Raw genomic sequence first — 57,671 nt, 5'->3', positions numbered from 1 at the left:
TGTCCTCGCCATCCGCGCAGTGTTCAGGATCACTCCTCGGCGCCCTGCGCGCACGCATGGCGTGGCACGATTCGCAGTGGTTTCGAGGCGGGTCCCAAGGGGAGGGAGCAGGCGTGCCCAAGGTGTCCTCGATGGTCGTCCCCTATGCGGCGTACCTGCGTGTCTACGAGCCGCTGGCCGCATTCCCGGAGCCCGAGCGCACCCACTGGGCCCGCTACGCCCGCCGGCCCGACCGCCCCACCTACCAGGACGAGCTGCGCCGCTCGCTGGCCGACCTGCTGCCCACGCCGCCGATCCCGGTGCCCGTGCACGAGAGCGGCGACGCCTTCGTGCTGGAGAGCGACGGCGTGCTGTGCGTGTGCCCCTGGCGGACCCGGCTGCGCGGCTGGCAGGCCCTCGGCGACCTCGGCGCGGAGCTGCCCCCGCCGGTGCTGGACGCGGTGCTGCCGCCGCTGGTGCGCGACCAGGCCGCCCAGGACTACGAGCGCTGGCTGGCCCGCAACCCCGACGCCCGCCCCTGGATCCGCACCGCGACCTGGCACATCCCGCTGAACTGGTTCGTGCTCGTCTCCGACGAGGAGCGCCGGTACGACGAGGGCACCGCCGAGGCGCCCCCGATGCTGCGCTACCGCACGCCGATGGTGCAGGCCCGGCGGCGGGTCGCGCGGGCCCTGCGCACGCTGCGGGACACTCTGGACGAGGGGCCGCTCATCGACGGCCTGGTGGACGTCGGCCGCTGGCTGGAGGAGTTCCACCCGCGCTCGCTGGTCGAGCTGGACTACGGGGGGCTGGTGCACGTGCTGCCGGCCGGCGAGCTGGCGGACGACCACTCCGCGGCGGACGTGGCCGCCGGCATCGAGGCGCTGCGCCGGGGCGACGGGGCGGCCGCCGGCGAGGCCTACGGGCGGCTGGTGGCGCGGTGGCGGGCGGTGCGGGACAGGCGTTCCGCGAACTGAGTGACGTAGGTCACGGCCCAAATCCCCCTGAACGACGTACCGTCTACCGCACTTAGGTCACCTGACGCGGCGTTGGTCCTGATCCGGACTTTTGTCTCAAGGGTGATGGACGGCACTTACAAGAGGCTTGCCCTAGTTGCCACTCCTCATGCCAAAATAGGACAAGGAGTCCGGGGAGGGCTCCATCCGCCCAGGTGTGCTCCGCTGTGGGTGGAATCTCAGCATTGCACGCTTTGGGGGGTTGGGTGACTCCTGATCGTCCTGTGACTGATCGTCACAGTGGCGTGACTGTCCGCTATGGCATGGTCCATCGGCTTCCGCGGCTGATGACTACCTGGGAGGGCAATTCCATCGGTTTGGCCGACGCGGCTGGACAGATGGTGTAGTTGTAGTGCCGAGGACAAGCCGTTCGTCCTATAACCGACTCGACTCGCGTCCGCCATTTCGGGCAACGCGGGTCAAGGTGCAGAATTTAGAGGAAAGAACCGAGAACGTCGGTTCTCCCGAGGAGGCCGCTCATGACCGCTCGCACCCCTGATGCCGAGCCGCTGCTGACCCCGGCTGAGGTCGCCACCATGTTCCGCGTCGACCCCAAGACAGTCACGCGGTGGGCGAAGGCCGGCAAGCTCACGTCGATCCGCACGCTCGGCGGGCATCGCCGCTACCGCGAGGCCGAGGTCCGCGCTCTGCTGGCGGGCATCCCGCAGCAGCGCAGCGAGGCCTGAACAACCGCATGACCGGGCAAAACCGGCTGTTCCCCCAACTTGCCGCAGCGCCCGGAACCCCAGCTCCAAGCGACGCGGGACCTGCCCCAACAGGACCCACGCCCGAGCCGAACAGAACTTCATAGGCAGCGACACAGGGTGCGTCGTGGATCGCGCTGGACTCCGCCGGGTCCAGCGCGATTCTGTGTTTGCGGGACCGCTGCGCCGTGAGCGGCCTTGTGGGAGTCTGGGGAGGCCTGTCGGAACGGCTGTGCGCGGGCGCCCGGGGCGGGTGCAATTGCACATATTCTATTGACCAGTTGTAGGAGCGCGGTAAGTACCGCGCTTCCAAAAACTCATGCGGTGACTCCCGTCACACACGGGACGGCTTGCCCGGTGCGGGAGCCGGGGCTAGTGGGCCGCCTGCGGGCTGTCGTCCTCGACCGGCTCGTCGCCCGCGGCCGCACCCGCCTCCTGGGAGAGGGGGCCGGCGTCCATCGCCAGGCGCAGCAGATGGTGGCAGATGGGGCAGCGCCGGGTCAGGTGCCCGTAGGACGAGGCGGCCGACAGGTGCGCCCTCAGCAGCGCCCGCGTCTCGTGCCTGGCCGATGCCGCCATACGCCACCTCCAGGGGCCGCACGGAGGAGCGGGCCCTGTTCTCTGGGTACCGAGCGAATGTGACGCCGTCAAGCCCGCCGACGGCCCTGAGAGCGCTTCCGGCGGCGCGGAGGGGACAAACCCTCACGGCGGCCGTTCGGAGCCGTCTGACGGGGCGTGAGGTGACGGGGTGGCCCCGACGGTGCCCGCCGGGGTGCCGCTCGTCGGCACGACAGCCGGTGGTGGTGCGACACCCGGCGGTGGTGCGGGCGGCGCGAAGGCCGCCGTCCGCCAAGACGAGGGCCTCGTGACGCGGTCCTGACGGGATTTGCCGTGCCTGATCGCGGCTCCGCCGCGGGGTGCGGCCTCCGCTCCGCAACGCAAAGGCCCCCGTCCGTTAAGACGAGGGCCTCCTGGTGCGGTCCTGACGGGATTTGAACCCGCGGCCTCCACCTTGACAGGGTGGCGAGCACTCCAAACTGCTCCACAGGACCAGGTGTCGCGGCGCCTCGCTCGCTGCGTTGCGCTGCGAGAAGAGACTGTACAGGAGGTGGGCCGCCCGGTCGAACTCACCCCCTGTGCCCGAACGGCTACGGTGCGGCCGCGTCGATCGCCTTCACGATCCGCTTGTCGGAGACCGGGTACGCCGTGCCCAGCGCGTGGGCGAAGTAGCTGACCCGGAGCTCCTCCAGCATCCAGCGGATCTCCAGCACCTGCGCCGGCACCGGCCGGCCCTGCGGCAGCTGCTCCAGCAGCCAGGCGTACTCGTCCTGCATCTCGTGCACCTTCTCCATGCGGGTGGTGTCCCGCTGGACGTTGGTCGCCATCTGCTGCAGGCGCCGGTCCGCGGCCACCAGGTAGCGCATCAGGTCCGGCAGCCGCCGTATCCCCGCCCACGTCACGAAACCGGGCTTCACGAGCGCGTCCAGCTGCTTGCGGACGTCCGTCAGGTTCGCCAGGAGAGCGGGGCTGCCGACCGCCTTCAGTCGCCGCTCACAGGCCTGCCAGGCCGCGAGGACCTGCTGCACCTGGGCCACCGCCCGGACCGTCGTGTCGACGATCTCCGCGCGCACCTTGTCGTACAGCTTCCGGTACGACTCCTCGTCCCACGCCGGCCCCCCGAAGTCCGCGATCAGCCGGTCGGCCGCGGCCATCGCGCAGTCGTCGAACAGCGCCTGGATCGAACCGTGCGGATTCGCCGACAGCCCCAGCTTCTGCGCGTTCGTCAGCTTCTCGGACGCGAACTTCGCCGGATTCACCGGGATGTTGCGCAGGATCAGCCGGCGCGTGCCCCTCCACATCGCCTCCGCCTGCTCCTCCTCCGTGTCGAACAGGCGCACCGAGACCGTGTCCCCGTCGTCCACCAGCGCCGGGTACGCCTTCACGGGCTGCCCCGCCCGCCGCGTCTCGAAGACCCGGGAGAGCGTGCCGATCGTCCAGTCCGTCAGCCCCGCGCGCTCCAGCGACTCCCCGCCCGAACGGGACGCGGTCGCGGCCGCCGCCTGCGACAGCGCCTTGCGGGCCTTCGGCTTCAGCCGCAGCTTCAGCGCTTCCAGGTCCTTGTCCTCGGCCAGCTTGCGCCGCCGCTCGTCCACGATCCGGAACGTGATCCGCAGATGGTCCGGGACCTTCGACCAGTCGAAGTCCTCAGCCTCGAAGGGCACCCCGACCATGCGCTTCAGCTCGCGCGCCATGGTCACGGTCAGCGGCTCCTGCAGCGGCACCGCCCGCTCCAGGAACGCCTTCGCGTAGTTCGGCGCGGGCACGTAGTTGCGGCGGACCGGCTTCGGCAGGGAACGGATCAGCTCCGTCACCACCTCCTCGCGCAACCCCGGGATCTGCCAGTCGAACCCCTCACCGGTGACCTGGTTCAGGACCTGCAGCGGGATGTGCACGGTCACGCCGTCGGCGTCCGCCCCCGGCTCGAACTGGTACGTCACCCGGAACTTCAGCTGCCCCTGCCGCCAGGAGTCCGGATAGTCGGCCTTCGTCACCGCCTCCGCCGACTCCCGGATGAGCATCTCCCGCTCGAAGTCCAGGAAGTCCGGCTGCTCGTGCCGCTTGCGCTTCCACCACGAGTCGAAGTGGGCCCCGGAGACGACGTGCTGCGGCACCCGCTGGTCGTAGAAGTCGAACAGCGTCTCGTCGTCCACCACGATGTCCCGGCGCCGCGCCCGGTGCTCCAACTCCTCCACCTCGCTGAGGAGTCTGCGGTTGTCGGCGAAGAACTTGTGGTGCGTGCGCCAGTCGCCCTCCACCAGCGCGTTCCGGATGAACAGCTCGCGGCTGACCTCCGGGTCGATGCGGCCGTAGTTCACCTTCCGCTGGGCGACGATAGGGACGCCGTACAGCGTCACCTTCTCGTACGCCATCACCGCCGCCTGGTCCTTCTCCCAGTGCGGCTCGCTGTACGTCCGCTTCAGCAGGTGACCGGCGAGCGGTTCGACCCACTCCGGCTCGATCCTCGCGTTGACCCGCGCCCACAGCCGGCTCGTCTCCACCAGCTCGGCCGACATCACGAACCTCGGCTGCTTCCGGAACAGCGCCGAGCCCGGGAAGATCGCGAACTTCGCGTTCCGGGCGCCCAGGTACTCGTTCTTGTTGCCGTCCTTCACGTCCTTCATCCCGACGTGGGACAGCAGGCCGGCGAGGAGGGAGGTGTGGACGCGGTCGGCCGGCGCATCCTCCTCGTTCAGGTGGATGCCCATCTGCTTCGCGACCGTGCGCAGCTGCGTGTAGATGTCCTGCCATTCGCGGATGCGCAGGAAGTTCAGGTACTCCTGCTTGCACATCCGCCGGAACGAGCTCGAACCCCGCTCCTTCTGCTGCTCGCGCACGTACCGCCACAGGTTGAGATACGCCAGGAAGTCGCTGGTCTCGTCCTTGAAGCGGGCGTGCTGCTGGTCCGCCTGGGCCTGCTTCTCGGCCGGGCGCTCGCGCGGGTCCTGGATGGACAGCGCGGCGGCGATGACCATCACCTCGCGGACACAGCCGTTCCGGTCGGCCTCCAGGACCATGCGGGCCAGCCGCGGGTCCACCGGCAGCTGGGCCAGCTTGCGGCCGGTGTCCGTCAGCCGCTTGCGCGGATCCTTCTCGGCCGGGTCCAGCGCACCCAGCTCCTGCAGCAGCTGCACACCGTCGCGGATGTTGCGGTGGTCCGGCGGATCGATGAACGGGAACTTCTCGATGTCACCGAGGCCGGCCGCGGTCATCTGCAGGATGACGGACGCCAGGTTCGTCCGCAGGATCTCCGCGTCCGTGAACTCCGGCCGCGCGAGGAAGTCCTCCTCGCCGTACAGCCGGATGCAGACGCCGTCGGACGTACGCCCGCAGCGGCCCTTGCGCTGGTTCGCACTCGCCTGCGAGATCGGCTCGATCGGCAGTCGCTGCACCTTCGTGCGGTGGCTGTAGCGGCTGATCCGGGCGAAACCCGGGTCGATGACGTACTTGATCCCCGGGACCGTCAGCGACGTCTCGGCGACGTTGGTCGCCAGAACGATCCTGCGGCCGGTGTGCGGCTGGAACACCCGGTGCTGCTCCGCGTGCGACAACCGCGCGTACAGCGGAAGCACCTCGACGGACCGGTACTTCTTCTTCTCCAGCGCGTCCGCCGTGTCCCGGATCTCCCGCTCACCCGACAGGAAGACCAGGATGTCACCCGGCCCCTCACCCATCAGCTCCTCGACGGCCTCGGTGATGGCCGTGATCTGGTCGCGGTCGGCGTCCTCGGAGTCCTCCTCCAGCAGCGGCCGGTAACGCACCTCCACCGGATACGTCCGGCCGCTCACCTCGACGATCGGCGCGTCCCCGAAATGCCGCGAGAACCGCTCCGGATCGATCGTCGCCGACGTGATGACGACCTTCAGATCGGGCCGGCGCGGCAGCAGCTGGGCCAGGTAACCCAGCAGGAAGTCGATGTTCAGCGACCGCTCGTGCGCCTCGTCGATGATGATCGTGTCGTAGGCGCGCAGCTCACGGTCCGTCTGGATCTCCGCGAGCAGGATGCCGTCCGTCATCAGCTTGACGAACGTGGCGTCCGGGCTCACCTGGTCCGTGAAACGGACCTTCCAGCCCACCGCCTCGCCCAGCGGCGTCCCCAGCTCGTCCGCCACCCGCTCCGCGACCGTACGGGCCGCGATGCGCCGGGGCTGGGTGTGCCCGATCATCCCGCGCACACCCCGGCCCAGCTCCAGGCAGATCTTCGGGATCTGGGTCGTCTTCCCGGACCCCGTCTCACCGGCCACGATGACCACCTGGTGGTCCCGGATCGCGGCCGCGATCTCGTCCTTCTTCTGGCTGACCGGCAGCTGCACCGGATACGTGACGGCCGGCACACGGGCACGCCGCTCACCGATCCGCGCCTCGGCCCGGCCGATCTCACCCTCGATCTCGGTGAGGACGGCGGCACGGGCCTCCGGCTTGCGGATCTTGCGGGCACCCTCCAGCCGCCGCCCGAGCCGTTGCGCGTCGCGCAGCGACAACTCGGTCAGACGGGGGGCGAGGGCGCCGAGGACAGGAGCTGGATGCGTAGACATACGCGATCCAGGATCGCACCTCCCGGAAATCACACGCGAACGATTTGACCCGCGCAGCGCCCCGAACGGACCAGGAGCGTCACCCGGGGCCCCGCGGCCACCGCACGAGTGCGGCGAACCGCCGCATATCCACACCCGCCCCCGGGCATACGGCCCCAATGGCCCGCGTCCCCGTCGCAGCCCCGAACCGCCTGCACCGCGTCCTGAACCGGATCCCCGACCGCACCCGCTCCCGCCGCGGCAGAACCCCCGCCCTCCCCGACCTGGAGCTCGCCACCCGGCCCCGGCCCTGGCTCCGCGCCCTCGGCCTCACCGCGGTCGTCCTCGTCGGCGCGTGGCTCGGCCTGCTCGTCGTCGGCAACGTCCGCGCCCCGGTCGGCCCCATGAACACCACGATGGCGCTGCGCCCCTCCCTCACCGGCGGCACCAAGATCAACGTGTCTCCGCTCGGCGCGCTCACCCTCGACAGCCACGCCGCGCCCGTCCGCCTCGACGTCAACGTCGACCAGCTCGACCCGCTGCGCTCCCAGGCCCTCGTCGACCACCCCGAACGCCTCTCCGGCCTCCAGGACGAGGTCGTCCACGACGTCGAGCACGGCACCCTCGACCTCGCCGTACGCTCCTGCGTCGCCGTCGTCACCGGCGCCACCGCGCTCGGCCTCGCCGTCTACCGCCGCCCCCGCCGCGCGCTCACCGCCGGCGGCCTGGCCCTCGCCCTCCTCGCCGCCTCCGGCGCGACCGCCTACGCCACCTGGAACCCCAAGTCCGTCCTGGAGCCCAAGTTCTCCGGCCTGCTGTCCTCCGCGCCGTCCCTGGTCGGCAACGCCCGCAACATCGTCACCGAGTTCGACGTCTACCAGAAGGAACTGGCCCGCCTGGTGACGAACGTGACCAAGCTCTACGACGTCACCTCCACCCTCCCGGCCTACCAGCCGGACCCCTCCACGCTCCGGGTGCTGCACGTCTCCGACATCCACCTCAACCCGGCGAGCTGGCGGATCATCGCGTCACTGGTCGACCAGTACAAGGTGAACGTGATCGTCGACTCGGGCGACACGATGGACCACGGCACGGCCGCCGAGAACGGCTTCCTGGACCCGATCAAGGACCTGGGCGTGCCCTACGTCTGGGTCCGCGGCAACCACGACTCCCTCACCACCCAGCGCTACCTGCAGCGCATGAAGAACGTGCACGTCCTGGACAACGGCCGCACGCAGACCGTCGCCGGCCTGCGCTTCGCCGGGATCGGCGACCCCCAGTTCACCCCCGACCGCTCCGTCGTCCCCGGCGGCGACGCCACCGAGCAGCTGGCGGGCGAACGGCTGGCCGACGCCCTGCGCGCCCAGCGGGCGGCCGGCACCCCGGCCGACGTGGCGATCGCCCACGAACCCGTCGCCGCCCGCCGGACGGACGGCGAGGTGCCCCTGGTGCTCTGCGGGCACCTCCACCACGAGGGCACGCAGGTACTGAGGCACGGCACACGGCTGCGCATGGAGGGCTCGACCGGCGGCAGCGGACTGCGCGCGGTCGAGCACGACTACCCGGCCCCCATCGAGGCCTCGATCCTCTACTTCGACCGCGACTCCCACCGCCTCCAGGCCTGGGACGCGATCAAGCTGGGCGGCCTGGGCCTGACAACGGCCGAGGTCAGCCGCCACCTGCCCGAGGAGAACCTGCCCGGCGCGACCACCGGTCCCTCGGCACCGTCCCCCACCTCGGCGACTCCGTCCCCGAGCGCGCCGTAAACCGTTTTGGCGATACTCCCCGCCATCCCATATGCTTCTCACGTCCCCGACGCGCTGAGAAGCGCCCAGGCGGGCCGATAGCCCTCATCGTCTAGCGGCCTAGGACGCCGCCCTTTCAAGGCGGTAGCACGGGTTCGAATCCCGTTGGGGGCACGCAAGATCGTGTGCGACACTGTTGCACACAGAGCTTGGTCCTGTGGAGCAGTTTGGAGTGCTCGCCACCCTGTCAAGGTGGAGGCCGCGGGTTCAAATCCCGTCAGGACCGCTGAGGTTTCACGTGAAACCTCGTGGCTGGGTAGCTCAGTTGGTACGAGCGTCCGCCTGAAAAGCGGAAGGTCGCCGGTTCGACCCCGGCCCCAGCCACAGCGAAGGCCCCGATCTCCGGATCGGGGCCTTGTTGCGTTCCGTGCAGCATCCGCGTCTTCGAGCAGTTGTGCCGGACAATGAGCGTGTGCTGGAGATGACACGTGAGGAGTTCGAGGAGCTGGTCGCCGAGGCGCTCGACCGGATTCCGCCGGAGTTGACGCGGTTGATGGACAACGTGGCGGTGTTCGTGGAGGACGAGCCGCCGACGGATGATCCGGAGCTGCTGGGGCTGTACGAGGGGACGCCTCTCACCGAGCGGGGCGAGTGGTACGCGGGGGTGCTGCCGGACCGGATCACGGTGTACCGGGGGCCGACGCTGCGGATGTGCGCCTCCCGGGAGGACGTCGTCGCGGAGACCGAGGTCACGGTGGTGCACGAGATCGCTCACCACTTCGGCATCGACGACGCGCGGCTGCACGCCCTCGGGTACGGGTGAACGGTCGGGTATCGATTCGAACGCGGTGCGTGTCCTCGTGCGGGCGGCGGGAGTTGGGCAGGGTGACTCCCTTTCTCGCTTCCGGAGGTGGCCGCCGTGCGCCCCTTGTACGTACCCGTCCGTCTGGCCGCCACGGTGCTGACGGTCTCCGTCGCCGCCGGCTGTGTGAGCGTGGGTGACGACGCCGGCCGGGCCAGGCCCTCGCACTCGGCGGGGCAGCGGGGCGGTGACGCGCCGGACGGCGGCCCTGGCGGCGGGGGCGGAGGCGTCGGGTACGGCGGCGGGGCGGGGGACGGCAAGCAAGAGCACGGGGGGAAGAAGAAGCACGGGAAGTCGGCGTCGGCCTCGGCGACGCCGTCGGAGGCGGGCAGCGGGTCGCCGGCGCCGGGCAGGCCGGGTGAGCCGGGGAAGCCCGGTGAGCCGGCGCCGCCGAGTCCGCCGGGTACGGACGAGCCGACCCCTCCGCAGACGGCCGAGCCGCAGCCGACGCCGACCGAGCAGCCGACGCCGGCCTCGCCGCCGCCCCCGTCCGCGGAGCCGTCCTCCTCGGCGCAGGGGCCGGGGACCCAGCTGGGACGGCGGGTGCCGGCACCCGTGGCGGACGTGTCGACCTGAGCGGGGGAGGCCGCTGACCTGCGCGCACGGTGCCGGTTTGCGTTGAGGGGTGGAGGGTGCGTATGGTGGTAGATCGTTTGATCCCATTTGCCCGGCGCCACCACAGAGCGCGCCGTGTGGCGCGTACTCTCCCTTGCCGTGGCGGACCGCATTGAGGCGGTCGTGAGCGAATCACGGAGTTGACGGGCGCGTGCCGAAGAGACTCCGGAAGGTTTCGCATTCGCATGTCCGTGTCCAGTACTGATCAGATCGTCGTGTCCGAGAACGAGAACGAACTCGTCGAGACGACGACCGTGGTCACCGAGGCCCTCGAGGCCGCTGACACCACCACCGACACCACCCCCCAGATCACGTTCGGCGACTTCGGTCTGCCGGAGGGCGTCGTGCGCAAGCTCGCCCAGAACGGCGTGACGACCCCCTTCCCGATCCAGGCCGCGACCATCCCGGACGCCCTGGCCGGCAAGGACATCCTCGGCCGTGGCCGCACCGGCTCCGGCAAGACCCTGTCGTTCGGTCTGCCGACGCTGGCCCGGCTGGCCGGCGGCCGCACCGAGAAGAAGCGGCCGCGCGCGGTCATCCTGACCCCGACCCGCGAGCTGGCCATGCAGGTGGCCGACGCCCTCCAGCCCTACGGCGACGTCCTCGGCCTGAAGATGAAGGTCGTCTGCGGCGGTACGTCGATGGGCAACCAGATCTACGCCCTGGAGCGCGGCGTCGACATCCTCGTCGCCACCCCGGGCCGGCTGCGCGACATCATCAACCGCGGCGCCTGCTCGCTCGAGGACACCCAGATCGCCGTCCTCGACGAGGCCGACCAGATGTCCGACCTGGGCTTCCTGCCCGAGGTGACGGAGCTGCTGGACCAGGTCCCGGCGGGCGGCCAGCGGATGCTGTTCTCCGCGACCATGGAGAACGAGATCCAGACCCTCGTCGACCGCTACCTGACCGACCCGGTCTCCCACGAGGTGGACGCGGCGCAGGGCGCGGTGACGACCATGTCGCACCACATCCTCATCGTGAAGCCCAAGGACAAGGCGCCGGTGACGGCCGCGATCGCCTCCCGCAAGGGCCGCACGATCATCTTCGTGCGCACCCAGCTGGGCGCCGACCGGGTCGCCGAGCAGCTGCGTGACGCGGGTGTGAAGGCGGACGCCCTGCACGGCGGCATGACGCAGGGCGCGCGGACGCGCACGCTGGCGGACTTCAAGGAGGGCTACGTCAACGTCCTGGTCGCGACGGACGTGGCGGCGCGCGGCATCCACGTGGACGGCATCGACCTGGTGCTGAACGTGGACCCGGCGGGCGACCACAAGGACTACCTGCACCGTGCGGGCCGTACGGCGCGTGCGGGCCGGACGGGCACGGTCGTGTCGCTGTCCCTGCCGCACCAGCGGCGGCAGATCTTCCGTCTGATGGAGGACGCCGGTGTGGACGCCGGTCGCCACATCATCCAGGGCGGGGCCGCCTTCGACCCGGAGGTCGCCGAGATCACGGGCGCCCGTTCGATGACGGAGGTGCAGTCCGAGTCCGCGGCGAACGCCGCCCAGCAGGCCGAGCGTGAGGTCGCGGACCTCACCCGGCAGCTGGAGCGCGCCCAGCGCCGTGCGACCGAGCTGCGCGAGGAGGCCGACCGGCTGGTCGCCCGGGTCGCCCGTGAGCGCGGTGAGGACCCGGAGGCGGCGGTGGCCGTGGCCCAGGCGGCCGCGGCGGAGGCCGTGGTCGAGGCGTCGGCCCCCGTGGAGCCGGTGGTGCGCGAGCGCGAGACCGAGCGCGAGGAGCGTCCGTCGGGTTCGGCGCCGTACGAGCGCCGGGAGCGGCGGGGCTTCGAGCGCCGTGACGACCGGGGTGACCGTGGTGACCGCGGCAGCCGGGGTTTCGAGCGCAGGGACGACCGCCGGCCCTTCGACCGGGACCGTGACCGGGACCGTGGGTTCGAGCGCCGTGACGAGCGTGGCGGGCGTGGCTTCGAGCGTCGTGACGAGCGCCGTGACGAGCGTCGCCCGTTCGACCGTGACCGCGGCAACCGTGGGTTCGAGCGTCGTGACGACCGGGGTGACCGTGGCTTCGAGCGCCGGGACGACCGGGGTGACCGCGGCGACCGCGGCAACCGTGGGTTCGAGCGCCGTGAGGAGCGCCGCCCGTTCGACCGTGACCGTGGTGGCCGTTCCTTCGAGCGCCGGGACGACCGGGGTGGCTTCCGCCGTGACGAGCGGGGCGGGCACCGGGGCAGCGACCGGCCGTTCAACCGCGACCGGCGGGACGACCGTCCGGGCTTCCGCTCCGGCGGCCACGACCGTCCCTTCGGCCGTCGTGACGACCACCGCGGCACCGGCGGCTTCGGCCGCCGTGAGGACAAGCCGCGCTGGAAGCGCAACGGCTGACGGCAGTGAGCGGTGACCGGCCTGCGGGCCGGTCACCGACGCAGAAGGCCGCGGGCCCCGGAGACGATCCGGGGCCCGCGGCCTTTTCCGTGCGCGCCCACCCGGGTTCGGGCGGAGCGGGCCGCGGGGGTCAGCGGCGGGCGCCCTGGATCCCGGCGGCCGCCTCGGCCAGGCGGGACAGGTCGTCGCCGGTCAGGGCGAGGCCGGCCGCGGCCGCGTTCTGTCCTGATCGACTCCTCGTCGTTGCCGACGCCGTACGACCGGCTCATGCCCATGCAGCCGAGCCCCTGTGCGCAGACCCGCAGACCCTGGCTGCCGAGAGCGACCTGACGCATGGGTGTTCCCCCCTTGGCGACGGAGACACCAGCGTAGGTGTCTCCATCACCAACAGCGTTGATTTCAGGGCCACTTGGCGTGTGGCGGCGTCTCACACCATCTCGGGCCGGGGTTCCGGTCGCTGCAGTGCCGCGGGGGCCGGTTCCCACTGCCTCGTGGTCCGCAGGTAGCCGTAGACCACCGAGCCCATCGCCAGCAGCAGGACGGGGCCGAACAGCCACGGACGCCCTGCCATCTGCACCGGCAGGAAGCGGTACGACAGCAGGAGCGCGACGAAGACCGTCGCGCCGTAGGCGGCCAGCTGGAGTCCCGACCGGTCCCAGTCGCGCACCTGCGCGCGCAGCGCCGCCTCGATGGTGAGCGTGAACACCACGCCGGCCACGAGGTCCGCGCCGTAGTGGTAGCCGAAGCCCAGCGTCGCGGTCAGGGTGGCGATCAGCCAGAAGGTGCCCGCGAAGCGCAGCACGCGCGGGCCGGTGCGGGAGTGGATGAAGATCGCGGTGGCCCACGCGGTGTGCAGGCTGGGCATGCAGTTGCGCGGGGTGATCGCGTCGTACGTGACCGGGTGCGGGGGGCTGAGCGGCGGCGGGGAGTCCGGCCACAGGTTGGCCACCGCCCAGTGCAGGCCGCCGGTGCCGGAGGCGCCGGGGCCGTAGGCGAAGACCGGGCCGACCACCGGGAAGATCATGTAGACGGCCGGCCCGAGCAGGCCGATGACCAGGAAGGTGCGCACCAGGTGGTGGCGGGGGAACTTCCGTTCGGCCGCCACGTTGCGCAGCTGGTACATCGCGACGACGACCGCGGCCACGGCGAGCTGTCCGTAGACGACGTCGAGCAGGTGGAAGCCGATCGAACCGCTCGCCCGGACCAGCCGTCCCACCACCCACGACGGGTTGCCCAGGGCGTGGTCGGCGGTGGCCACGTACGGGTCCAGCACCGTCGGGCGGCTCTTGGAGGTGATGAGGAGCCAGGCGTCGCCGGTCTTGCGGCCGGCCACCAGCAGCAGGCCCAGCCCGATGCCCTTCAGCAGCAGGACCCGTTCCTGGCCGGTGCGGCGCGTGACGGCGATGACCGCGCAGCCCATGACGACCCACAACGCGCCGTTGCCGAAGGGGTGCGCCTCGTCCAGGTCGACGTCGATGCCGAGCGCCCACCGCGCCACGAAGAAGACGAGGTCGATGCCGACCGCGGCGCCGGCGGCGATGAACCGCTCCCGCCAGGTGAGCACGACCATCATCAGCGCCATGCAGGCGTACAGCAGGAAGCCCGACTTGGGCGGGTACACCACCTCGCGCACCTGGGCGGTGAGCGGTCCCCGCACGCCGTAGTGACGCGCCATGATCTCCAGGGCGACGAGGAACCCCAGGGCCACCACACCCGCCGTGGCCCACAGCAACATCCGTGTTGGTCTGAATATCAATTTTTTGGCCGATTTGTTAGGTTTCAGGTCGATCGTTCACGAGTTCGATCATGTTATCGGTTTCGGTGCCGCCCCGAAAAGACGGCGTGGCGGCTTTCGTTCAACTAGCAACAACTGAAAATCGGAATTAAATGGACCTCTATCTTGCTAGGCTGCGACGCATGTCGACCTCACAGCCCCTGAACAGTGCAGTGTCCGCAGAAGAGTTGGCCGAAAAGCTGTCGGATCCCGATCGCAGCGTGCGCAATGGCGTGGCGCTCACCATCGGGACCGAGTTCGAGACCGATCTCGCGGACGTGCTGGTCGAAAGACTGTGGGCAGAGGCGGACTTCTTCGTACGGGAGACGATGACCTGGGCGGTCGTCCGGCTCGAGGAGGCCACGCGGCCGGCGGTGCTCGCCGCCACCGGACCGGACCGGCCCTCGCACGTGCGGGTGCAGGCGCTGCACGTGCTCAGCAAGTTCGCCAACCCGGAGACCGTCGACGCCATCCTGCCGTACATCACGGACCCGGACGAGACGGTCGCCCGCAAGGCCCGGTGGGCGCTGGGCCGCATCCAGGAGCCCCGGGCGGTCCCGCACCTGGTCGCGCTGCTGGGCGACCGTCACCCGATCGAGGAGCGCAACGCCCTGACCGACGACGTGGCCGCGTTCGGCGCGGCGGCCGTCCCGGCGCTGGTGGAGGCGCTCGGCTCGGACGATCACACGGTGCGTCAGCACGCGGCGGACGCCCTGTGCTACATCGGGCACCCGCACGCGGAGGACGCGGCCGAGGCCCTGGGCGCCGTCGTGCAGGGCTCGGAGTCCCAGCTGGCCGTGGCCGCGCTGATGGCCCTCGGTGAACTGCACGGCGACGCCGCCCGGCAGGAGGTCGAGGCGGCGCGGGAGGCCGCGGACCCCAAGATCCGGGGCATCGCGGAGCGTCTGGCCACCAAGCAGCGGCGCGCCGCCCTGCGGGCCCGCCGCAAGGTCGGCTGAACCTGCGGACCGGCGTGGCACACGAGGAGGCGGGCGGCCCTGCGAGGGCTGCCCGCCTCCTCGCGTCGCAGCGTAAAAAGAGATTTTACCCAATTCCCGTGACCGATTTTGATTTCCGGTCATCGGTTTCCGACGCGTGACCCGGGGTCCTTCCGCGGCCCAGGATGTAAGCGGCTCTTCGAATCCGGGGTTCCCCCCGGATTCACTTGGGGGGTCTGCCAACAGAGGGACGGAAGGACATCTCATGGGGAACAACGAGGAGTACTTCGTCGACGTCAACGACCTGTCGATCGACGTGTTCGACGTCGTGGAGCAGGGTGGCGCCGTGACCGCGCTGACCGCCGACCACGGCATGCCCGAGGTCGGTGCGTCGACCAACTGCTTCTGCTACATCTGCTGCTCCTGCAGCTCCAACTGAGGCAGCGTCGGTGAACGGGTGGCCTCCCGGGGGGTCCACCCGTAGCCGGCTCCGCCTGGTCCCGCGGCGCACTGGTGCGCCGCGGGACCACGGCGTGCCTCACCCCTGCGCGACTGCGCGGCGAAACCTGAGAACGAGCGAGGTGGCACCATGATTTCGGCGTCCGGACTGGCCAAGTCCTACACCGTTCGGCGGGGTAGAGAGCGGATGCAGGTCGATGCGGTGTCGGATGCGACGTTCGAGGTCGCCGAGGGGGAGATCGTCTCCTTCCTGGGGCCCAACGGTGCCGGGAAGACCACGACGCTGCGGATGCTCACCACGCTGACCCCGCCCAGCTCGGGATCGGCCCGGGTCGCCGGCCAGGACATCGTCGACCGGCCGCGCGAGGTGCGCCGGCAGATCGGCTACGTCTCGCAGAGCGGCTCGGCCGGCGGATTCGCCAAGGCCGGGGACGAGATAGTCGACCGCGCCCTGCTGTACGGCCTCGACGCGGCCACCGCCACCCGGCGGGCGCGGGCGCTGCTCGAGCGGCTGGACCTGCCCGACGTCTGGACCCGTGTGCCGCGGTCGCTGTCCGGCGGGCAGCGCCGGCGGCTGGACCTGGTCATGGGGCTGGTGCACCAGCCGCGCCTGCTGTTCCTCGACGAGCCGACGGCGGGCCTCGACCCCCAGGCGCGCGCCAACCTGTGGGGGCACATCCGCGAACTGCGCGAGGAGTACGGCATGACCGTGTTCCTCACCACGCACTACCTCGACGAGGCGGACATGCTGAGCGACCGGGTGATCGTGTTCGACCACGGCCGGGTGGTCACGGCCGACACCCCGGGCGCCCTGAAGGACCGCATCTCCGGGGACCTGGTCGAGGTGGAGGTCGCCGACCCGGAGCAGGTGGACGCCGCCGTGCGCGTCGTGGAGAAGGCGGCCGCCGACAAACCCGCGGTGACCGGGCTGCGGATCGCCGGCCGGGTGCACCGCTCCGGGACCGTCCTGCCGGGCCTGACCCGCGAGCTGGACGCGGCCGGGGTGGAGCTGGTGTCGCTCGAGGTGCGCCGCCCGACCCTGGACGACGTCTTCCTCACCCTGACCGGACGTTCCCTGCGGGACGCGCGCTGAGCACGTCGAGAAAGGCCTCCTCCATGCTCCACGACACGATGGTCGTCTTCCGCCGTCAGATGCGCATGACCCTGCGCAGCCCGGCCATGGTCCTGACCGGATTGCTCCAGCCGGTGCTCTACCTGGTGCTGTTCGCGCCCCTGCTGAAGTCGGTCGCGGCGCAGGTCGGTTCCGTGAACCAGTACACCCTCTTCGTCCCCGGCCTGCTCGTCCAGCTGGCGGTGTTCGGCGCCGCGTTCACCGGGTACGGCGTGATCGGCGAGTGGCGCGACGGCGTGATCGAGGGCGAGCGGGTCACCCCCGCCCCGCGGTCCGCCCTGCTGCTGGGCCGGCTCGGCAGGGACCTCGTCCAACTGCTGGTCCAGTGCGCCGTGCTGGTCGCCCTGGCCTACGCCTTCGGCATGGACGCCCCGCTGCCCGAGCTGCTCGTCGGCGTGGTCATCACGCTGCTCCTCGGCGCCGCGTGCGCGGCGACATCCAATGCCATCGCCCTCGCCGCCAAGGACGAGCGCGTCATGGGCAGCGTGGTCAACACCCTGCTCATGCCGATCGTCCTGCTGTCCGGGATCCTGCTGCCGGTCACTCTGGGACCGCACTGGCTGCGCGTCACGGCGGGACTGATGCCGGTCAAGCACGTCGTCGACGCGGTCCGTTCCTGCTTCGCCGGCGACCTGTCGTCGAGCGGTGTGCTGTGGGGCGGCGGCTGGGCCGTGCTGCTGTGTCTGCTGGGCGTCTGGTTCGGCACCAGAACGTTCCGCGCGGAGGCCTAGGGCCTCTCGCGCGTCTTTCGGCACCGGCCTCGCGACATGGGCGCGGCCGGTGTTCGTGATGCCCTCCGCACGGCACCGGTGAACGCGGTAAAACCGCAGGTCAGACACGCTTTGCCGGTCCGTTGCCGACAGCGGTGGCGCGCCGGGGGAATCCGCTTCGCGATCTCCTTGCCTATCCGCTGGAGCCTCACTAGAGTCGATTTGACAGATCATAAGATTATTGATCACAGCAACGGATCGGTGTGTGGCGGAGCCGCGCACCGCACCACATGTGGACGCCCGCGGTCACCGGAAGCCGCAGACGCGCGGGCTCGGACCTCGATCACACGGCCGGTGCCGATCGCACCGCCGATCCCGGTCCGTACGGGGACGAGCGCGAGCCCGCGGCCAGATGCCGCCGGCCGGGCTGGGTCATGGACACGAGTATGGGGGTGCTCGGTGATGTGGGCCTGTGCAGCGCGCTTCAGACCGGCGCAGTTACCCGGGCAGCCGACGCGACGGCACGCCGCGTCGCCGCTCAGCAGGTGAGCACCGCTCAGGTGGCCTGACTGACGACCGTCACGTTCATTCTTGGCCCGATCGCGGGCGAAGCACGGGGGTAGCAGGGTGGGTCCTGTTGATGATTGTCCGGTCCTTTCTCACGACGTCCTGGCGGACGAGGTCGTCCTCGTCCGCGTGGCCGGTCTGAGCCGTTCGGCGCTCGGCGGCCTGCACCACGCCCGCGTCGACCACCTGCTGTCCGAGGAGGCGCGGTCGGTCCGGGAACTGGCCGAATCGGCCGAACGGGCCGACGCGGCCCTGTTCCAGGACATCAGCGCGCGCACCGGTGAGGAGCGGGCCGCGCTCGTCGCCGCGCGGCGCGGTGTGCGCCAGGGCGACGCGTCCCGGCGGGCCGCACAGCAGGCCTTACCGCTGATGTCCGAGGACGCCGCGACGGCGTTCGGGACCTGGGCGGCCGCCCGGGAACACGCACGCGCACTGGCCGCGGAGCTGGACGAGGCACTGGCGGCGGCCGAGCGCGAGGACGTGGAGCACCTGCGTGCGCTGTGCCTCGACCCCCGCTTCGCGACCGGCCTGCGGGCCACGAGCCCGGAGCTGGCCGCCACCGCGCACCGGTGGGCGACCGGGCAGACCGGCGCGCCGCAGCGCAAGCGGCTCCTCCGGCTGGCCCGCATGGCCGCCCGCGCCGCGGCGAAGACCAGCCCGTTCAGCTCCTGGATGGTCACGGTCCCGGCCCGCTGGGGGCACCGCGGCGGCGAGGCGGCCGGGGAGCGGCTGCTCGCCGAACTCGACGGCTCGGTCATCCAGTTGCTCACCGGGGCGCTGCACGCCGCGCTGGCGGGCTCCGACCCCGAGGTGCGGGTCAACCCCAGCCTGGTGCCGGTCGAGGGCGGCTGGCTGTTCATCCGCGGCGGCCCGCGGGAGCAGGCCGTCCGGGCCGCGGCGCACCCGGCGATCGAGGCGCTGCTGCGGGCCCTGGCCCCCGGTGACACCGCGTCGGGCCTGGCCGCGAAGGTGCCCGCGGGGGCCGCCCTCGTGACCAAGTGCCTGACCGCGGGGCTGATCGAACCCTGCTGTCCCGTCGCCGACCACGATCCGCGCCCCTGGGCCGCGTGGGCCGCGATCGCCGGGACGCGGGGCGAGGCGGACCTGGCCGCCGAACTCGCGGCCCTGGACGCCGCGCTGGCGGCCGCGGACGCGAGCGCGGCGACGGACGCCGTCGCCCGGGTGGCACACCGGCTCGGGGCCCGGCTGCCCGCGGCCGAGGTGCACGAGATGTCGGTCGCCGCCGACTGGCCGGGCGACCTGCCGGACCGCCCGGACCCCGCCACCCTCGACGAACTCGACTGCGCCCGGCGGCTGCTGGCGCTGACGGACGTGAAGTTCCCCGCGAAGCTCGCCGCCGCCGAGCACCTGGCCGGCCGGTTCGGCGCGGACTACGACATACCGCTGACCGTCGCCCTGGACAGCCTGGCCCGGGCGCGCCTCGACGCCGGCGACGACGTCGGCCGGATCATCGGGCCGGCCGCGCCGCCGTGGGGAGCCGACCTCGCCCACTGCTCCGGCGCCCTGGTACGGGAGTTCGGCACGGCGCTGCCCCGCCTCACCGAGGACGTGCTGGCCCTCGCGGCGAAGGGCCCGCTCACCGTGGACGACGTACGCCGGCTGCTCGACGCGTTCCCGTTCGCGCACCCGAACCGGTCGGCCACCTTCTACCTCCAGGAGGTCCCCGGTGCGGCGGTCCGCCGGGTCGTGAACGTCGTGCACGGCGGGCACGGCCGCGGCCGGGGCCGTCTCGCGGCACGGGCGGGCATCCCCGCCCAGGACCTGGTCCCCGCCGCAGACGAGGACATCGTGGAGATCGGCGGACTGCTCGGGTCGGCGCTGAACGCGCGGGCGGCCACGGCCCCCCGGGAGCTGCAGTACCCCGGCGCCACGAGCGACCGGCCGCGCGAGCAGCGCCTGCCGATGGCGGCGGTGCGCGTCGTGCCCGGGGCGCACGGCCTGCCCGCACTGCGGGACGAGGACGGCCGTCCGGTGCGCCCGGTGCACCTGGGCATGGCGGCGGACCTGACGCTGCCGCCGTTCGCCAGGCTGCTGGAGCAGGTCTTCGGCAGCGCCTACCTCATCCACCCGAGCATCGCGGCGTTCACGCCCCAGGCGCCCGGGCGCGCCGCGACGCTCCAGCCGGCGACCCCGCGCATCACGCTCGGAGCCACCGTGCTGCAGCGCACGCGCCGACTGCTGCGCCGGGAGGAGTTCCCCGGCGAGCGAGATCCGCGCGGATCGCTGCGGGCCTGGCACCAGTGGCTCGCCGCGCACGGGATGGGCAGCCGCTTCTTCCTGCGGGCGTGGAGCTCCGCCGACCACGGCGGTGGCCAGAGCAAGGCGCGCAAACCGGTGTTCGTCGATCTCACCAGTCCGCTGCTGTTCGCGGACGCGCAGAAGATGCTGCGGCAGGCGGAGTTCGCCATCGTCGAGGAGAGCCTGCCCGATCCGCTGGCCGGTCCCGGTCATGTGACCGAGTACGCGGTCGAGGTGGGGGTACGCCGGTGACGACCTGGGCCTCTTGGCATGTGCACCAGCACCACGGTCAGGACCGGCTGCTGGTCGAGGCGGTCGCGCCGCTGATCCGCGCCGTCCGCTCGGACGGGCTCGCCGACCGGGCCTTCGTCCTGCGCTACTGGGACGGCGGACCCCATGTGCGGCTGCGGCTGCGCGCGCCGTCCGGGGCCGCGCTGGCCGGCCTGGAGGCGCGGGTGCCGGCCGAACTGCGCCGCTGGTGCCGGGAACACCCGTCCGAACGGACCATGGGGGCGCAGGAGTACGCGCTGCTGCGCGCACGGATCGGCGACCCCGCGTCGGCCGCCGAACTGGTCCCGGACGGCTCCGTCGTACGGGCCGCCTACTCCCCGGAGCACGAGCGCTACGGCCGGGGCGCGGCACTGGCGGCGTGCGAGGAGCACTTCGACGACAGCACCCGGATCGCCCTGGACCTGCTGGCCGCCGGCCCGGCGGCCGCCACCCGGGACTCGCTGGTCGTGCTGGTCCTCACCCGCCTGCTCACGGCACGCGGCAGCCGGGCCGCCGGCCTCGACTGGGCCCGGCGCGTGGCGGCGGCCGGCATCCCGGCCGCCACCCGACTGGACCTGGAGCGGGTGACGGCGCTGCTCGAGCGGGCCCCCGCGCCGGTCGAGGCGTTCGCCCGGTCCCTTCAGCGGCTCGAGGCGCGATTGCGGGCGGCGGGGGACGACTACCGGCCGCCGGCCGTCGGATTCGGCGGCGTGGCGTTCACGACGGCGGAGGCGGAGGACCCGATCGCGACGCTGGACATCTGCATTCACCTGTTTGCGAACCGGATAGGAGTCACCATGCCCACAGAGCTGGCGCTGCGCGCCTCACTCGCGCAGGCACTGCTCGCCGAGACGAAGGCGGGCGCGTGACCGGGGCCCGGGGGCAGGCCGGGACGCTCGCCGGCCGCGACGTCACGGAGCAGCGGGCACTGTTCGCCTACCACGCGGAGGACCGGTGGAACGGCCTCCTCGCAGGGCCGCTCCTGGAGTGCGCCGAGCTGGCGGAGGCGGCCGGCTGCCGGTTCCGCGTGACCCGGGAGTGGCAGCGGGGGCCGCATCTGAGCCTGGGGGTGCGCGGTCCCGCCGAAGCGACCGCCACGGTGCGGGCGCGGATCGACGGACGCCTGCACGAGGTGCTGCGCTCCAGCCCGTCGACCCGGACGGTGACGCTCGCTCAGGTCCGGGACCGGGCGCAGCTGATCGCCGACCGCTCCGGCGTCGAACTGCGGCAGGACTGGCTGGCCGACAACTCGCTGACCTGGACCGACGCGGACGCGGAGGGACCGGACGGCACGGACGCGGCCCTGCGCGCCCTGCTGGAGGACTTCCACTACGCGGCGACGGTGCCGGCGTTACGGCTGCTGCGCGCGGCGCCGGCGGAGCGGCTCGGCCCGGCCTGTACCGACCTGATGGCGGCGACCGCCGAGGAGTTCGGCCGGGACGGGCTGGTCGCGGCCGCGACGTCCTTCCGCTCGCACGCCGAGGCGTACCTGAACCTCGAGGCCACGCCGGAGGTGCGCGCGGCCTGGGACGCCGCCGCCCGCCGTGCCGCACCCGCGCTGCGCCGCCGCCTGTTCGCGGTGGCGACCGGCCCGGACCGGCCCGCCTACGTGCGGGACTGGATCGGGGCGATCACCCCGGTCGTCCAGGCCGCCGAACTGGCCCAGAAACGCGGCGAGTTCGCCCTGCCCGCGATGGCCGAGGGCTTCACCGCAGAACTGACCGGGCGCAGCGCCTTCCACCGCGCGCTGGTGGGGTCGGCCGCCTGGGAGGACGTGCGCACCTCCGACTGGTTCGCGGTCTACCGCTTCGCGGTCAACCTGCTCTACCTCCAGCTGTCCCGGCTCGGCGTGGCACCGGCCGGCCGCTACCGGCTGTGCCACCTGGTGGCCACGGCCCTGGACGCACGCGAGGAACCGACGACTGCCGAGGAGGGCGCATCGTGACCCAGGCACCGCAGAGGGCCGCCGAGCGGACCGAGCGCCTGAGGGCCGGCGTGTTCAGCACCGAGCGCGGCGGGCGCACCCACTTGATGGCCTGGCCGCACCACGTCAGCCTGCCCGCCGGCCCCCCGACGGCCGAGGTGATCGCGCGGCTGGCCGGCGCCGGGCAGCCGGCCGGAGCGGACGACCAGGTCACCGAGCTGCTGCGCCGCGAAGGCTGGCTGCACGAGGAGTTCGGCGACGACCGCGGAGTCGCGTTCGTCGTACGGCCGCTGCGCGCCCGCGGGGCGGCGCCCGCCGCGGACGGGCGGCTGGACCTGTCCCGGTTCGCGGTCATCCGGGCCGAGGCCGGCGCGCTGATCCTGGAGTCGCCGCTGGCCAGCGCCGAGATCACGGTGCACCGGCGGGAGCTGCTGACCGCCGCCCTCGACCCCGGGGCCGGCCCGGCGTCCGCGGCCGACGGGCTGGCGGCCGCCCTGCGCGGGCAGCTGCTCGCCACCGGCTTCCTGACCGACCCGGACGGCGAGGAGGCGCGGGAGCTGCGCTACCGCCAGTGGGGGCCGCACGAGCTGCTGTTCCACGACCGCAGCCGGCTCGGCTACCGCGGCTATGTCGGCGACGGGTTCGGCGGCACCTGGTGGGGCCGCGCGGCGGGCCTCGATCCGGAGCCGGCCGCCCCGCCGCCCTACCCGGGCCCCCGGGTGGAACTCGCCGTACCCGACCTCGCGGACCGCCGGCGGGACGAGGGCTCGTACTTGGACGTCTGCGAGCGGCGCCGGTCCGAGCGGGTGCACGACGACGCGGCGCCGATCTCGGTCGCCCAGCTCGGCGAGCTGCTGTACCGCACCGCGCGGGTGCGGCGGGTGCACGAGGAGGACGGGGTCGAGTTCGTCAGCTCCCCGCGTCCCTCCGGCGGCTCGGTGTACGAGCTGGAGCTGTACCCGGTGGTCACCCGGTGCGCGGGCCTGGACAGCGGCATGTACCACTACGACGCCCACCGGCACGAGCTGGAGCTGGTGCGGCCGGTGGACGACTACGCCGTGCGCCGGATGCTGCGGGTCGCCTCCCAGGGGTCGACCACCGGCGCCGTCCCCCAGGTGCTGCTGGTCGTGGCGGCCCGGGTCGGCAGGGTGATGTGGAAGTACGAGGGCATGGGCTACGCGGTGGTGCTGAAGAACACCGGGGTGCTCTACCACGCGCTCGCCGGCACCTGCAGCGCCATGGGGCTCGCGGGCTGCCCCCTGGGCACGGACGACGCGGTCGCCTTCACCGAGGCCACCGGGCGCGATCCGCTCGTCGAGTGCAGCGTGGGCCAGTTCATCGTGGGCTCCAGCCCGCGGCGCGACGAGGAGCGGAGCCGATGAGCACGATCCGGCGGATGAACACCTACACGATCGATCACGAGGGCAGGACGTACGGCCTGTCGGAGTCGGGACCGCTGGAGCTGTCGACCGGGCTGTCCGCCTGGATCCGCATGGTGTCCGCCTGGGTCGAGCAGGGCCGGGACGTCGAGCGGGCGGCCGGTGCCCTGGGTGACGCGCACGCCGCGCAGGCCCGCCGCGTCCGGGACGCGATGCTGTCCGTGGGCGCCCTGCGCCGGTTCGGCGCCCCCGGTGAGGTGACCTATGCCGGCGAGCGGGACGACCTGGCCCGCGCGGTGGAGCGCAGCGCGGTTCCGCTCCCCGGCGTCCTGCTGGGCGCCGGCCCGCTGTTCGGCGACTGGTTCGACGAGGTACGGGCCGCCGCGGGTGCGGGCAGGGCCGGCGTCGTGCTCCTCACCGAGCGCGCCGCGGTCGTCGCCGGGCCGATGGACGCCGGGCAGCTCGCGGAGGTCGTCACCGCCCTGCGCTGCGGTGACCTCCGCGACGGGCGGCCTGGCCCGGACGTGGTCCGCACGGCCGCGGCGCAGCTCGTGCGGCGCGCCGCCCTCGGAGCCGGCGACCCCTGGAGCGGCCCCATGGTCACCCGCGAGGAGACCACCACCTGGCGGGCTCTGCCGCACCCCTGGCGGCCGGCCCCGGCCGGTGAGGTGACCGGGCCGTTCGACGAACGCGTGATGGCGGCGGTCGACCCGGTCCACGGCGTCGTCCGCGAGATCGGCGAGGACGACCTGCCCCAGGTGCCCCGGCACCTGACCCGGGCCCGGGTCGTCGGCCGGTCCCCCGTCCGGCCGCTGGACGCGGAGATCGTGGCGGACGGCGCGGACTACGCCGAGGCCCGGCGCCGGGTGGTGCTCGACGCCTTCGCGCTGCACCTGGAGTCGACCCTCGACCCGCGCGCGGTCACCGACGCCGCGGGCGAACCGGTCGTCGGCGCCGACGCCGGCCTGGACGCGCTGCGCGCCGCGACGGACCGCATCGCCTCAGCGCCCGGGCGGTACCTGCTGCCCGGCCGCCGGGTCGCCGACGACGCCCCGGTGCTCGTCCCCGTCGACCGGGCCCGGCGCCGCGGCGAGGGCGCCGGACCGGCCCTGGGCACCGCCGCGGCCGAGACCCGGGACGACGCCCTGGCCACGGCGCTGCTCGGCGTCCTGGAGTCCCGGGCGGCGGGCGGGACCGGCCCCCTCGCGCGCGTGGTGCACGAGGAGCACCTCCCGGCCGGGGTGCGCGCGGCGCTGGAGCAGCTGCGGCTGAGCGACCGGGATGCCTGGCTGGGCGTGGTGCCGGACGGCGACGTCCCCACCGCGGTGGCGACCAGCCGCCACGGCACCGCGTACGCCTGCGGCGTCAGCCACGCGGCCGCGGCGACCCGCGCGCTGGAACGGGCCGTACTCGCCGAACAGGTGCTCCTGCACGGCCGCGCCGACCTCGTACCGCGGAACTGGAGCGCCCCGGTGCCGCGGCCCGGCCAGGCCGTCGGCCTGCCCACCGCGGCCCCGGTCCCGCTGGCGGAGCTGCGCCGCGCCGTGGCGCTGCACGCACCGGACGCGGCCGTCGTCGACCTCGACCACGATCCCGGCGTCGTCCGGCTCGGAATATCGGCAGTGAAGGTGGTAGTGGACTGATGACGGGGACACTGACGAACACCGGCCGCGAACAGGCGGCGGCGTCCGAGCTGCTGGCGAGCGGCCTGGCCGGCGCGCTCGCCCGCCTCGGCGTCGAGGTGCGGGCGAGCGACAGCTGGCGCGTCCCGGCGGACGGCCCGGCCGACCGCCCCTGGCTGGCCGTGCACACCGAGGTCGACCGGGTGGTCGTCGGGCCGCTGACCCGGCCGGGCACGGCGGGCTGCCCGCACTGCCTGGAGCTGCGGCGGGAGCGGGTCGACGCGAGCAGGCCGTGGCTGGCCCGGCTGCGCGAGGAGCACGCCGCCCGGCTGGAGCGGGACGTGCCGCGGCTGCTCGACGAACTGGCCGCCGGGGTCGTGGCGGACGCGGCCGCCGCCCTGGTGGCGGACGAGCCGGCCGGCCGGGAGGGGCCGCGCCAGGTGGCTGTGGTCGACCTGGCCACCCTGGCGACGCGCCGCCACCGCTTCCTGCCCGACCCCTTCTGCCCGCACTGCGGAACCCTGCCCGAGGACTCGGCCGAGCGGGCCCGGCGCGTGCCGGAACCGGCCCCGAAGATCACCCCGTTCGGCTCCCGGACCCGGGACGTCCTGGCCGAGTTCGACACCGTCCGCGAGACCTACGTCGACTCCTTCAGCGGCCTGATCCGGCGCACCGACCGCGGCGCGGAGGGCGGGCTGGTGATGTCGGGCGCCTCGATGCCGCTGCGGTTCGACAACCTGGCCGAGCCCGGCTACGGCCGCAGCCGCGACTACCGCACCAGCGAGCTGACCGCGATCCTGGAAGCCCTGGAGCGCTACGGCGGCGTGGCCCCGGGCGGCCTGCGGACGTCCGTGCGGGGCACGTACCGCGAACTCGCGGCGCACGCCGTGCACCCGGACGTGTTCGGCCGCCATCCCGACGAGAGCTACGACGACCCGTCCTTCCGCTACCGCAGGTTCGACCCGGACCGGCCGGTGTGGTGGGTGTGGGCGCACTCGTTCGCCACCGGCGGCGCCCGCCTGGTGCCCGAGGCCCTGGCGTACTACTACTGCCACCGCCTCCGCGGCGACGACCCGGTCTCGTACTACGAGGTGTCCAACGGCTGCGCCCTCGGCTCCTCCTGGGAGGAGGCCGCGCTGCACGGGCTGATGGAGACGGTCGAGCGGGACGCCTTCCTGTGCACCTGGTACACCCGCACGGTCCCGCCGACGATCGACCTGGACTCCTGCCACGACCCGCGCGTCCCCCTCCAGGCGGGCGCCATCAGCTCGAGCACCGGGTACCGCATCCACGCCTTCGACATCACGACGGACTACGGCATCCCGGCCGTCTGGGTGATGGCCGCGCACCCGGAGCGCAAGGGCCCCGCGCTGCTGTGCACCGCGGGGGCCGGGCTGGACCCGGAGCGGGCGCTGCTGAACGCGCTGAACGAGCTGGGGCCGATCCTCAGCGACGTGATCCGGCGCTACCCGGCGGAGGAGGAGCGGGCCGCGCGGATGGTCCGCGATCCGTACAGCGTCGTCACCATGCCCGACCACTCCGCGCTCTACGCGCACCCGGAGGCCGCGCACCGGCTCGACTTCCTCTTCGGCGGCCCGACCATCGGCATCGACGAGGTCGGCGGACCCGACCGGCTGCGCCCGGACCGCGACGACCTGACGGTGGACCTGCGGGCCGCGGCCGAGCGCGTCGGCGAGGTGCTGGTGGTCGACCAGACCACGCCCGAGCACCGGGCCGGCGGCTTCACCTGCGTCAAGGTCCTGGTCCCCGGGGCGGTGCCGATGACCTTCGGCTACCGCAACCGGCGGATCGACGGGCTGCCACGGCTGCTGAGCCTGCCCCGGCGGCTCGGCCGGCTCGACGCGGACCTGAGCCGGGACCGGCTGAACCCCGACCCCCACCCGTTCCCGTGAGGGCGGCGCCGACGGCCGGTTTCCCGGCCCTGACCGAACTGGACGGCGCGGGGTGGACCCGGCTGCTGCGTTGGCTCGCCGACGCCAGGCAGGACACCCCGGTCCTCGAACTCGCCGGCATGCACCACGTGTTCCGGGCCGACGACGTGCGCACCGTGCTGTCGGACAGCGAGTCGTTCTCCTCGGACCGGAGCCGTCTGATGCCCCCCACCGCGCAGCTCGGCCGGGGGAACCTGACGATGATGGACCCGCCGGACCACACCCGCGTGCGGCGGATCGTCAACCAGGCGTTCACGCCCGCCTCGGTGAAGGGCCTCACCCGGGCGATCGACGAGATCGCCGGGGAACTCGTGGCCGGCTTCGCGCCGGAACGGTTCGACCTGGTGCGCGACCTCGCCTATCCGCTCCCGATCCGGGTCATCGCCCGCTTCCTGGGGCTGCCCGAGGAGCAGCACGACCGGTTCCGCACCTGGTCGATCGGGTTCAGCCGGGGCGACGCCGCCGAGATGGACGCGATGCACCGGTACCTCGCCGACGTGGCGGCGGCCAGGCGGGCGCGGCCGGTGGGGGACCTGATGTCGCGGCTGGCGACCGCCGAGGTGGGCGGGGTGCCGGCCACGGTCGACGAGATCGCCTCGCTCAGCGGCCTGATCCTGCTGGCGGGCCACGTCACCACCACCTCGCTGATCGCCGCCGCGGTCCACGAACTGTGCGTCAGCCCGCCGCTCGACGCCCGGGTGCGGGAGCACGACCGGGTCGGCGACCTGGTGCTGGAGGCGCTGCGGACCCGGCCGGCGTTCGCCCAGGTGACCCGGATCGCGGCGCGCGACGCCACCCTGTCCGGCGGCACCGTCCCGGCCGGCGCCCTGGTCTCGGCGTGGATCCTGTCCGCGAACCACGACCCGGGGCTCAACCCGGACCCGGAGCGCTTCCTGCTGGACCGGCCCACCCGCCGCCACCTGTCGTTCGGGCACGGGGTCCACTACTGCCTGGGCGCTCCGCTGGCCCAGCTGGAGGCGGTCGCGGCGGTGCGCGCGGTCCTCGGCCGGTTCTCCCGGCTGGCGGTGTGCGCGCCGGTGGAGTTCCACCCGCTGCCCACCCTGTCCATCCGCCGGCTCGTGCTCACAGGGCAGGCCTATGACTCCTGACGTCTTCCCACGGCTGCTGGGCGGCGTGCACGCGGTGGCGGCACCGGACAGCACGCTGCTGACCACCCGCACCGGCCACCACCGGGGCCCGGCCGGACTGCATCCGCTGCTGCACCGCCTGGCGCCGCTGCTGGACGGCCGGACGGCCGAGTCCGCGGTCCTGGCCCGGGTGCCGGAGGCCCGGCGCCCGATGGTCGGCCGCGCACTGGACTACCTGGAGAGCCGCGGCGCGCTGCGCCGGGAGGCCGTGCCGCGCCCCGCGGACATCCCCGGCGCACTCCTCGCCGTCGCCGACCAGGCCGGTGACGCGCCCTACGAGCGGTGCGCTGCGCTGCTCGTCGCCGAGGCCGTCGTGGGCGCGCCGGCGGACTGGTTACCGCCCCTGGACGCGGCGCTGCGCCAGTTGTCGGTGAAGGCCGCGCTGTCGCCCGCCTCCGGTGTCCTGGTCCGGATCGGCGGGGTCGAGGTGGCGCTCGAGCCCGGCGCCGGCCGGCTCACCGAGCCGGTCGGCGAGGTGGAGCGGGCCGTGGCGGCCGCCGCCGTCGCGGCGGAGGCCGTGGCCCGGTTCCTCGGCCGCCCGGCCCGCCCGCTGCCGGGCGCCCGCGCCCTGCCCGGCCTCGACCGCCGCGGCCCGCGCACCAGCGCGGGCGCGCCGCTGCTGGAGCCCTGGCCGCAGGCCGAGCGGCTGCGGGCGCTGCTGCTGGACCCGGCCTCGCTGCTGCCCGCGGGGGAGCCCGGGTGGGAGCGGCCCGCGGCGGTCCGTCCCCTCGGCACCGGTGACGGGCCCCGGGTGCCCGACTGGCTGCGCGCCCTGCTGTGGTGCGTGCACGTCCCGCTGCGCTGGGAGTCCGGCGACCTCGCGCACGCCGGCGGCTGGGCGCACCGCGGGCCGGCGTCGGCGCGGGGGTTCTACCCGGTCGAGCTGTACCTGGTGACGGACACCGGCGCGTGGTACGTCGAGCCCGGCGATCCGCGGCTGGTCCCGGTCTCCCCGTCCACCGGAACGGGACCGGGCTCCCGGTTCACCCTGGTGCTGACGGTGCGCGAGTCCAAGGTCTCCCACCGCTACGACCGGTACGCGACCCGGCTGTGCCTGCAGGAGGCGGGCCTGGTCCTGGCGGCCCTGACGGACGCGGCCCGGCACGCGGGCGTCGCGGCGGACCCGGTCGCCGAGCTGGGTGACCGGGGGCGGACCGGCCCCTGGGGCGAGCTGCTCGACCTGGGCCCGGACGAGCGGCCGGTCGGCCGGGTCACGCTGGACCCGCCGCCCGGCGGCCCCGACCTGCCGGCGGTCGCCCGGCACCTGGCGCTGGTGCGGCGGCGGCACTCCGGGCACCGGGTGTTCAACGCCCTGGGCGCCGACCCGGTGGGCCGGCTCGGGACGCTGCCCACCGACGTGGCTACGGTCCTCGACGGCCTCGACGACCGGCTCGACGCGTTCCTGGTCGTCCACCGGCCCTGCCTCGACGCGTCGGCCCGCCGCTGGGAGCCCGGCTGCCACCGGCTCGGCGGACCGGGCCCGGTGACGGTCCGGGACGGTCTGGAGCCCACGGTGCTGCTCCAGCGCGGGCAGGACGCGATGGGCTGGCTCGCCCCGGACTACCTCAGCGCCTCGGCGACGCTGATCGTCGCGGCCCCGGCCGACGCGGTCACGGCCGACATCCGGGACCTGCACGCCGGCACCGCCGCGGCGGCCCGGATCGCGCACCGGGTCCTGCTCGCCGCGGCCGCGGCCGGCGCCGTGGGCCGCATCCACAACAGCCTGCGCGCCGACGTGCTCGCCGCGGTGACCGGAGAGGAGGGACTGGCGCCGCTGTTCCAGCTGATCATCGGCTGCCCGGGCCCGGACGGGACGATCACCGTCGACGTGGCCGAAGCAGCGTTCATGGGTACGGAAATCACAACATTCACGGGGGATACGCGATGTTGACCACTGCCCGACAGGCCGCCTTCCAGCCGCTCGGCACCACGACCACCGACCGGCCCCGCAACGGACAGCCGGGCGACGAGCGATGTAGCCGCTCCGCGCGGGTCCTCGACGCCATGGTCGACCTCGTGCTGCGCATCGGCTACCCGAAGATCAGCGTGCAGGACGTCGCCGAGCACGCCGGTATCGGCAAGGGGACCGTCTACACGCACTGGAACAGCAAGGACGACATCGTCGACGACGTGCTGGTCCGGGAGTTCGGCCGGGTGCACGACCGGTTCATGGCCCACCTGCCCGGAGACAGCAGGCTCGCCACCCTGCACGGCACCAGCTGCGTGCTGTACCGCATGGTCATGGCCAACCCGGTGCTGCGCGCCTACAACACGGGCGACGCCCGCGTGCTGGGCACCCACGTGGCGGCGCGGACGAGCCCCGACCCCCTCGGGATCTCGCTCGTCTCGGTCCTGGCGCGGCCGCCCTACCTGGAACTGCTGCGGGACAACGGCCTGCTCGTCGACGCGGTCTGCTCCCCGGAGGGACAGTTGTCCGTCGAGGCGGTCGTCGGCGGGTTCGTCGCCCGCGCGGGCCACGAGGACGACGAGGAACGGACGAAGGCCTCCTCCCGCATGCTGGCGACGGTCCTGCGCCGGGCGTTCGAACCCGTCGAGCCGGCCCGGCCGGCGGACCAGGACCGCATGGTCCAGGCCCTGCTGGCCACCCGCCCGCTGCGGTCCGGGACGCCGATGAGGGCGGCCCAGGGGCGCACGGCGGCCGAGCGATGACCCTCCGGGTGCCCGACTGGGCCCCGGCCCTCTACCAGGACCTGCACCGCAGGCCCGAGCTCGGGTTCGAGGAGCACCGCACCGCGGGGCTCCTCGCCGGGGTGCTCGAACGCGAGGGCTTCACGGTGACCCGCGGGATCGGGGGCACGGGCGTGGCCGCGGTGCTGGACCGCGGCCCCGGACCGGTGGTCGCGGCGCGCGCCGAGCTGGACGCCCTGCCGCTCCAGGAGCGCACCGGCGCGGCCTTCGCCAGCGAGGTGGACGGCGTGATGCACGCCTGCGGGCACGATCTGCACCTGGTGGCGCTCGCGGCCGCCGCCGCGCAGCTGGCGGCCCGCCCGGACCTGCCGCCCGGGCGGATCGTCCTGATCCTGCAGCCCGCGGAGGAACTCGGCAGCGGCGCGGCCAGGATGGTCGAGGACGGCCTGGCCGACGCCGTCCCCCGGCCCCGTCTGCTGCTCAGCCAGCACGTCTCGGCCATGGCACCGGTCGGCGTGCTCGTCTCCACCCCCGGGACGGCGCTCGCCGCCGCCGACACGCTCGTCGTCACGGCGCGCGCCCCCGGCGGCCACACCGGTTCACCGGACTCCGGGCCCGACCCGGTGCTGTTCGCCGCGGGTCTCACCCAGCGCCTGCACACCGTGGTGGGCCGCGACGTGGCGCCGTTCGAGCAGGCCGTGGTCTCGGTGCCGGGGCTGGCGGCACCGTCGGCTCCGGGTCTGCGGGCGCCGTGCGCGACCCTCACCGTCAACGTCCGCACCTTCGAGGAACGGGTGCGCGAGACGGTCCTCGGGCGCGTCGAGGCGCTGGTGCGGGCCGAGGCCGCCGCCGCGGGCCTCGGCTACGGCGACGAGGTCCGGCTGACCCGGCAGACGCACGTCCCCCGCGTGGAGAACGCGGCACCGGTCCGCGACCGCCTGGCCACCGTGCACGAGAGCAGGCTCGCGGTGCGCCACCTCACGGTCCCGCCCGCGCTGGCCTCGGACGACGTCAGCGTGCTCGCCCGGGCTTTCGGCAGCCCCGCCGTGTACTGGTTCACCGGCTCCGGCGAACCCGGCGGCCGGCTGGGCCCGGTGCGGCCCGCCTGCCACACCGACGCGTACCTCCCGCACCCGGCGACCCTGGCCGTCGCCACCGCGGCGATGCGCGAGGCGGTCCTGGCGGGACTGAGGGGCGAGCTGACCGTCGATCCGTCCGAGCCGGCCGGGCGGATCGACGGGAGCCGTGACATGTCGTCACACGGCTGACGAACGAGACAGCGCCCGAGCCGGCCGGAGCCGGCTCGGGCGCTGTCCGGCAGGTCGGAGACGATGTGCCCCGCCTGCCACCGGTAGGCCCTGTGGGACTCGAACCCACAACCAATGGATTAAAAGTCCACTGCTCTGCCAATTGAGCTAAGGGCCCTGGCGATGTTGCCTGTCCGAGCATAGCGGGACGAGGCCGGGTCTCCGATCGGGTATCGGGGACCCGGCCGCGTCGCGGGGCTCCCCCCGTCACTTCGCCGGCGTCGCCGCGGGTGCGGGGGCGCGGGTGCGGGCGGGGTCCAGGAACCAGTGGCGGGCCGACGCGAACCACCAGGTGGCGGCGAAGCCCAGCACCGTCAGGACGGCGACCGGGGCGTAGTTGAACGTCTTCCAGGTGACCGGGGAGACCTGGGGGAGCATGAACAGGACCGTGATCAGCGCGACCCAGGCGACGGAGACGACGCCGACCGCGAGCGACCAGCGGCCCAGGTGCCAGGGGCCCCGCTCGAAGGCGGCGCCCTTGCGGACGCGCAGGTAGGTGGGGACCACGTAGGCGATGTAGAGGCCGATCACCGCGATGGAGGTCACGGCCGCGTAGGCGGTGGAGTTGATGAGGTAGGGCAGGCCCAGGACGAGGGCGGACAGGGCGGCCAGCCAGACCGCGGCGACCGGGGTGCGGGTGCGGGGGCTGACCGTGTGCCAGACGCGGGAGAAGGGCAGCGCGCCGTCGCGCGAGAAGGCGTAGATCATGCGGCTGTTGGCGGTCACCGAGGCCATCCCGCAGAAGAGCTGGGCGCCGATCACGACCAGCAGGAGCAGCTTGCCGGTGGTGGCGCCGAGGGCGTCCAGGAGGATCTGGGCCGGAGGCGCGCCGGTCGGGGAGGCCAGCTCCCTGCCGTACGACTGGATGGCGAAGGTGAAGCCGAGCAGGAGCACGAAGCCGGCGATCCAGGAGGTCCAGATCGAGCGGACGATGCCCCGGGGGCCCGCCGTCGCGGCGTCGTGGGTCTCCTCGGTCATGTGGGCGGAGGCGTCGTAGCCGGTGAAGGTGTACTGCGCCATGAGCAGGCCGAGGAGCACGACGTAGGGGCCGCTGCCCCAGCCGGTCTCGTTGACGAACTTCGTGAAGACGAAGGACGCCGGCTGGTGGCGGTCGGGGACGAAGGTGAGGGCGCCGACGATGACCGCGACGCCGAGGACGTGCCACCACACGCTCACGCTGTTGAGGAACGCGACGATGCGGACGCCGAAGGTGTTCAGCAGGCCGTGCAGCAGGAGGATCGCGGCGAAGAGGAGGACGGTGCGGCCCGGGGTCACCCCGAAGCCGAACTGCAGGTTCAGCCAGGCGCCGAGGAAGGACGCCGCGCCGAAGTCGATGCCCGCCGTCACCGCCACCTGGCCCAGCACGTTGAACCAGCCCGTGAACCACGCCCAGGCCGCCGCCGAGCGGGGCGGGGCGAGTCGGTGGGCCCAGAAGTACAGGCCGGCCGAGGTCGGGTAGGCGGAGCAGATCTCGGCCATGGACAGGCCCACGAACAGGGTCATCAGACCGACCGCCACCCAGCCCCAGGTGATCACCGCGGGGCCGCCGGTGACCATGCCGAAGAGGTAGAGGGTCAGGCAGCCGGACAGGACGGAAATGATCGTGAAGGAGACGGCGTAGTTCGAGAACGCCGACATGCGGCGGGCGAGGACCTGGGTGTAGCCGAGCTGGGCCAGCCGTTCCTCGTCCGACAGGCCGTGCGCCGAACTGCTCGCTCTCGCGTCATCTGTCATGACCCCAGCGATTCCCACCGCGGAGTCGTGACATGCGTCACACGGTCGTCCGGCGTGGCGGGGTCAGCCCGCCGTCAGCTCGGGCAGGGGCAGCGTGTGCTGGGTCTGGAGCACCTTCGCCCGGAGGTAGCGGACGTTGTGGGCCGTGGTGAAGACGCCGGTCGGCACGCGGTCCCGCACGGCGATGCCGTGGGCGCGCAACTGCCCCGCCTTGTCGGGGTTGTTGGACAGCAGGTCCAGTTCCCCGATGCCGAGGGCGCGCAGCATCTGGGCGGCGGCCGTGTAGTCGCGGGCGTCCTCCGGGAGCCCGAGGGCTGCGTTCGCCTCGTAGGTGTCGAGGCCCTGGTCCTGGAGCGCGTAGGCGTCGAGCTTGTTGTAGAGGCCGATGCCGCGGCCCTCCTGGCGCAGGTAGAGCAGGACGCCGCCGCGCTCGGAGATGCGCTCGGCCGCCTCGCGCAGCTGGGGACCGCAGTCGCAGCGGGCGGAGCCGAAGACGTCCCCGGTGAGGCACTCGGAGTGCAGGCGCACCAGCGGGACGGGCCCGGGCTCGCCGAGGACGACGGCGAGGTGCTCCCGGCCGTCGGTCAGCCCGTGGAAGGTGACGATCTCGGCGTCGGCGCGGTAGCCGTCGGGGAAGTGCAGCGGTACCCGGACGCGGGCGCGCGGGGTGGCGGCGGGGATGTCGGGCATGCGGGCCTCCGGATTCCGTTCCTGGGCATCTGCTTCAGATTTGAAGCAGGCGCCTCGATCGGGACCCTACCGCATGCTTAAAAGTTAAAGCAATGGATTGCAGTGGCCCTGTGGCGCGGCACACCGCCGGCGGGCCTCCGGAGCTACGACTGCGCCGGCGGCTGCCCGGAGCACGGCGACGACCGCCTCCGCCACGGCACGTCCTCCGCCGCGCCCCCGGCCTCCGGCTCCTGCAGTCCCCTGGCGATACCGGTGCAGATCTCCTCCAGCTGCCCCACCTGCTCGGGCGTGAGCCGGTCGAAGAGGCTCGCGCGGACCGTGTCGACGTGCCCGGGTGCCGTACGCTCCAGAACGGCCATGCCCGCGTCCGTCAGCACCGCGAGGCTGCTGCGCCTGTCCCAGCGGCAGTCCTCCCGGCGCACCATCCCGTCCCGTTCCAGCCGGGTGACCGCGTACGTCAGCCTGCTGCGCGTGATCTTCAGTGTCTCGGCGAGGTCGGTCATGCGCAGGCGCCGGTCGGGTGCCTCGGACAGGTTGGCCAGCACGGAGTAGAACAGGTGGGGCATGCCGGCCTCCTGCTGGAGCTGCCGGTCGATCGCGTCCTCCAGGAGCTGGGAGGCGGCGATGTAGGCGCGCCAGGCGCGCTGCTCCTCGGGCGTGAGCCAGCGGGTCGTCATGCCGCCAGTGTAGGTTTGCTTCAAACTTGAACCAAGATCGCCGGTCCACCACCTCCCCGAGGGAGCGCGCCGATGCCGTACCCGTACGTCCTGCTGTCCGCCGCCGTCTCCCTCGACGGCTACCTGGACGACACCGGCCCCGACCGGCTCCTGCTGTCCTCCCCGGCCGACTTCGACCGGGTCGACGAGGTGCGGGCCTCGGCCGACGCCATCCTGGTCGGCGCCGGCACCCTGCGCGCCGACAACCCCCGGCTCCTGGTCAACTCGCCCGAGCGCCGCGCGGCCCGCCGCGCCGAGGGCAGGGCGGAGTACCCCCTGAAGGTCACCGTCACCGCCTCCGGCGACCTCGACCCGGACGCGCGGTTCTGGCACACCGGCGGTGACAAGCTCGTGTACACCACCGACAAGGGCGCCGACCCGGCCGCGCGCGCCCTCGGCCCGACCGCCGACGTGGTCGCGCTCGGCCCCGAGCTCGACTGGCGCGCCCTCCTGGAGCACCTGCACGACGTGCGCGGGGTGCGGCGCCTGATGGTCGAGGGCGGCGGCACCGTGCACACCCAGCTCCTCCAGCAGGGCCTCGCCGACGAGCTCCAGCTCGTCCTCGCCCCGCTGTTCGTGGGCGACCCGGCGGCACCGCGGCTGTTCGGGCCGGGGGGCTACCAGGGCGGCCGGCTCCACCTCACCGAGACCCGCAGGATCGAGGACGTCGTTCTGATGCGCTACGAGCCCACCGCGCCCGGCACCGGCCCCGAGCCCACCGCCGCCGACCGCCACTGGCTGCGCACCGCCTGCGAGCTGGCCGCCCTGTGCCCGCCGTCCCGGACGGCCTTCAGCGTCGGCGCGGTGGTGGTGGCCGCCGACGGCACCGAGCTGGCGCGCGGCCACTCGCGCGAGGGCGGCGACCCGGTGGTGCACGCGGAGGAGGCGGCCCTCGCCAAGACCGACCCGGCCGACCCGCGCCTGGCCGGCGCGACCGTCTACAGCAGCCTGGAGCCCTGCTCCCGCCGCGCCTCCCGGCCCGCGCCCTGCGCCCGGCTGATCGTCGGCGCCGGGGTGCGGCGGGTGGTCACGGCCTGGCGGGAGCCGGACACCTTCGTCACGGCCGCCGACGGGACCGGGGTGCTGGTGGACGCGGGCGCCGACGTCGTCCTGCTGCCCGAGTTCGAGGGCCTGGCCAAGCTGCCGAACGCCCATCTGCTGCCCTGACCGGCACGTCCTCGGCACGCCGCGGGAAACGTGTGCGCGGGGCACCCCGCGGATGGCGTACACTGGAGTCACAACGACGCGGGGTGGAGCAGCTCGGTAGCTCGCTGGGCTCATAACCCAGAGGTCGCAGGTTCAAATCCTGTCCCCGCTACTGAAGGCCCAGGGCCGGAATCCAGAACACGGATTCCGGCCCTGAGCGTTTTCCGGACCCGCGCGCCGCCTCGCCGCGCCTCGTCACCGAAGGTGACCGGACGGCAGCCCTCCGCATCGCGACCGAGTCACCATCAAAACCCGTGTGACTCCTGAGTTCCGGTCAACTCGCCCGATTTGGACCGGTGCTGGCTCGTACGTCCTCCCCAACCAAGCCTAAAGATCAAGCCGAACGGCTTGGAATCCGGCTGGTGAGTCTATTAACGTTCGATAACGCAGCGCGGTCGTCCCAGCCGTCACCCGCGACGGCTCCGTGCGCACGCGCCTAATCCCGTAAGGGAGCCGGGGAACCACACACCCTGGGGTGAATCACGCGGATGCCGTCGTGAACTCGCTGAGTCAACGACCGGTATACGCGCGTAGGAGACCTTCCTGCTCCGAACCCGTCAGCTAACCCGGTAGGCGGAGGAAGGAAAGGAGTGCGCCCGCGTGGCGTCCAACACCCCTGCCCCCGAAGCCCCGTTCGTGCCGGCTCAGCGCGAGTTCGACACCTTCGGCTACGGCGACCACCGCCCCGAAGAGGGTCCGTGGGAGGAGTGGAACCCCACCGAGGATTCCGTCCGCGCGGCACGCGGCCGGCACCGGGTCGCCCGGCAGCGCGGCGGCGGGCTCGCCCGCAGCTCCACCGTCCTCGGCGTCGGCGTCATCGCGGCGGTCGGCGCGGGCGGCATGGCCAGCGCCCACACCGGCAAGCCCCCGGTGTCCCTCTCCCTGCCCGACCTGCCCTCCGTCGGCTCCCTGCTCGGGGACGACCACTCCGGCACCGCGCAGGCGGACACCGCCACCCTGAGCACCATCGGCACGACGGCCGCCGGCAGCGACCAGGGCGGCTCCGACGCAGGCGAGGCCCTGCGCAACCGCATCATGGCCCAGGCCGAGGCGCAGCAGAGCAAGGCCGACATCAAGGCCACCGCGGCCGCCGTCAACGCCGAGCAGAGGCAGATCGCCGCCACGGCCGCCAAGGCGGAGAAGGCGGCCGCCGCCGAGGCCGCCGACGCCAAGGCCGCCGCGGAAGCCGACGCCAAGAAGAAGGCCGAGGCCGCACGGCTGGCCGCGCTGGCCAAGCAGTACACGCTGCCGGTCGTCTCGTACACGATCACCGGCACCTTCGGCCAGCCCGGATCCATGTGGTCCTCCGGCTACCACACCGGCCTCGACTTCGCCGCCCCCACCGGCACCCTCATCAAGGCCGTCCACGGCGGCACGGTCACCCAGGCCGGCTGGGCCGGCGCCTACGGCTACCGCACGGTCCTCACCCTGGACGACGGCACCGAGCTGTGGTTCTGCCACCAGTCCTCGATCAGCGTCTCCGTCGGCCAGAAGGTCTCCACCGGCGAGGTCATCGGCCGGGTCGGCGCCACCGGCAACGTCACCGGCCCGCACCTGCACCTCGAGGTCCACCCCGGCGGCCAGGCCACCGGCATCGACCCGATGACGTGGCTGCACGGCAAGGGCCTCAACCCCTGAGCCGTCCCGCCCGCCGGTCCCGGCAGCCCTGACCGCCTTCCCCGGCGCCAGGGCCGCCCGCCGTCCTCCTTCCGGGTTTTCACACGGCGTTCGCACGCGTCCCGGAATGGCCGGGGCCCGAGTGATCGTTGAACCGACACATGACTGCTTCCCTCCGCAAGCTCGGCTCCTCCGACCTCGAGGTCTTCCCGCTCTCCCTCGGCGGCAACGTCTTCGGCTGGACCGCCGACGAGCAGACCTCCTTCGCCGTCCTCGACGCCTACACGGCCGCCGGCGGCAACTTCATCGACACGGCCGACTCCTACTCCGCCTGGGTCGAGGGCAACCAGGGCGGTGAGTCCGAGACGATCATCGGCAAGTGGGTCAAGGCCCGCGGCAACCGCTCCGACGTCGTCATCGCGACCAAGGTCAGCCAGCACCCGCAGTTCAAGGGCCTGACCGCCGCCAACATCAAGGCCGCCGCCGACGCCTCCCTGCGCCGCCTGGACACCGACCACATCGACCTCTACTACACCCACTTCGACCAGCCCGAGGTGCCCGTCGAGGAGATCATCGGCGCCCTCGACGAGCTGGTGAAGGCCGGCAAGGTGCGGCACATCGCCGCCTCCAACATCACCGCCGAGCGCCTGCGGGCCTCCCTGGACTTCTCCGACCGCGAGGGCCTCGCCCGCTACGTCGCCCTCCAGCCGCACTACAACCTGGTCTCCCGCGACACCTACGAGGGCCCGCTGCAGGACCTCGCCGCCCGCGAGGGCCTCTCGGCCGTCCCGTACTTCTCCCTCGCCTCCGGGTTCCTCACCGGCAAGTACCGCCCCGGCACGACCGTCGACAGCGCCCGCGCCGCCGGGGCCGGCAAGCACCTGGAGTCCGAGCGCGGCCAGAAGGTGCTCGCCGCCCTGGACGAGATCGCCCAGGCGCACGAGGCCCCCGTCGCCACGGTCGCCCTCGCCTGGCTCGCCGCCCAGCCGACGGTCACCGCCCCGATCGCCTCGGCCCGTACGGTGGACCAGCTCCCGGCGCTGCTGGGGGTGGCCGAGCTGCGGCTGACGGACGAGGAGCTGAGGAAGCTCACGCAGGCCTCCGCCTGACCCGGCCGCGGCCGCCCCGGCGGCGCCGGTGCCCGCGCGGCTCGTGGTCTACGACCGGTACGGGTTGTACGCGGGGTACGGCGCCGCCGGGTACCCGTAGGCCGCCGGGTGCCCGTACGGCGTCCAGTACGCCGCCGGTACCGGCGCCGGTGCCGGAGCGGACGCCCGGGCCGCGTACTCCAGGGCCGGCCGGGAGACGTCCTTGCGCTTCCACAGCTCGGCGAGCAGCTCCCGCTCCCGTACGGTGAAGTCCGCCCCGGCGCGCCCCCGCCGCCCCCGGTGCCGCAGGAAGGCGAGGGAGGTCGCGTAGGCCTCGTACTGTGCCACCGCCCGTGCCGCCGCGCGCCCCCCGAAGTGCTGCCGGGCGTGGTCCCGGGCCAGCCGCCGCGCCCGCATCGAGCCGAGCGCGAACGGTTCCGCCGGCCCCAGCCACCCGGCGTACACGTACACCGGCAGCTCCTCGCGCACCGTGCGCAGCTCCCGCTGCCGGGTCCAGATCGCCAGCCAGGTCAGCAGCCCGAACGCGGGGACCATGAAGGCCGCGTACACGGCGAGGAACCCGAACTCCCCGAACGCCGAGGAGCCGTTCCAGAACGCGTGCATGCTCATCGCGAGCAGCAGCCCGCCGCACGGGAGGACGGCGCGCCGGACGTGCTGCCGCTCCGCGCAGAGCGCGGCGAGGCCGAAGCCGATGCCGGTGAGCCCGGTGAACAGGGGATGCGCGAACGGTGACATCACCACGCGCACGAAGAAGGTGGCGGCGGTGACCGAGGCGATGCCGCGGCCGCCGGTGAGCTGGTCCGTCCCGAAGGCGGTGCCCAGGTAGAGGATGTTCTCGGTGAACGCGAAGCCGGTGGCGGTGACGCCGGCTATCACGACGCCGTCCACGATCCCCGTGAAGTCCCGCCTGCGGAACAGGAAGAGCAGCAGCAGGGCGGCCGCCTTGGCGGACTCCTCCACGACCGGCGCTATGACGGTCGCGCCGAGGGTGTCGGCGCCGGCCGGGTCGGCCGTGGACGTGGCGATCCATCTGGTCGCGAAGCTGTTGGCGATGATGGCGATCAGCGCCGCCGCACAGGCGCCCCAGGCGAACGCGAAGACGAGGTTGCGCCAGGGTCCCGGTTCCACCCGGTCCAGCCACCGGAAGGCCGCGACGAGCCACGGCACGGGCAGGACGGCGAGCCCCAGCCCGACCAGGAACCCCTCCGTGCCGGTCTGCCGCCGCACCAGCGCGAGGATGACCAGCCCGGACAGCGCCAGCAGCGTGATCAGTGCCCCGTAGCGCACCCACCGGCGCTGCCACCAGTGCGGGTGGGCTCCGCTTCCGGAGCCGGGTGGGTACATCGGGTGCGGAGGACTGATGGCCACGGCATCGACCTTATCGGTGACCGGGGAAGCGGACGGATGGTGCCGGCGCCGGCGGTACCGGCAGGCCGGCGCTACCGCTCCTGGTGCGGTACGCGGCGGAAGAGGAGATCGTTCACCACGTGTCCCTTGTCCAGCCCCTGCCCCTCGAAACGGGTCAGCGGACGGAACGCGGGACGTGGCGCGAAACCGCCGTCGGCCCGGGTGTTGGCGAAGTCCGGGTGGGCGCCGAGCACCTCGAGCATCTGCTCGGCGTACGGCTCCCAGTCCGTCGCGCAGTGCACGATCGCGCCGGGCTTCAGCCGGCTCGCGGCCAGCGTCAGGAACTCGGGCTGGATCAGCCGCCGCTTGTGGTGCCGCTTCTTGGGCCAGGGGTCCGGGAAGTACACCCGCAGCCCGTCGAGCGAGTCGGGGCGGAGCATCTCCCGCAGCAGGATGATCGCGTCCCCGTTGCCGACCCGGACGTTGGACAGCCCGTCCTGGTCGGCGAGGTTCAGCAGGTTGCCCTGCCCGGGGGTGTGCACGTCGACGGCGAGGATGTTGGTCCCGGGGTCCTCGGCGGCCATCCGCGCGGTGGCCTCGCCCATCCCGAAGCCGATCTCCAGCACGACCGGGTTCGCGTTGCCGAACAGCTCGCCGAGGTCGATCACCCGCTGCCCGTCGATGTCCAGCCCCCACTTCGGCCACAGCCGCTGCAGGGCGTCCGCCTGCCCCGCCGTCACCCGGCTGCGGCGCGGCTGGAAGCTCCGGATCCGCCGCTCGAAGTGCGACCCGGCCGGATCGGCCTTGGGCCCGTCGGGGAACCGCGGCTCGCCCTTGGCCCGGCTCTGCCGCAGGGACGCGCCCGGGTCGTGCGGGGGCTGCGGCCCGGCGGGCGCGGGCCGGGGGGCTTCGGGGAGATTCAGGGAGTCAGACACAGTAGGACCGATGTTACGGGGCCCGCTCAGCCGGCCCCGAGCATCTCCAGCGCCCGCCGCCCGACCTCCCTGCCGATCGGCAGGGACGCGGTGGCCGCCGGGGACGGCGCGTTCAGCACGTGCACCGCCCGGGCCCCCTCGCGGATCAGGAAGTCGTCCACCAGCGTCCCGTCCCGCAGCACCGCCTGCGCCCGCACCCCGGCGGGCGCCCGCACCAGGTCGTCCTGCTCCACGGCGGGCAGCAGCCGGCGCACCGCCTGCAGGAACGCCCGCCGGGACACCGACCGGCGCAGCTCCCCGCCCCCGTACCGCCAGTGCCGCCGCGCGATCACCCAGGATCCCGGCCACGCCACCGTCCCGGCCAGCTCCCGGGGCCGCACGACCCCCCAGCCGTACCCCTCCCGGGCCAGCGCCGGCACCGCGTTGGGCCCGATGTGCACGCCTCCGTCGATCCCCCGGGTCAGATGCACCCCGAGGAACGGGAACGCCGGATCCGGCACGGGATACACCAGTGCGCGCACCAGCTCCGGGCGCGCCAGTTCGTAGTACTCCCCGCGGAACGGCACGATCCGCATCCCGGGCTCGTCCCCGGTCAGCCGCGCCACCTCGTCGCAGTACAGCCCGGCGCAGTTCACCAGCACCCGCCCGCGCACGACGTCCCCGGCCGCGGTCAGCACGGCCACGCCCCGCTCCGGGCGCCGGTCCACCCGCACGACCCGCGCCCCGTACCGGATCTCGGCGCCGGAGGCCCGCGCGAGCTGCCGGGCGACCCCGGTGAAGTCGCACACCCCGGTCGTCCCGACGTGTATGGCGGCCAGACCCCGGACCTCGGGCTCGTACTCGGTGATCTGGGCGGGGCCCAGCTCGCGCACCGGGATCCCGTTCTCCCGGCCGCGCTGCACGAGCGCGTGCAGGCGGGGCAGCTCCTCGCGCTCGGTGGCGACGATCAGCTTGCCGGTGACGGCGTGCGCGATGCCGTACTCGGCGCAGAACTTCACCATCTCGGCGGCGCCCCGCACCGCGTACCGCGCCTTGAGCGAGCCGGGCCGGTAGTAGACCCCGCTGTGGATGACCCCGCTGTTGCGCCCCGTCTGGTGCCGGGCCGGCCCCGGCTCCTTCTCCAGCACGGTCACCCGCGTGCCCGGCGCGCTCCGCGTGATCGCGTACGCCGTCGACAGCCCGACGATCCCGCCACCGATCACGAGCACGTCACAGTCGTACGCCCCGACCCGCACCTGCACCACCTCCGGCCTCGATAGTGCACTGCGCCACTGACAGCGCCTTCAAACGCGGGCGCGCACGGCGGCTCGGACGGGGCTAGGCCGAGGTCAGCAGCGGACGGGCCCGCTCCCGCAGCTCCACCACCCGCGGCTCGTCCCCGTACGGCTCCAGCCGGTGCAGGAGGTCCTTCACGTACTCGGTGGTCCGGGCGGACGAGATCCGCCCCGCCACCTCCACGGCCCGCACCCCCTGCTCACAGGCGGCGTCCAGATTGCCCGACTCCAGCTCGGCGACGGCGGACACCACCAGGCGCAGCCCGTGCGAGCGCACGAACTCCTCCGTCGGCTTGGACAGGGCCTGCTCGGTGAACCTGCGCACCTGGCGCGGCGCCTTCAGGTCCCGGTAGCACTCCGCGGCGTCGGCGGCGAACCGGTCGTAGCCGTAGAAACCGAGCCAGGAGGGGTCGTTGTCGCCGTCCCGGGCCCGCTCCAGCCAGCCCTCCGCGGCCTTGAGCGCCGCGCCGGCCGCCTGCGCGTCGCCCGCGCGCGCGTGGGCCCGGGCCTCGACGAGCCGGAAGAAACTCATGGTCCGCGCGGTCGCCAGTCCCCGGTTGCGCTCCAGCGCCGCCTGCGCGAGGTCGACCCCCTCGTCGCCGAAGCCCCGGTAGGTCGCCTGCAGCGACATGGAGGCCAGCACATAGCCGCCCAGCGGCACGTCGGCCGCCGCGCGCGCGAGTCGCAGGGCCTGGATGTAGTACCGCTGCGCCGCCTCCTGCTGGCCGGTGTCGAAGGCCATCCACCCGGCGAGCCGGGTGAGTTCGGCGGTGGCGCCGAACAGGGCGCGGCCGACCTCGTCGGAGTACGAGGCGAGCAGCAGCGGCGCCGCCTCGACCCTTAAGCACTCCGGCACCATGGACGAACGCCAGTCGCCGCCCCCGTACTTGGAGTCCCAGCGCCTGGCGTCCTCGGCGGCCTCCCGCAGTTTCTGCACATCGCTGTGGCCGACTTTGATCGGTGCGCCGGAGTCCTCCGCGGAGTTCGCCTCCCGCGCGACCGAGGTGTCGGCGGGGGTTATCAGCCAGCGCGAGGCGGGCGTTGCGTATGCGCTCACTGCGAACGATCCGGCGAGGGACTGCCAGATGCCGCCGGAGCCGGCCCGGCGCCCGGCGAGGTCGAGCCGGTACAGCTCGGTGGCGGACCGCACCGCCTGTCCGACGTCCCGGGGGAAGGCGAGGCCCACTTCGGGCGCGGGATCCGCGTCCGCCAGGCCGATCTCGTGGAGCGGCACCGGGCGGCCGAGCTTCTGGCCGATGGCGGCGGCGATGAGGTGGGGAGCGGCGCCCTGCGGCACCATCCCCTTCGACACCCAGCGCGCCACCGACGTCTTGTCGTAGCGAAGAGTCAGACCGCGCTGCGCGCCAAGGTCGTTGACGCGTCGGGCGAGGCCTGCGTTGCTGATTCCCGCGAGGGCGAGAACGGCGCCGAGCTTTTCGTTCGGCCCGCGTTGCTCCCTGGACATGCGCCACCCCTCGACACAGACGGCTGCCGCGCTGGCATAACCGTGCGGCATTCGTAAACCCAGCGTAGTTCGCCGCATCCCAAGCGTTAAGGGGCATTGTTCCGGATGGCGGGATTGTGGTCCGTACGGGAGTACGGGCCTGTACGCACCGTGCACACGCCGTCGCGGCGTGCCCCGGCCCGTGTGGCCGTGCGCCCGGCCGTGCGCTCTTCTCCGGCCACCGGGGGAGCGGTTCCATGGGTCCTGCGTGGGTCGGCCCGCTGTACTGGATCCAGTGGGCTGGGGGACACCGCCGCCTTCATCCCCGCGGGTGGCGGACCGGTCCGGGAGGCGATGCCCGCCTCCCGGACTGTGCGCGTGCCCGGGCCGCCGGGCGCTGCCCAGGCCTGTACGGAGCGTGCTCAACGTCCGGGCGCCCTCCATTATTTGGCCGAAAACCGACCCTGCCTCGGGCGGGTGATTTCCGCTCCCACCATGGGACTTGAGGGCGCGAAGGGCGGTTCCGGGGCGCATTGCGGGGGCGCATTCGCGTCGCACGCGGACCGCGACCGCGGCCCGTCCTCCCTACGGCGCCGGTCCGTTCAGCCGTCCCGGACGCACCCTCCGGCCCGGTGAGCCCGCGGCCGTCCCCGGGATTTCCTCCGATCGAAGGCGGCGCCGCCGCCCCTCCGCGCCGCGTTCTTCATGGCAGCATGGGGACCGGTTCGTACGGTGCACTGGTTGTCCACAGGCCTGTGGAGGCGTCGATGCGGTGGTTGGTGGGTTGGAGCAGCACCGCCACGGGCGCCGCCGGAACCGGTTCCGCCGGCGCCGTCGGCCACGACGGCGAGACCCTGCACCCCGTCGGCTCCCAGCTGCTGTGGGGCGACCCCGACCCGCTGTGGGCCGTCGGCGACTGGCGCCCCGACGAGGTGCGCGTCGTGCGCGCCGACGCGCAGAACCGCATCGCCGTCCTCGGCATCTGCGGCGCCACCGACGAGGAACTGCGCCGCGCCCTGTTCACCGCGCGCGGGGGCGCGCTGCGCCACCTGACCACCTGGCCCGGCAGCTACACGGCGGTCGTCCAGGTGGGCCGCCGGATCACCGTCTGCGGCGACCTCGCGGGCGCCCGCCCGGTGTTCCACACCCCCTGGGCCGGCGGCACGGCCTACGCCACGGCCGCGCTCCCGCTCGCCGACCTCATCGAGGCCAACCTCGACTTCGGCCACCTTGCGGCCCTGCTCGCCGCCCCCGACGTACCGGCCGCCCTGCGCGACACCACCCCCTACGACGGCGTACGGCGCATTCCGCCGGGGCATGCGCTCATCCTGCGCGCGGGAGCGCGCGAGGTCGCCGGGTACGAGCCGGTCGCCTCCCTGGCCGTTGCGGCACCCCCGGCCGACCCCGACCGCGCGGTGGACGCCGTGCGGGACGCGCTGATCGAGGCGGTGCGCGCCCGGCTGTCGGCGCCCCGGCACGTGCCCGGCCTCGACCCCGGGCCGGTGCCCGGCATGGGCCCGGCCGAGCGGCGGGCCGCGCGCGGGATGCCCGCCCCCGGCATCGGCGCCGACCTGTCCGGCGGGCCGGCCTCCGGCACGCTGGCCCTGCTCGCCGCCGGACTGCCCGGCAGACCCGGCACCCTGCTCGGGCACGGCACCGGCGCGGGGGAGCGGCTGCTCGCCGTCACCTTCAACGACCTGGCCGTCGGGGGCCGCGAGTCCGAACTGGAGCGGGCCGGCACCCTCGCGGCCAACCCGCGGCTGCACCACGTGGTGGTCACCGGCGGCGAGGAGACGCTGCCGTACGCCGACCTCGACGGCCCCCTCACCGACGAGCCGGGCCCCTCCCTCGTACTCGCCGCCCGCCACCGCGCGCGGTTCGCCGCCGGCAGCGCCGACCACTTCACCGGCCACGGCGCCCGCCAGGTCCTGGACGCCCATCCCGCCCGCCTCGCCGACCTGCTGATGGACCGCAAGCGGCGCCACCTGGTCCGGCCGGTCGCCGCACTCGCCCGGGCCGACGGCTCCGTGCTGGTCCCCGCGCGCGTGTACGGCGCGGCCCGGCGGCTGGCCCGCACCCCGTACCGGGCGGGCCTGCTGGCGCTCGCCGAGCGCATCATGGGGCACCGCTTCGAGGAGCCGGGGGGCGCGGTCGGCGCGTCCCTCGCCGCGCTGAACTGGGCCAGACCGGGGCCGGCGGCGCGCTGGCTGACGGGGGAGGCACTGGCTGAAGTATCGGTTCTGCTCCAGGCGGAGGCGGACCGCTCCGCGGTGGGCCACGGCCGGCGCCCCGGCGACTACCGCGCGCGTGCCGCCCTCGCCCGCTACGCGGCCGACCTGCGCGTCCTGGAGCAGGCCGCCGAGATCCGCTCCCAGCGCCTGCACGCGCCGTTCCTCGACAACCAGGTGGTCCGTGCCTGCCGGGAGCTGCCCGAGGCGCTGCGCGTCCAGCCCGGCGCCCGCGCGGCCATCCTCCGCACGGTCCTGGAGGGCGCCGGGGTCGCCGGCCTCCCGTCCGGCTGGGGCGCCCCCTCCCACGCCTCCTCCGCGGCGGCCACGCGCGCGGGACTGCGGCTGGCCGCCGACTCCCTGGTCGACCTCTTCGCCACGCCCCTGCTGGCGGAGGCCGGCCTGGTGGAGGCGCGGGTGGTCCGCAAGGCCATCCGCACGGCCGCGGCGGGCGAACCCCTCCCCCTGGACGGCCTCGCCGACCTCGTCTCCCTCGAACTGTGGCTGCGCCGCCTCCTCTCCCGCCGCGGCACCTGCTGGACCGGCACCCCGGCCCGGGCGCGGGCGGTGCCGTCGGGAATCCAGCCGCGCCGCGACGCTTTGGCTTCGGGGGCTTGAGGGACGGTCGCCGTTCGGAGCGGTCCCGTGCCCTGGTGCCGAGCCGTCTTCCGGCCTCCGCCCCCGGAACGGCCACCGCCGTCCGGGAAACCCCCGTGCCCCGGCCCCGGGCACCCCGTGACAATGACCCCGTGCGGTACGGAGTCCTGGGCGCGGCCCGAGCAACAGACGACCAGGGCACCGCCCTGCCCCTCGGCGGCAGGCGTCTGCGCGCGCTTCTCACCGCCCTCGCCCTGCGCCCCGGCCGCACCACCGCCGCCGCCACCCTGATCGACGACGTCTGGGCCGACGCCCCGCCCCAGGACGCCCCCGCCGCCCTCCAGGCCCTCGTCGGCCGGCTGCGCCGCACCCTCGGCAGGCACGCCGTCGCCTCCGGTCCGGGCGGCTACCGGCTCGAGGCCGCCGAGGACGACGTCGACCTGCACGTCTTCGCCCGGCTCACCCGCACCGGCACCCAGGCCCTCGCCGCGGGCGACCCCGCCGCCGCCCATTGCACCCTCACCGGCGCGCTCGCCCTCTGGTACGGCCCGGCCCTCGCCGACCTCCCCGACCGCACCGCGGCCGCCCGCCCCGAGGCGCTGCGCCTGGAGGCGACCCGCGCCCGCGCCGCCGCGGCCCTCGACCTCGGCCGCGCCCGGGAGGCCGTACCGGAACTGACCGAACTGGTCGCCGCACAGCCGTACGACGAACCCCTGCACGCCCTCCTGATCCGCGCCCTGCGCGACACCGGCCGCACCGCCGACGCCCTGGCCGCCTACGAGTCCGCCCGCCGCACCTTCGCCGACACCCTCGGCACCGACCCCGGGCCGGAACTGCGGGACCTGCACGCGTCGCTGCTGCGGCAGCAGGCGCCCGCGGCCGCCCCGGCGCCCCCGCACCGCCCGGAGCGCACCGGCAACCTCCGCCCCCGGCTGACCTCCTTCGTGGGCCGGGAACCGGAACTGGAGGCCATTCGCTCGGACTTGAACAACGCCCGCCTGGTCACCCTCACCGGACCGGGCGGCTCGGGCAAGACCCGCCTCGCCGAGGAGGCCGCCGCCGGGCTGCCCCAGGCGTGGCTGGTCGAGCTGGCCCCGCTCGACCGGCCGGAGGCGGTGCCCGGCGCGGTGGTCAGCGCGCTCGGTCTGCGCGAGACCGTCCTGCTGGCCAACGACCTGGTGATGCCGCAGGCCGACCCCACGGCCCTGCTGGTCGAGCACTGCGCCGCGCGCGGCCCGCTCCTGATCCTCGACAACTGCGAACACGTCGTCGACGCGGCGGCCGCCCTCGCCGAGACCCTCCTCACCCACTGCCCGGGGCTCACGATCCTCGCCACCAGCCGCGAACCCCTCGGCGTCCCCGGCGAGTCGGTGCGCCCGGTCGAACCCCTCGTCCCCGAGCAGGCGCGCCGCCTCTTCGCCGAGCGCGCGCGGGCCGTCCGCCCCGACGCCGGCGCCGTCCTCGGCGACACCGCGGCCGTGGCGGAGATCTGCCGCCGCCTGGACGGGCTGCCGCTCGCCATCGAACTGGCCGCGGCCCGGCTACGGCTGCTGACCCCACGCGAGATCGCCGACCGGCTGGACGACCGCTTCCGCCTGCTCACCACCGGAAGCCGCACGGTCCTGCCCCGCCAGCAGACCCTGCGCGCGGTCGTCGACTGGTCCTGGGAGCTGCTGGACGAGCGGGAGCGCACGGCACTGTGCGAGGTCTCGGTCTTCGCCGGCGGCTGGGACCTCGAGGCCGCCGAGGCCGTGTGCACCGGCCCCGCAGCGGACCTGATCGGCGCGCTCGTGGACAAGTCCCTCGTCGTCGCCGCCCCGGACGCCGACGCCCCGGACGGCCGCATGCGGTTCCGGATGCTGGAGACCATCCACGAGTACGCCACCGAGCGCGCAGCCGAGGTCCCCGCGCTGCGCGCGGCGGCCGAGCTGCGGCACCGCGCGTGGGCGCGCGCCCTGGTCGAGCGGGCGGATCCCGAGCTGCGGTCGGCGGCCCAGCTCCCCTGGATATCCCGCCTGGAGAGCGAGCTCGACAACATCCGCGCGGCCCTCGACCGCGCGGTGCGGGCCGGCGACGAGGCGGAGGCGGGCGCGATCGCCCTGGCGACCGGCTGGTTCTGGTGGCTGCGCAACCACCGCCGGGAGGCCGTGGACCGGGTACGGATGGTGCTGCGCCTCGGCGCCGCCCTGGACACCCTGCCCGCGGGGGCACCGCAGGACGCCCTGGCGGCCCGGCTGGAGTCGGCGGACCCCGTGGACGCCCTGCTCACCGCTCCCGGCGGCGAGGCCGGCCACCCGCTGCGGGACCTGCGCATGGACCTGCGGATGCTCGACCTGTTCCTGACCACCGAGTCGGGCGCCGAGAGCCTCGCCGGCCCCGAACGGGCCCCGGAGTACCTCGCGCGCGTCCGCGCCGCCTACGAGGACGGCGGCCCGCGGGCCGCCCGCCTGCCCGGCCTGCTCTGGCCCCTGACCTCCTACCACCTCGGAGGCCCGGCCGACGTGAGCCCCGACCTGACCGCTGCGGTCGCCAACTGCCGCAGACACGGCGGGGACTGGGAGACCGGCGTGGCGCTGATGTACCGCACCCACGTGGTCGTCGACTCGTCGGGCAACCTGCGGGGCGTCGACGAGGACCTGGCGGAGCTGCGGGACCTCAGCCGGCGCGTCGGGGACCGGTGGATGCGGGCGCAGGTGTGCAGCGCGGCGGGAGAGGCGGCCATGACCCGCGGCAGGTACGACGAGGCCCGCGGCGAGTACGAGGAGGCCCTGCGACTCGCCTACGAGGTCGGCGCCTACGCCGAGTCGCCGTTCCTCATGGCGCGGCTCGCCGACATCGCCTACCGCTCCGGCGACCGCGCGGCCGCCCTGGCCGCCCTCGACGAGGCGGGCACCGCCGCCGACCGGTACGCGGTGGCCGAGTCCCGCGCGTTCGTCCTGCTGCTGCGCGCCCAGCTCGCCCGGCACGACGGGGACGTGACCCGCGCGCGCGAGCTGTACGAGGCGACCCGTGCGGCGGCCGCGGGAGGCACCCCGCCACCGCAGTTCGAGGCCGCCCTGCGCGCCGTCGAGGCCCTCGTCACGGCCGACGAGTCCGGTCCCGGGCCCGCGCTGCCGATCGCCGCCGAGGCACTGCGCGAGGCCGTGGAGCGGCGCTGCGCCGAGTCGATCACGGCCGGGCTGGCGGACCTCGCCGCCGGCCTGCTGGCCCGGCTCGGCGACCTGCCCGGCGCGGTCCGGCTGTGCGCCGCCGCCGAGCACTGGCGTGCCGGCCATCCGCGCCCCGAACCCGAGCGCGGCACCGCCGAGCGACTGGACGCCGAGGCCCGCGCGACCCTGCCGCCGGCCCGGTACGCGGCCGAGCGGACCCGTGGGGCCGCCCTCACGCCCGAGGACGTCGTGCGGCAACTGGAGACGCCGGCCGACGGCGGACCGCTGACCCGCGCCACCGGCAGCTGAACCGGGCCCCGGCCCGGTCCGCGAGCGCCGCCTGGGCGAAGGCGGTGCCGGGCGGCTCCACGACGAGCCGTACGGTGCGGCGCCCTGCCATGCCGAGTGGGACCGGGCATGGGGGCGGGGCGTCTCGTGGGCGGTGCACGGGTCGACGGCGGCACCGCGCGCACCGCCGGCCGCAGATCGGCATGCCGTACCGCCGCGCGGCGCTCCCGGCCCCGAAGGCGCCGGGAGCACGGAGCGGCGGCCGGGCAAGGCACGGCAAGGGTCCGGATGCCGCCCGGACCGAAGCCGGGGCGGCCGGTCCCGCCCCTACAGCGGCCGGGACCGGAGCCCCTCCAGCAGGATGTCCAGCAAGCGCGCGGAAGCCGCGGCCTGCTGTGCCGGGTCCGGCAGCGACGGCGCCGCCGTGGCGATCACCAGGAGCACGTCGGCCACCGAGACGTCCGTCCGCAGCTCCCCCGCCGCCCGGGCCCGCTCCACCAGCTGCCCGACGACCTCGAGGAGCGCCCCGGCCCCGGCGTCATCGCCCCCGGCGGACTCCGGCACCAGCCGCAGCTCACCGCCCTCGGGCTGCGACCGCTGCTGGGGCACCCGGGCCTCGTCCTCGGCCGGGCCGGTGGAGCCGACCCGCAGCACCTGCGGCGGCAGCAACCGCCCCGCCCCCGACGCCACGGACGTCCGCAGGAACCGCGACAGCGCGGACCACGGCTCCTCCTCCTGCCCGAGCGCGGCCCGCGCCTGATCGGTCAGCCGCGCCGTCTCCTCCTCGGCTATCCGCCGCACCAGCACGTCCTTGCTCGGGAACCGCCGGTACACCGTCCCGACCCCGACCCGCGCGCGCCGCGCCACGTCCTCCATCGGCGCGCCGTACCCCAGCTCGCCGAACACCTCCCGCGCCGCCCGCAGCACGTGCTCCAGATTGCGCTGGGCGTCCACCCGCAGCGGCGTCGTGCGCCCCGCGTCCACCCGCCCGTCGCCCGGCACCGCGCTCACCGTCCCGGCGCCCGTCGCGAGAGCGCTTGCCGACGACCAATGCGTGTCCTGAACATGCATGTATTCCCCCGGTTAATGACGTCTCCCCCCGGAGACTCTCCCCGTATCGACGGCGGAGCGCGCGGAACCGGTCCCGGTCCACGAGCGGGACCGCCTGTCGCGGGCCCGTTCGACCACATTCCCTACACTCCGTCGACACACGAACATAGTTGAGAGAGGGTCAATTCAGAAGGGGCAGGTTCCGCACAGTGCGCCCCTCGATCGGAGTACGGGACATGTACGTCCCGGTACGACCCCTTCGTGACCTCCCGCCCGACCCCACTGAGCTGCCCGATTCCTCCCCGCCCCACCGGCGTGCCCGGCCCCGCGCCCGGCCGCCCGCCGGTCACACAAATTGCCGGGGCTGTGGACAAACAACTGCGCCGGGTGCGTCATGGGATGGTGAAGGAACGTGCGCGCATTCTGGTTGTCGGCGGCGGCTACGTCGGGATGTACACCGCTCTGTGTCTGCAGCGTGAGTTGAAACAGGAGCTCAGGCGGGGTGACGTCGACATCACCGTCGTCACCCCCGACCCCTATATGACGTACCAGCCCTTCCTCCCGGAAGCGGCCGCAGGCTCGATCTCCCCCCGCCACGTCGTCGTACCGCTGCGCCGCGTCCTGGACCAGTGCCACGTCGTCGTCGGCGAGGTCACCTCCATCGACCACGCGGTCCGCACCGCCGCCGTCACCACGCTCGCCACCGCCGAGGAGGGCAGGACCGAACTCCTCGGCTACGACGAACTGGTCCTCGCCCCCGGCTCGGTCTCCCGCACCCTGCCCATCCCCGGCCTCGCCGAGTACGGCATCGGCTTCAAGACCGTCGAAGAGGCCATCGCCCTGCGCAACCACGTCATCGAGCAGATGGACATCGCCTCCTCCACCCGCGACCCCTCCCTCCGCGACGCCGCCCTCACCTTCGTCTTCGTCGGCGGCGGCTACGCCGGGGTGGAAGCGCTCGCCGAGCTGGAGGACATGGCCCGCTACGCCGCGCGGTACTACCACAACGTCCGCCCCGAGGACATGAAATGGATCCTCGTGGAGGCCTCCGACCGCATCCTCCCCGAGGTCGGCGAGGAGATGGGCCGCTACACCGTCACCCAGCTGCGCCGCCGCAACATCCAGGTCCTGCTCGGCACCCGCCTGGAGTCCTGCGCCGACCGCGTCGCCGTCCTCAGCGACGGCCAGCGCTTCCCCACCCGCACGCTCGTGTGGACCGCCGGGGTGAAACCGCACCCGCTGCTCGCCGCCACCGACCTGCCGCTCACCGCGCGCGGCCGCCTGAGGTGCACCGCCGAGCTGACCGTCGACGGCGCCCCGCACGCCTGGGGCGCCGGTGACGCGGCATCCGTCCCGGACGTCACCGCCGCCGAACCCGGCACCGAGACCGCCCCCAACGCCCAGCACGCGCTGCGCCAGGCCCGGGTCCTCGGCGGCAACATCGCCCACGCGCTGCGCGGCGAGCCCCTGGAGACGTACGCGCACCGGTACGCCGGCTCCGTCGCCTCCCTCGGCCTGCACAAGGGCGTCGCGCAGGTCTACGGGCGCAGGCTGAAGGGCTACCCTGCCTGGTTCATGCACCGCGTCTACCACCTCAGCAGGGTCCCCACCTTCAACCGCAAGGCCCGGGTCCTCGCGGAGTGGATCCTCGCCGGACTGTTCAAACGGGAGATCGTCTCGCTCGGTTCACTCGAACACCCCCGAGCGGAGTTCGAACTCGCGGCCGGTGGAAAGCCTCCCCACAGGCCCTCCGACGACCCGAAGGGGTCGTCCTGACCGGACCCAGGAACTCCACGGCCCGCCCGGGCGTCTGACGAATATCGCCGCGGACGGCCACCTGCCAGACTGCCCCACGTCCTCGGACGGGCTCCTGCCCGCCCTCAGCACCCACGAGGCTTTCCCCACTGTGAACTTCACGCGCTGGAGCGCCCGGCTCCCCGGAACACAGCGCCGCGCCGCCGCGCGGACCGAGACCGCGGTCTCCCCGGACCGCCGGGGGGAAGGCTCCGTACCCGCGGCCCGCGCCGAACCACCGGCCGACGGCACCGCGCCGCTGCCCGCCGTCGACGAACTGCCCGCCCGCGACGTACTCGACCGCGTCCCGGCCCTGGTCGCCCTCGTCCACGGCCCCGACCACCGCCTCGCGTACGTCAACGACGCCTACACGGCGGCCTTCGGCGCGCGGCACCTCGGCGAACCGGCCCGCGACGCCCTCCCGGAGCTGACCGAGCTGGGCCTGCTGCCACTCCTCGACCAGGTCCTGCGCAGCGGCAGACCCCGCACCCTGAAGTCCCGCAAGGGGCCCGACGGCCGCTCCTACACCTTCACCTGCACCCCGGTCGGCGAGCCCGGCGGCGACGGCGCGGTCCTGGTCTTCGCCACCGACGTCACCGACCACGCCGAGGCCGCCGAACGCCTGCGCGCCAGCGAGCGCCGCCAGCGCGAGACCGCCGTCACCCTCCAGCGCTCCCTGCTGCCGCAGGAACTGGAACAGCCCGACGACCTGCGCATCGCCGCCACGTACCAGCCCGGCGGCACGGAGGCGGCGGTCGGCGGCGACTGGTACGACGTGATCACCCTCGGCGGCGGCCGCACCGCGCTCGTGATCGGCGACGTCATGGGCCGGGGCGTCCGCGCGGCCGCCGTCATGGGCCAGCTGCGCACCGCCGTCCGCGCCTACGCCCGCCTGGACCTGCCCCCGCACGAGATCCTGCAGCTCCTCGACGGCCTCGCCACCGAGATCGACGCCAATCAGATCGCCACCTGCGCGTACGCCATCCACGACCCGAACGAGGGCCGGCTGGTGTACGCCTCGGCCGGCCACCTGCCCATCCTGGTGCGCGACGAGCACGGCACGGTCTCCCGCGCCGACGAGCCCACCGGCCCCCCGCTCGGCACCGGCGGCTGGATGCACGCCTCCGGTTCGATCGCACTGGGCCCCGGCTCGACGGCCGTGCTCTACACGGACGGCCTGGTCGAGCGCCGCAACGAGGACCTGGACGAGGGCATCGCCGCCCTGGAACGCGCCCTGTCCGGCGCGACCGGCACGCCGCAGGTCGTCTGCGACCGCCTGGTCCGCTCGGCCGGCGTCACCGCCGACCACGACGACGACGTGGCCGTCCTCGTCCTCCAGCACCCGGCCCGCACGGGCTCCGAGAGCGAGCTCTTCCGCAACGCGGCGCTGGAACTCCTCGGCGGTGTGGAGGCGGCGCCCCGCGCGCGTGCCTTCGCCTCCGGGGTGCTCACCAGCTGGCGCTTCCCCGGCGACCTGCACGACGCGGGTGTCCTGGCGGCGAGCGAGCTGGTCGCCAACTCCCTGCAGCACGGCACCCCGCCCATGCGGCTGCGGCTCCGCCGCACCGACCGGCGCCTGATCATCGAGGTGACCGACGGCGACGACCACCTCCCGCGCCGCCGCCAGGCGGAACCGGCCGACGAGTCGGGCCGGGGCATCGCCATCGTGGCCACCATCGCGTCGAACTGGGGGTCCAGGAACACCCCGGGCGGTGGGAAGGCGGTGTGGTGCGAGTTCCTCCTGCCCACGGGCCGGCCGATGTGAGACCGGGGGGCCGACACCGGCCCCCGCCCCCTTCTCCGTGGCGCGGCTACGCCTCGGCGCCGACCGGCTCGGCCGTCCCGCCGCGGGCCACCACCCGGCTGCTCCTCGCGGCCGCCCACGGCTGGTCCTGCGCGGGGGCCAGCCCCCGCCCGAGCCGCAGCGCCAGCCCGGTGATCCCCAGCGAGAACAGCAGGAAGACCACGACGTACGGCCCGGGCAGCGACGCCGCCAGCGGCCCGCCCACCGCGGGCCCCACCGCCAGCGCCAACTGCTTGACCAGCGCGAAGGCGGAGTTGTACTGCCCCGCCAGCCCGGCCGGCGCGAGATCCGCCACCAGCGGCGCGACCGTCGGCGACAGCATCGCCTCACCCAGCCCGAACAGCGCGTACGTCGACACGAACGCCGCCGTGGCCATCTCCTGGCTGCCGTGCCCCAGCCCCGCGTACGCCGCCGCGAGCCAGGCCACGGCCCAGATCAGGCCCACACCCGCGATCACCCGGGACCGGCGCCGCCGCTCCACGAACCTCAGCACGGCGAACTGCGCCACGACGATCATCAGCGTGTTCGCCGCCAGCGCCGTGCCCAGCGCGGAGGTGGACATCCCCGCGGCCTCCACGCCGTACGCGCTCAGCCCCGACTCGAACTGCCCGTAGCACGCGAAGAACAGCACGAAGCCCAGCACGCACAGCTGCACCATCGCCCGGTTCTCCAGCAGCCGCTTCCAGCTGCCCTTCGCCGACGCGGCCGGCGCGGTGGGCGCGTCGGCGATCCGCGGCGCGTGCGGCATCCGCACCGTCGCCATCACCACGACCAGCAGCAGGAACACCGCCGCCTCGATCGCGAAGAGCAGCGTGAACGACGACACCCGCGTGGTGTCCACGAGGTGCCCGCCTATCAGGCCGCCGACCCCCAGCCCCAGGTTCTGCAGGAAGAACTGCGTCGCGAAGGCCCGCGAGCGCGTCTCCGCCGACGAGCAGTCCACGATCATCGTCGCCAGCGCGGGCTGCATCACGGCCTGCCCGGCCCCGAGCGCCGCCGCCGACAGCAGTACGGCACCGGCGCCGCCCGCCAGTCCCAGGCTCAGTGCGCCCAGCGCGGCCAGGACCAGGGCGGTGAGCAGGACCGGCAGCGGGCCGCGCCGCACGATCGCCCGGCCGGCGAACGGCAGGACGATCAGCGCGGCCACGGCGAAGACGGCGAGCACGAGACCCGCCGTCATGGCCCCCAGCCCCCGCACCTGCGCCACGTAGACGTACAGGTAGGGGACCGTGAAGCCGAGCCCGAACGCGCTGAACGCGTTGCCCACGTGGATCCGGCGCATCGCTGCGCCCATCGCCCTGGTCACGTTCACCTCTCTCACTAGTTAGGAGTGAAGACTTCAAAGCTAAAGTTCGAAGCTAAAGAGTACACATCCAAGGACTTCAAGGCAAAGGCACTGCGTGCGATACTGCGGCCATGGCCGACACCTCCGGCGTCACCGAGCCGAGCCTCGAAGAACAGATCGCCGCCTACCAGCGCGAGTTCCAGGACCTGGACCCCCAGGTCGAGAAGATCGTGTCGGCGCTGTCCCGGCTCAACCGCCGCATGAACGTCGCCTACGGCCGCCAGACCTCCGGCCTCGGCATCAGCAACGCCGAGTGGGAGGTCCTGAAGGCCCTCGTCCTGTCCGGCGCCCCGTACCGCATGGGCCCCAGCGACCTCGCCAAGCGGCTCGGCCTCACGCCGGCCGCGATGACGCACCGGATCGACCGCATGGTCACCGAGGGACTGGTCACCAGGGAGCGCGACGAGACCAACCGGGTGCGGGTCATCGTCGAGCTGACGCCCGAGGGCCGCGAGAAGTGGCTGGAGGCCATGCGCCTCGCGACCGTCTTCGAGGAGGACCTGCTCCAGGACCTCACCCCCGCCGAGCGCACCGTCCTCGGAGAGGTCCTGACCCGCCTGCTGCGCCGCGTGGAGCACGCCCAGCCGGACGCCGGCGGCCGGCTCAGCGACCTGGACTGAGCGGCCGAAAAGATCTTGACAGGCGACGCTTGACACGCCCCCGGGCGATCCGTATAGTTCTTCGGGTTGCCGCGGAGCCGTAACGGTTCCTCGACAGCACCTCAGCCGCCACGAGCGGCACCTCAACCAAAGCACGATCTCCCGACCGGGTTGATTTCGGCGCGCCCGAATTCAATTCGAATAGGGACCCGGCGGCCCGATTAGGAATCGCCGGACGGATCCGCTAAGGTTTGAGACGTCGGAACGGCCCAACGGCCGGGAAGACAAGCCCCGCTGACTGGGGATCAGACACCGAAAGG

General features: G+C 73.8%; 40 protein-coding genes, 6 tRNA genes and 1 riboswitch. Of the genes, 32 read left to right on the top strand and 14 right to left on the bottom strand.

Annotated elements, in window-relative coordinates; genetic code table 11:
- Positions 1-113: 113 nt before the first annotated feature.
- Together AQJ66_RS16385 and bldC are read left to right on the top strand one after the other, a co-directional pair.
- Positions 114-956, top strand: a complete 843-nt coding sequence (locus AQJ66_RS16385; protein WP_061921865.1) for a DUF8083 family protein — start codon at positions 114-116, stop codon at positions 954-956.
- A 518-nt stretch (positions 957-1,474) separates the two neighbouring features.
- The gene (bldC, locus tag AQJ66_RS16380; protein ID WP_003949541.1) at positions 1,475-1,681 is read left to right on the top strand and encodes a developmental transcriptional regulator BldC; all 207 of its coding nucleotides are present in this window, start codon (positions 1,475-1,477) and stop codon (positions 1,679-1,681) included.
- A 390-nt stretch (positions 1,682-2,071) separates the two neighbouring features.
- Here bldC and AQJ66_RS16375 read toward each other — a convergent pair whose 3' ends face one another.
- From AQJ66_RS16375 to hrpA, 3 genes are all read right to left on the bottom strand, one after another.
- Positions 2,072-2,278, bottom strand: coding sequence for a DUF6274 family protein (locus tag AQJ66_RS16375; RefSeq protein WP_061921862.1), 207 nt, complete (start codon positions 2,276-2,278; stop codon positions 2,072-2,074).
- Positions 2,279-2,676: 398 nt separating this feature from the next.
- Positions 2,677-2,751, bottom strand: a tRNA-Asp gene (locus AQJ66_RS16370).
- Positions 2,752-2,847: 96 nt separating this feature from the next.
- Positions 2,848-6,792, bottom strand: coding sequence for an ATP-dependent RNA helicase HrpA (gene hrpA / locus AQJ66_RS16365; RefSeq protein WP_061921859.1), 3,945 nt, complete (start codon positions 6,790-6,792; stop codon positions 2,848-2,850).
- A gap of 158 nt (positions 6,793-6,950) precedes the next feature.
- Here hrpA and AQJ66_RS16360 point away from each other — a divergent pair, with 158 nt between their 5' ends.
- The 7 genes from AQJ66_RS16360 (at position 6,951) to AQJ66_RS16330 (ending at position 12,335) form a co-directional block, all read left to right on the top strand.
- Positions 6,951-8,537, top strand: a complete 1,587-nt coding sequence (locus AQJ66_RS16360; RefSeq protein ID WP_061921856.1) for a metallophosphoesterase family protein — start codon at positions 6,951-6,953, stop codon at positions 8,535-8,537.
- Positions 8,538-8,617: 80 nt separating this feature from the next.
- Positions 8,618-8,690, top strand: a tRNA-Glu gene (locus AQJ66_RS16355).
- Between the two features lie 37 nt (positions 8,691-8,727).
- Positions 8,728-8,802, top strand: a tRNA-Asp gene (locus AQJ66_RS16350).
- 24 nt (positions 8,803-8,826) lie between these two features.
- Positions 8,827-8,900, top strand: a tRNA-Phe gene (locus tag AQJ66_RS16345).
- Positions 8,901-8,988: 88 nt separating this feature from the next.
- The gene (locus tag AQJ66_RS16340; protein WP_061921853.1) at positions 8,989-9,339 is read left to right on the top strand and encodes a metallopeptidase family protein; all 351 of its coding nucleotides are present in this window, start codon (positions 8,989-8,991) and stop codon (positions 9,337-9,339) included.
- Positions 9,340-9,435: 96 nt separating this feature from the next.
- Positions 9,436-9,954 carry a hypothetical protein gene (locus AQJ66_RS16335; protein ID WP_061922526.1) on the top strand — a complete coding sequence of 173 codons (519 nt, stop codon included), beginning with the start codon at positions 9,436-9,438 and terminating at the stop codon, positions 9,952-9,954.
- Positions 9,955-10,178: 224 nt separating this feature from the next.
- Positions 10,179-12,335 (top strand): DEAD/DEAH box helicase, encoded by a 2,157-nt coding sequence (locus AQJ66_RS16330; RefSeq protein ID WP_061921851.1) that lies wholly within the window; start codon positions 10,179-10,181, stop codon positions 12,333-12,335.
- A 427-nt stretch (positions 12,336-12,762) separates the two neighbouring features.
- Here the strand turns inward: AQJ66_RS16330 and AQJ66_RS16325 are convergent, their stop codons facing one another.
- Positions 12,763-14,070 carry a phosphatase PAP2 family protein gene (locus AQJ66_RS16325; RefSeq protein ID WP_208611376.1) on the bottom strand — a complete coding sequence of 436 codons (1,308 nt, stop codon included), beginning with the start codon at positions 14,068-14,070 and terminating at the stop codon, positions 12,763-12,765.
- A gap of 260 nt (positions 14,071-14,330) precedes the next feature.
- On the opposite strand from AQJ66_RS16325, the gene AQJ66_RS16320 reads away from it, so the two are divergent.
- The 14 genes from AQJ66_RS16320 (at position 14,331) to AQJ66_RS16250 (ending at position 32,386) form a co-directional block, all read left to right on the top strand.
- A complete protein-coding gene (locus tag AQJ66_RS16320) occupies positions 14,331-15,068 on the top strand; it encodes a HEAT repeat domain-containing protein (protein WP_061921848.1) in 738 nt (245 codons plus the stop codon).
- A gap of 244 nt (positions 15,069-15,312) precedes the next feature.
- Positions 15,313-15,486 (top strand): thiomuracin/GE37468 family thiazolyl RiPP peptide, encoded by a 174-nt coding sequence (locus AQJ66_RS16315; protein WP_061921845.1) that lies wholly within the window; start codon positions 15,313-15,315, stop codon positions 15,484-15,486.
- Positions 15,487-15,636: 150 nt separating this feature from the next.
- The gene (locus tag AQJ66_RS16310) at positions 15,637-16,599 is read left to right on the top strand and encodes an ATP-binding cassette domain-containing protein (protein WP_061921842.1); all 963 of its coding nucleotides are present in this window, start codon (positions 15,637-15,639) and stop codon (positions 16,597-16,599) included.
- A 23-nt stretch (positions 16,600-16,622) separates the two neighbouring features.
- Entirely contained in the window at positions 16,623-17,369 is a 747-nt protein-coding gene (locus AQJ66_RS16305) for an ABC transporter permease (RefSeq protein ID WP_061921840.1), read from the top strand.
- A gap of 606 nt (positions 17,370-17,975) precedes the next feature.
- The gene (locus tag AQJ66_RS38865; protein WP_159052575.1) at positions 17,976-20,426 is read left to right on the top strand and encodes a hypothetical protein; all 2,451 of its coding nucleotides are present in this window, start codon (positions 17,976-17,978) and stop codon (positions 20,424-20,426) included.
- Complete coding sequence (locus tag AQJ66_RS16290) at positions 20,423-21,313, top strand: lantibiotic dehydratase C-terminal domain-containing protein (RefSeq protein ID WP_159052574.1); 891 nt, start codon at positions 20,423-20,425, stop codon at positions 21,311-21,313. The genes AQJ66_RS38865 and AQJ66_RS16290 overlap by 4 nt, the downstream gene beginning before the upstream one ends.
- Positions 21,310-22,389, top strand: a complete 1,080-nt coding sequence (locus AQJ66_RS16285) for a lantibiotic dehydratase C-terminal domain-containing protein (protein WP_061921828.1) — start codon at positions 21,310-21,312, stop codon at positions 22,387-22,389. The genes AQJ66_RS16290 and AQJ66_RS16285 overlap by 4 nt, the downstream gene beginning before the upstream one ends.
- Positions 22,386-23,750 carry a SagB family peptide dehydrogenase gene (locus AQJ66_RS16280; RefSeq protein ID WP_061921825.1) on the top strand — a complete coding sequence of 455 codons (1,365 nt, stop codon included), beginning with the start codon at positions 22,386-22,388 and terminating at the stop codon, positions 23,748-23,750. Before AQJ66_RS16285 ends, AQJ66_RS16280 begins: the two co-directional genes overlap by 4 nt.
- Positions 23,747-25,390, top strand: coding sequence for a hypothetical protein (locus AQJ66_RS16275; protein ID WP_061921822.1), 1,644 nt, complete (start codon positions 23,747-23,749; stop codon positions 25,388-25,390). Before AQJ66_RS16280 ends, AQJ66_RS16275 begins: the two co-directional genes overlap by 4 nt.
- A complete protein-coding gene (locus AQJ66_RS16270) occupies positions 25,390-27,282 on the top strand; it encodes a TOMM precursor leader peptide-binding protein (protein WP_061921819.1) in 1,893 nt (630 codons plus the stop codon). The genes AQJ66_RS16275 and AQJ66_RS16270 overlap by 1 nt, the downstream gene beginning before the upstream one ends.
- Positions 27,279-28,430, top strand: a complete 1,152-nt coding sequence (locus tag AQJ66_RS16265) for a cytochrome P450 (RefSeq protein WP_061921816.1) — start codon at positions 27,279-27,281, stop codon at positions 28,428-28,430. Before AQJ66_RS16270 ends, AQJ66_RS16265 begins: the two co-directional genes overlap by 4 nt.
- The gene (locus AQJ66_RS16260) at positions 28,420-30,360 is read left to right on the top strand and encodes a nitroreductase family protein (RefSeq protein WP_061921813.1); all 1,941 of its coding nucleotides are present in this window, start codon (positions 28,420-28,422) and stop codon (positions 30,358-30,360) included. Before AQJ66_RS16265 ends, AQJ66_RS16260 begins: the two co-directional genes overlap by 11 nt.
- On the top strand, positions 30,354-31,139 hold the full coding sequence (locus AQJ66_RS16255) for a TetR/AcrR family transcriptional regulator (RefSeq protein ID WP_061921810.1): 786 nt from the start codon (positions 30,354-30,356) through the stop codon (positions 31,137-31,139). Before AQJ66_RS16260 ends, AQJ66_RS16255 begins: the two co-directional genes overlap by 7 nt.
- Entirely contained in the window at positions 31,136-32,386 is a 1,251-nt protein-coding gene (locus AQJ66_RS16250) for an amidohydrolase (RefSeq protein ID WP_061921808.1), read from the top strand. Before AQJ66_RS16255 ends, AQJ66_RS16250 begins: the two co-directional genes overlap by 4 nt.
- Before the next feature lie 84 nt (positions 32,387-32,470).
- Here AQJ66_RS16250 and AQJ66_RS16245 read toward each other — a convergent pair.
- The 4 genes from AQJ66_RS16245 to AQJ66_RS16230 all read right to left on the bottom strand — a co-directional run bounded on the left by AQJ66_RS16245 (position 32,471) and on the right by AQJ66_RS16230 (position 35,526).
- A tRNA-Lys gene (locus AQJ66_RS16245) sits at positions 32,471-32,543 on the bottom strand.
- A gap of 89 nt (positions 32,544-32,632) precedes the next feature.
- Complete coding sequence (locus AQJ66_RS16240; protein ID WP_061921805.1) at positions 32,633-34,159, bottom strand: amino acid permease; 1,527 nt, start codon at positions 34,157-34,159, stop codon at positions 32,633-32,635.
- Positions 34,160-34,222: 63 nt separating this feature from the next.
- Positions 34,223-34,849, bottom strand: a complete 627-nt coding sequence (locus tag AQJ66_RS16235) for a GTP cyclohydrolase II (RefSeq protein WP_061921802.1) — start codon at positions 34,847-34,849, stop codon at positions 34,223-34,225.
- Positions 34,850-34,992: 143 nt separating this feature from the next.
- On the bottom strand, positions 34,993-35,526 hold the full coding sequence (locus AQJ66_RS16230) for a MarR family winged helix-turn-helix transcriptional regulator (protein ID WP_061921799.1): 534 nt from the start codon (positions 35,524-35,526) through the stop codon (positions 34,993-34,995).
- Between the two features lie 72 nt (positions 35,527-35,598).
- Here AQJ66_RS16230 and AQJ66_RS16225 point away from each other — a divergent pair, with 72 nt between their 5' ends.
- From AQJ66_RS16225 to AQJ66_RS16210, 4 genes are all read left to right on the top strand, one after another.
- On the top strand, positions 35,599-36,732 hold the full coding sequence (locus AQJ66_RS16225) for a dihydrofolate reductase family protein (protein ID WP_061921796.1): 1,134 nt from the start codon (positions 35,599-35,601) through the stop codon (positions 36,730-36,732).
- Between the two features lie 77 nt (positions 36,733-36,809).
- Positions 36,810-36,883, top strand: a tRNA-Met gene (locus AQJ66_RS16220).
- A 311-nt stretch (positions 36,884-37,194) separates the two neighbouring features.
- A riboswitch (cyclic di-AMP (ydaO/yuaA leader) is annotated at positions 37,195-37,362 on the top strand.
- Between the two features lie 9 nt (positions 37,363-37,371).
- Entirely contained in the window at positions 37,372-38,409 is a 1,038-nt protein-coding gene (locus AQJ66_RS16215) for a M23 family metallopeptidase (protein WP_061921793.1), read from the top strand.
- 140 nt (positions 38,410-38,549) lie between these two features.
- On the top strand, positions 38,550-39,497 hold the full coding sequence (locus AQJ66_RS16210; protein WP_061921792.1) for an aldo/keto reductase: 948 nt from the start codon (positions 38,550-38,552) through the stop codon (positions 39,495-39,497).
- A gap of 48 nt (positions 39,498-39,545) precedes the next feature.
- On the opposite strand, the gene AQJ66_RS16205 is transcribed toward AQJ66_RS16210, so the two are convergent.
- From AQJ66_RS16205 to AQJ66_RS16190, 4 genes are all read right to left on the bottom strand, one after another.
- Entirely contained in the window at positions 39,546-40,865 is a 1,320-nt protein-coding gene (locus AQJ66_RS16205; protein WP_425264282.1) for a PrsW family intramembrane metalloprotease, read from the bottom strand.
- A gap of 71 nt (positions 40,866-40,936) precedes the next feature.
- The gene (trmB, locus tag AQJ66_RS16200) at positions 40,937-41,779 is read right to left on the bottom strand and encodes a tRNA (guanosine(46)-N7)-methyltransferase TrmB (protein WP_208611375.1); all 843 of its coding nucleotides are present in this window, start codon (positions 41,777-41,779) and stop codon (positions 40,937-40,939) included.
- Positions 41,780-41,805: 26 nt separating this feature from the next.
- A complete protein-coding gene (gene lhgO, locus AQJ66_RS16195) occupies positions 41,806-43,023 on the bottom strand; it encodes an L-2-hydroxyglutarate oxidase (protein ID WP_061921786.1) in 1,218 nt (405 codons plus the stop codon).
- Between the two features lie 73 nt (positions 43,024-43,096).
- Entirely contained in the window at positions 43,097-44,518 is a 1,422-nt protein-coding gene (locus AQJ66_RS16190; protein WP_061921783.1) for an NsdA family TPR-like regulatory protein, read from the bottom strand.
- 746 nt (positions 44,519-45,264) lie between these two features.
- Between AQJ66_RS16190 and AQJ66_RS16185 the strand changes: the two genes are divergently transcribed.
- Both AQJ66_RS16185 and AQJ66_RS16180 read left to right on the top strand, forming a co-directional pair.
- Positions 45,265-47,343, top strand: a complete 2,079-nt coding sequence (locus AQJ66_RS16185; protein WP_061921779.1) for an asparagine synthase-related protein — start codon at positions 45,265-45,267, stop codon at positions 47,341-47,343.
- Between the two features lie 131 nt (positions 47,344-47,474).
- Positions 47,475-50,780: an ATP-binding protein gene (locus tag AQJ66_RS16180; RefSeq protein ID WP_061921777.1), complete on the top strand. Its 3,306-nt coding sequence runs from the start codon at positions 47,475-47,477 to the stop codon at positions 50,778-50,780.
- A 306-nt stretch (positions 50,781-51,086) separates the two neighbouring features.
- On the opposite strand, the gene AQJ66_RS16175 is transcribed toward AQJ66_RS16180, so the two are convergent.
- The gene (locus AQJ66_RS16175) at positions 51,087-51,830 is read right to left on the bottom strand and encodes a TetR/AcrR family transcriptional regulator (protein WP_061921774.1); all 744 of its coding nucleotides are present in this window, start codon (positions 51,828-51,830) and stop codon (positions 51,087-51,089) included.
- A 378-nt stretch (positions 51,831-52,208) separates the two neighbouring features.
- Between AQJ66_RS16175 and AQJ66_RS16170 the strand changes: the two genes are divergently transcribed.
- Both AQJ66_RS16170 and AQJ66_RS16165 read left to right on the top strand, forming a co-directional pair.
- Positions 52,209-53,585, top strand: coding sequence for an NAD(P)/FAD-dependent oxidoreductase (locus tag AQJ66_RS16170; protein ID WP_061921771.1), 1,377 nt, complete (start codon positions 52,209-52,211; stop codon positions 53,583-53,585).
- A 130-nt stretch (positions 53,586-53,715) separates the two neighbouring features.
- Complete coding sequence (locus AQJ66_RS16165) at positions 53,716-55,368, top strand: ATP-binding SpoIIE family protein phosphatase (RefSeq protein WP_061921767.1); 1,653 nt, start codon at positions 53,716-53,718, stop codon at positions 55,366-55,368.
- A 46-nt stretch (positions 55,369-55,414) separates the two neighbouring features.
- On the opposite strand, the gene AQJ66_RS16160 is transcribed toward AQJ66_RS16165, so the two are convergent.
- A complete protein-coding gene (locus tag AQJ66_RS16160; RefSeq protein WP_208611384.1) occupies positions 55,415-56,689 on the bottom strand; it encodes an MFS transporter in 1,275 nt (424 codons plus the stop codon).
- A gap of 134 nt (positions 56,690-56,823) precedes the next feature.
- Here AQJ66_RS16160 and AQJ66_RS16155 point away from each other — a divergent pair, with 134 nt between their 5' ends.
- Positions 56,824-57,372 (top strand): MarR family winged helix-turn-helix transcriptional regulator, encoded by a 549-nt coding sequence (locus tag AQJ66_RS16155; protein WP_061921761.1) that lies wholly within the window; start codon positions 56,824-56,826, stop codon positions 57,370-57,372.
- Positions 57,373-57,671: the final 299 nt, after the last annotated feature.

This window comes from Streptomyces bungoensis, assembly GCF_001514215.1.
GTDB lineage: Bacteria > Actinomycetota > Actinomycetes > Streptomycetales > Streptomycetaceae > Streptomyces > Streptomyces bungoensis.
This window is presented reverse-complemented; position numbering and strand designations above follow the sequence as displayed.

Excerpts from the sequence above, each read along its gene's own strand:
- AQJ66_RS16315 (WP_061921845.1), top strand. The coding sequence starts at position 15,313 with ATGGGGAACAACGAGGAGTACTTCGTCGACGTCAACGACCTGTCGATC.
- hrpA (WP_061921859.1), bottom strand. The coding sequence starts at position 6,792 with ATGTCTACGCATCCAGCTCCTGTCCTCGGCGCCCTCGCCCCCCGTCTG.
- AQJ66_RS16155 (WP_061921761.1), top strand. The coding sequence starts at position 56,824 with ATGGCCGACACCTCCGGCGTCACCGAGCCGAGCCTCGAAGAACAGATC.
- AQJ66_RS16230 (WP_061921799.1), bottom strand. The coding sequence starts at position 35,526 with ATGACGACCCGCTGGCTCACGCCCGAGGAGCAGCGCGCCTGGCGCGCC.
- AQJ66_RS16305 (WP_061921840.1), top strand. The coding sequence starts at position 16,623 with ATGCTCCACGACACGATGGTCGTCTTCCGCCGTCAGATGCGCATGACC.
- AQJ66_RS16240 (WP_061921805.1), bottom strand. The coding sequence starts at position 34,159 with ATGACAGATGACGCGAGAGCGAGCAGTTCGGCGCACGGCCTGTCGGAC.
- AQJ66_RS16255 (WP_061921810.1), top strand. The coding sequence starts at position 30,354 with ATGTTGACCACTGCCCGACAGGCCGCCTTCCAGCCGCTCGGCACCACG.
- AQJ66_RS16250 (WP_061921808.1), top strand. The coding sequence starts at position 31,136 with ATGACCCTCCGGGTGCCCGACTGGGCCCCGGCCCTCTACCAGGACCTG.
- AQJ66_RS16175 (WP_061921774.1), bottom strand. The coding sequence starts at position 51,830 with ATGCATGTTCAGGACACGCATTGGTCGTCGGCAAGCGCTCTCGCGACG.
- AQJ66_RS16170 (WP_061921771.1), top strand. The coding sequence starts at position 52,209 with ATGGTGAAGGAACGTGCGCGCATTCTGGTTGTCGGCGGCGGCTACGTC.
- AQJ66_RS16270 (WP_061921819.1), top strand. The coding sequence starts at position 25,390 with ATGACGGGGACACTGACGAACACCGGCCGCGAACAGGCGGCGGCGTCC.
- AQJ66_RS16235 (WP_061921802.1), bottom strand. The coding sequence starts at position 34,849 with ATGCCCGACATCCCCGCCGCCACCCCGCGCGCCCGCGTCCGGGTACCG.
- AQJ66_RS16210 (WP_061921792.1), top strand. The coding sequence starts at position 38,550 with ATGACTGCTTCCCTCCGCAAGCTCGGCTCCTCCGACCTCGAGGTCTTC.
- AQJ66_RS16310 (WP_061921842.1), top strand. The coding sequence starts at position 15,637 with ATGATTTCGGCGTCCGGACTGGCCAAGTCCTACACCGTTCGGCGGGGT.
- AQJ66_RS16330 (WP_061921851.1), top strand. The coding sequence starts at position 10,179 with ATGTCCGTGTCCAGTACTGATCAGATCGTCGTGTCCGAGAACGAGAAC.
- AQJ66_RS16160 (WP_208611384.1), bottom strand. The coding sequence starts at position 56,689 with ATGCGCCGGATCCACGTGGGCAACGCGTTCAGCGCGTTCGGGCTCGGC.
- bldC (WP_003949541.1), top strand. The coding sequence starts at position 1,475 with ATGACCGCTCGCACCCCTGATGCCGAGCCGCTGCTGACCCCGGCTGAG.
- AQJ66_RS16260 (WP_061921813.1), top strand. The coding sequence starts at position 28,420 with ATGACTCCTGACGTCTTCCCACGGCTGCTGGGCGGCGTGCACGCGGTG.
- AQJ66_RS16275 (WP_061921822.1), top strand. The coding sequence starts at position 23,747 with ATGAGCACGATCCGGCGGATGAACACCTACACGATCGATCACGAGGGC.
- AQJ66_RS16190 (WP_061921783.1), bottom strand. The coding sequence starts at position 44,518 with ATGTCCAGGGAGCAACGCGGGCCGAACGAAAAGCTCGGCGCCGTTCTC.
- AQJ66_RS16375 (WP_061921862.1), bottom strand. The coding sequence starts at position 2,278 with ATGGCGGCATCGGCCAGGCACGAGACGCGGGCGCTGCTGAGGGCGCAC.
- AQJ66_RS16360 (WP_061921856.1), top strand. The coding sequence starts at position 6,951 with ATGGCCCGCGTCCCCGTCGCAGCCCCGAACCGCCTGCACCGCGTCCTG.
- AQJ66_RS16325 (WP_208611376.1), bottom strand. The coding sequence starts at position 14,070 with ATGTTGCTGTGGGCCACGGCGGGTGTGGTGGCCCTGGGGTTCCTCGTC.
- AQJ66_RS16225 (WP_061921796.1), top strand. The coding sequence starts at position 35,599 with ATGCCGTACCCGTACGTCCTGCTGTCCGCCGCCGTCTCCCTCGACGGC.
- AQJ66_RS16185 (WP_061921779.1), top strand. The coding sequence starts at position 45,265 with ATGCGGTGGTTGGTGGGTTGGAGCAGCACCGCCACGGGCGCCGCCGGA.